Origin of the sequence: Herminiimonas aquatilis (assembly GCF_042665175.1) — a bacterium.
GTDB lineage: Bacteria > Pseudomonadota > Gammaproteobacteria > Burkholderiales > Burkholderiaceae_D > Oxalicibacterium > Oxalicibacterium aquatilis.
In genome coordinates, this window is sequence record NZ_JBHTCC010000003.1 from 230,686 (window position 1) to 288,356 (window position 57,671).

The 57,671-nt window shown below is 53.2% G+C and carries 52 protein-coding genes (2 of these 52 only partly in view); 40 read left to right on the plus strand and 12 right to left on the minus strand.

All coding sequences use genetic code 11. The features are described 5' to 3' along the window. Positions 1–448, plus strand: the end of a protein-coding gene (locus ACFQO0_RS13520) for a DUF1631 family protein (protein WP_382235489.1). The gene continues 2,039 nt to the left of window position 1, outside the view; the window shows 448 of its 2,487 coding nt (coding positions 2,040–2,487); its start codon lies off the left edge, out of view; the stop codon is at positions 446–448. Positions 449–485: 37 nt separating this feature from the next. On the opposite strand, the gene ppnN is transcribed toward ACFQO0_RS13520, so the two are convergent. Continuing rightward, a complete protein-coding gene (gene ppnN / locus ACFQO0_RS13525; RefSeq protein ID WP_382235491.1) occupies positions 486–1,856 on the minus strand; it encodes a nucleotide 5'-monophosphate nucleosidase PpnN in 1,371 nt (456 codons plus the stop codon). Positions 1,857–2,064: 208 nt separating this feature from the next. Beyond that, on the minus strand, positions 2,065–3,081 hold the full coding sequence (locus ACFQO0_RS13530) for a DnaJ C-terminal domain-containing protein (RefSeq protein WP_382235493.1): 1,017 nt from the start codon (positions 3,079–3,081) through the stop codon (positions 2,065–2,067). Between the two features lie 319 nt (positions 3,082–3,400). Between ACFQO0_RS13530 and ACFQO0_RS13535 the strand changes: the two genes are divergently transcribed. The 3 genes from ACFQO0_RS13535 (at position 3,401) to ACFQO0_RS13545 (ending at position 5,334) form a co-directional block, all read left to right on the plus strand. Beyond that, positions 3,401–3,625, plus strand: a complete 225-nt coding sequence (locus ACFQO0_RS13535) for a hypothetical protein (RefSeq protein ID WP_382235495.1) — start codon at positions 3,401–3,403, stop codon at positions 3,623–3,625. A gap of 228 nt (positions 3,626–3,853) precedes the next feature. After that, the gene (locus ACFQO0_RS13540; RefSeq protein WP_382235497.1) at positions 3,854–4,987 is read left to right on the plus strand and encodes a methyltransferase; all 1,134 of its coding nucleotides are present in this window, start codon (positions 3,854–3,856) and stop codon (positions 4,985–4,987) included. Between the two features lie 131 nt (positions 4,988–5,118). After that, positions 5,119–5,334, plus strand: a complete 216-nt coding sequence (locus ACFQO0_RS13545) for a hypothetical protein (RefSeq protein WP_382235499.1) — start codon at positions 5,119–5,121, stop codon at positions 5,332–5,334. Between the two features lie 94 nt (positions 5,335–5,428). Here ACFQO0_RS13545 and dbpA read toward each other — a convergent pair whose 3' ends face one another. Further along, positions 5,429–6,823 carry an ATP-dependent RNA helicase DbpA gene (gene dbpA / locus ACFQO0_RS13550; RefSeq protein WP_382235501.1) on the minus strand — a complete coding sequence of 465 codons (1,395 nt, stop codon included), beginning with the start codon at positions 6,821–6,823 and terminating at the stop codon, positions 5,429–5,431. A gap of 379 nt (positions 6,824–7,202) precedes the next feature. On the opposite strand from dbpA, the gene aceA reads away from it, so the two are divergent. From aceA to ACFQO0_RS13625, 15 genes are all read left to right on the plus strand, one after another. After that, positions 7,203–8,531, plus strand: a complete 1,329-nt coding sequence (gene aceA, locus ACFQO0_RS13555) for an isocitrate lyase (protein WP_382235503.1) — start codon at positions 7,203–7,205, stop codon at positions 8,529–8,531. 149 nt (positions 8,532–8,680) lie between these two features. Continuing rightward, entirely contained in the window at positions 8,681–10,279 is a 1,599-nt protein-coding gene (aceB, locus tag ACFQO0_RS13560) for a malate synthase A (protein WP_382235505.1), read from the plus strand. Between the two features lie 312 nt (positions 10,280–10,591). Next, positions 10,592–11,185, plus strand: coding sequence for a hypothetical protein (locus ACFQO0_RS13565; RefSeq protein ID WP_382235506.1), 594 nt, complete (start codon positions 10,592–10,594; stop codon positions 11,183–11,185). 89 nt (positions 11,186–11,274) lie between these two features. Continuing rightward, entirely contained in the window at positions 11,275–12,000 is a 726-nt protein-coding gene (locus ACFQO0_RS13570) for a hypothetical protein (RefSeq protein ID WP_382235508.1), read from the plus strand. Between the two features lie 159 nt (positions 12,001–12,159). After that, on the plus strand, positions 12,160–13,611 hold the full coding sequence (gene hemN, locus ACFQO0_RS13575; RefSeq protein ID WP_382235510.1) for an oxygen-independent coproporphyrinogen III oxidase: 1,452 nt from the start codon (positions 12,160–12,162) through the stop codon (positions 13,609–13,611). Positions 13,612–13,623: 12 nt separating this feature from the next. Next, positions 13,624–14,439 carry a sulfite exporter TauE/SafE family protein gene (locus ACFQO0_RS13580; RefSeq protein WP_382235512.1) on the plus strand — a complete coding sequence of 272 codons (816 nt, stop codon included), beginning with the start codon at positions 13,624–13,626 and terminating at the stop codon, positions 14,437–14,439. Further along, positions 14,436–16,994, plus strand: coding sequence for a heavy metal translocating P-type ATPase (locus ACFQO0_RS13585; RefSeq protein ID WP_382235514.1), 2,559 nt, complete (start codon positions 14,436–14,438; stop codon positions 16,992–16,994). The genes ACFQO0_RS13580 and ACFQO0_RS13585 overlap by 4 nt, the downstream gene beginning before the upstream one ends. Positions 16,995–17,000: 6 nt before the next feature. Next, on the plus strand, positions 17,001–17,147 hold the full coding sequence (gene ccoS / locus ACFQO0_RS13590; RefSeq protein WP_382235516.1) for a cbb3-type cytochrome oxidase assembly protein CcoS: 147 nt from the start codon (positions 17,001–17,003) through the stop codon (positions 17,145–17,147). A gap of 238 nt (positions 17,148–17,385) precedes the next feature. Next, positions 17,386–18,813 carry a cytochrome-c oxidase, cbb3-type subunit I gene (gene ccoN, locus ACFQO0_RS13595; protein ID WP_382235518.1) on the plus strand — a complete coding sequence of 476 codons (1,428 nt, stop codon included), beginning with the start codon at positions 17,386–17,388 and terminating at the stop codon, positions 18,811–18,813. A gap of 25 nt (positions 18,814–18,838) precedes the next feature. Then, positions 18,839–19,453, plus strand: a complete 615-nt coding sequence (ccoO, locus tag ACFQO0_RS13600; protein ID WP_382235520.1) for a cytochrome-c oxidase, cbb3-type subunit II — start codon at positions 18,839–18,841, stop codon at positions 19,451–19,453. Positions 19,454–19,455: 2 nt separating this feature from the next. Then, on the plus strand, positions 19,456–19,629 hold the full coding sequence (locus ACFQO0_RS13605; protein ID WP_382235522.1) for a cbb3-type cytochrome oxidase subunit 3: 174 nt from the start codon (positions 19,456–19,458) through the stop codon (positions 19,627–19,629). Next, positions 19,622–20,560, plus strand: coding sequence for a cytochrome-c oxidase, cbb3-type subunit III (gene ccoP / locus ACFQO0_RS13610; RefSeq protein WP_382235524.1), 939 nt, complete (start codon positions 19,622–19,624; stop codon positions 20,558–20,560). Before ACFQO0_RS13605 ends, ccoP begins: the two co-directional genes overlap by 8 nt. A gap of 97 nt (positions 20,561–20,657) precedes the next feature. Beyond that, entirely contained in the window at positions 20,658–22,058 is a 1,401-nt protein-coding gene (gene ccoG, locus ACFQO0_RS13615) for a cytochrome c oxidase accessory protein CcoG (RefSeq protein ID WP_382235526.1), read from the plus strand. Positions 22,059–22,077: 19 nt separating this feature from the next. Further along, positions 22,078–22,608, plus strand: a complete 531-nt coding sequence (locus tag ACFQO0_RS13620; protein ID WP_382235528.1) for a FixH family protein — start codon at positions 22,078–22,080, stop codon at positions 22,606–22,608. A gap of 23 nt (positions 22,609–22,631) precedes the next feature. After that, positions 22,632–22,871: a hypothetical protein gene (locus tag ACFQO0_RS13625; RefSeq protein WP_382235530.1), complete on the plus strand. Its 240-nt coding sequence runs from the start codon at positions 22,632–22,634 to the stop codon at positions 22,869–22,871. An 88-nt stretch (positions 22,872–22,959) separates the two neighbouring features. Here ACFQO0_RS13625 and fnr read toward each other — a convergent pair whose 3' ends face one another. Both fnr and fdxA read right to left on the minus strand, forming a co-directional pair. Further along, positions 22,960–23,715: a fumarate/nitrate reduction transcriptional regulator Fnr gene (fnr, locus tag ACFQO0_RS13630; protein WP_382235532.1), complete on the minus strand. Its 756-nt coding sequence runs from the start codon at positions 23,713–23,715 to the stop codon at positions 22,960–22,962. Positions 23,716–23,763: 48 nt separating this feature from the next. Next, the gene (gene fdxA, locus ACFQO0_RS13635) at positions 23,764–24,126 is read right to left on the minus strand and encodes a ferredoxin FdxA (RefSeq protein WP_382235533.1); all 363 of its coding nucleotides are present in this window, start codon (positions 24,124–24,126) and stop codon (positions 23,764–23,766) included. A 242-nt stretch (positions 24,127–24,368) separates the two neighbouring features. Here fdxA and ACFQO0_RS13640 point away from each other — a divergent pair, with 242 nt between their 5' ends. Continuing rightward, positions 24,369–24,545, plus strand: a complete 177-nt coding sequence (locus ACFQO0_RS13640; protein WP_382235535.1) for a hypothetical protein — start codon at positions 24,369–24,371, stop codon at positions 24,543–24,545. A 283-nt stretch (positions 24,546–24,828) separates the two neighbouring features. Further along, positions 24,829–27,210 (plus strand): penicillin-binding protein 1A, encoded by a 2,382-nt coding sequence (locus tag ACFQO0_RS13645; RefSeq protein WP_382235537.1) that lies wholly within the window; start codon positions 24,829–24,831, stop codon positions 27,208–27,210. A gap of 134 nt (positions 27,211–27,344) precedes the next feature. Here ACFQO0_RS13645 and ACFQO0_RS13650 read toward each other — a convergent pair whose 3' ends face one another. After that, positions 27,345–28,904 (minus strand): sensor domain-containing diguanylate cyclase, encoded by a 1,560-nt coding sequence (locus ACFQO0_RS13650; protein WP_382235539.1) that lies wholly within the window; start codon positions 28,902–28,904, stop codon positions 27,345–27,347. Between the two features lie 342 nt (positions 28,905–29,246). Between ACFQO0_RS13650 and ACFQO0_RS13655 the strand changes: the two genes are divergently transcribed. Further along, positions 29,247–30,143: a formylglycine-generating enzyme family protein gene (locus tag ACFQO0_RS13655; protein ID WP_382235541.1), complete on the plus strand. Its 897-nt coding sequence runs from the start codon at positions 29,247–29,249 to the stop codon at positions 30,141–30,143. Between the two features lie 85 nt (positions 30,144–30,228). Beyond that, positions 30,229–30,558: a hypothetical protein gene (locus tag ACFQO0_RS13660; protein ID WP_382235543.1), complete on the plus strand. Its 330-nt coding sequence runs from the start codon at positions 30,229–30,231 to the stop codon at positions 30,556–30,558. Between the two features lie 79 nt (positions 30,559–30,637). Here ACFQO0_RS13660 and def read toward each other — a convergent pair whose 3' ends face one another. Next, positions 30,638–31,150 (minus strand): peptide deformylase, encoded by a 513-nt coding sequence (gene def, locus ACFQO0_RS13665; RefSeq protein ID WP_382235545.1) that lies wholly within the window; start codon positions 31,148–31,150, stop codon positions 30,638–30,640. A gap of 262 nt (positions 31,151–31,412) precedes the next feature. On the opposite strand from def, the gene kdpF reads away from it, so the two are divergent. From kdpF to kdpE, 6 genes are all read left to right on the plus strand, one after another. Then, positions 31,413–31,502: a K(+)-transporting ATPase subunit F gene (kdpF, locus tag ACFQO0_RS13670; protein WP_382235547.1), complete on the plus strand. Its 90-nt coding sequence runs from the start codon at positions 31,413–31,415 to the stop codon at positions 31,500–31,502. Position 31,503: 1 nt separating this feature from the next. Then, on the plus strand, positions 31,504–33,309 hold the full coding sequence (gene kdpA, locus ACFQO0_RS13675) for a potassium-transporting ATPase subunit KdpA (protein ID WP_382235549.1): 1,806 nt from the start codon (positions 31,504–31,506) through the stop codon (positions 33,307–33,309). Between the two features lie 79 nt (positions 33,310–33,388). After that, positions 33,389–35,482, plus strand: coding sequence for a potassium-transporting ATPase subunit KdpB (gene kdpB / locus ACFQO0_RS13680; protein ID WP_382235928.1), 2,094 nt, complete (start codon positions 33,389–33,391; stop codon positions 35,480–35,482). A gap of 22 nt (positions 35,483–35,504) precedes the next feature. Beyond that, positions 35,505–36,077, plus strand: a complete 573-nt coding sequence (kdpC, locus tag ACFQO0_RS13685) for a potassium-transporting ATPase subunit KdpC (protein WP_382235551.1) — start codon at positions 35,505–35,507, stop codon at positions 36,075–36,077. Between the two features lie 122 nt (positions 36,078–36,199). Continuing rightward, on the plus strand, positions 36,200–38,989 hold the full coding sequence (kdpD, locus tag ACFQO0_RS13690; RefSeq protein ID WP_382235553.1) for a two-component system sensor histidine kinase KdpD: 2,790 nt from the start codon (positions 36,200–36,202) through the stop codon (positions 38,987–38,989). Continuing rightward, a complete protein-coding gene (gene kdpE / locus ACFQO0_RS13695; protein ID WP_382235555.1) occupies positions 38,986–39,684 on the plus strand; it encodes a two-component system response regulator KdpE in 699 nt (232 codons plus the stop codon). Before kdpD ends, kdpE begins: the two co-directional genes overlap by 4 nt. A gap of 70 nt (positions 39,685–39,754) precedes the next feature. Here the strand turns inward: kdpE and dapA are convergent, their stop codons facing one another. Beyond that, the gene (gene dapA / locus ACFQO0_RS13700) at positions 39,755–40,720 is read right to left on the minus strand and encodes a 4-hydroxy-tetrahydrodipicolinate synthase (RefSeq protein ID WP_382235557.1); all 966 of its coding nucleotides are present in this window, start codon (positions 40,718–40,720) and stop codon (positions 39,755–39,757) included. Between the two features lie 43 nt (positions 40,721–40,763). Next, the gene (locus ACFQO0_RS13705) at positions 40,764–41,201 is read right to left on the minus strand and encodes a hypothetical protein (RefSeq protein ID WP_382235559.1); all 438 of its coding nucleotides are present in this window, start codon (positions 41,199–41,201) and stop codon (positions 40,764–40,766) included. Positions 41,202–41,418: 217 nt separating this feature from the next. On the opposite strand from ACFQO0_RS13705, the gene ACFQO0_RS13710 reads away from it, so the two are divergent. After that, positions 41,419–41,865, plus strand: a complete 447-nt coding sequence (locus tag ACFQO0_RS13710) for a PTS sugar transporter subunit IIA (protein ID WP_382235561.1) — start codon at positions 41,419–41,421, stop codon at positions 41,863–41,865. Positions 41,866–41,970: 105 nt separating this feature from the next. Here the strand turns inward: ACFQO0_RS13710 and ACFQO0_RS13715 are convergent, their stop codons facing one another. Both ACFQO0_RS13715 and ACFQO0_RS13720 read right to left on the minus strand, forming a co-directional pair. Beyond that, entirely contained in the window at positions 41,971–42,402 is a 432-nt protein-coding gene (locus ACFQO0_RS13715; protein ID WP_382235563.1) for an OsmC family protein, read from the minus strand. A 217-nt stretch (positions 42,403–42,619) separates the two neighbouring features. Continuing rightward, positions 42,620–43,372 carry a TorF family putative porin gene (locus ACFQO0_RS13720; RefSeq protein ID WP_382235565.1) on the minus strand — a complete coding sequence of 251 codons (753 nt, stop codon included), beginning with the start codon at positions 43,370–43,372 and terminating at the stop codon, positions 42,620–42,622. A gap of 321 nt (positions 43,373–43,693) precedes the next feature. Between ACFQO0_RS13720 and ACFQO0_RS13725 the strand changes: the two genes are divergently transcribed. The 10 genes from ACFQO0_RS13725 to ACFQO0_RS13770 all read left to right on the plus strand — a co-directional run bounded on the left by ACFQO0_RS13725 (position 43,694) and on the right by ACFQO0_RS13770 (position 57,536). Then, positions 43,694–46,213 (plus strand): heavy metal translocating P-type ATPase, encoded by a 2,520-nt coding sequence (locus tag ACFQO0_RS13725; RefSeq protein WP_382235567.1) that lies wholly within the window; start codon positions 43,694–43,696, stop codon positions 46,211–46,213. Between the two features lie 172 nt (positions 46,214–46,385). Next, positions 46,386–47,390, plus strand: coding sequence for a cation diffusion facilitator family transporter (locus ACFQO0_RS13730; protein WP_382235931.1), 1,005 nt, complete (start codon positions 46,386–46,388; stop codon positions 47,388–47,390). Positions 47,391–47,481: 91 nt separating this feature from the next. Continuing rightward, positions 47,482–47,838 (plus strand): cation efflux protein, CzcI family, encoded by a 357-nt coding sequence (czcI, locus tag ACFQO0_RS13735; RefSeq protein ID WP_382235569.1) that lies wholly within the window; start codon positions 47,482–47,484, stop codon positions 47,836–47,838. 103 nt (positions 47,839–47,941) lie between these two features. After that, positions 47,942–49,219, plus strand: coding sequence for a TolC family protein (locus ACFQO0_RS13740; RefSeq protein WP_382235571.1), 1,278 nt, complete (start codon positions 47,942–47,944; stop codon positions 49,217–49,219). A gap of 11 nt (positions 49,220–49,230) precedes the next feature. Further along, positions 49,231–50,745 carry an efflux RND transporter periplasmic adaptor subunit gene (locus ACFQO0_RS13745; RefSeq protein WP_382235934.1) on the plus strand — a complete coding sequence of 505 codons (1,515 nt, stop codon included), beginning with the start codon at positions 49,231–49,233 and terminating at the stop codon, positions 50,743–50,745. A 114-nt stretch (positions 50,746–50,859) separates the two neighbouring features. Beyond that, complete coding sequence (locus tag ACFQO0_RS13750) at positions 50,860–54,051, plus strand: efflux RND transporter permease subunit (protein WP_382235573.1); 3,192 nt, start codon at positions 50,860–50,862, stop codon at positions 54,049–54,051. A 423-nt stretch (positions 54,052–54,474) separates the two neighbouring features. Next, entirely contained in the window at positions 54,475–55,194 is a 720-nt protein-coding gene (locus tag ACFQO0_RS13755; RefSeq protein ID WP_382235575.1) for a DUF4198 domain-containing protein, read from the plus strand. A 64-nt stretch (positions 55,195–55,258) separates the two neighbouring features. Further along, on the plus strand, positions 55,259–55,549 hold the full coding sequence (locus ACFQO0_RS13760) for a DUF3649 domain-containing protein (protein ID WP_382235577.1): 291 nt from the start codon (positions 55,259–55,261) through the stop codon (positions 55,547–55,549). Further along, positions 55,546–57,186, plus strand: coding sequence for a PepSY-associated TM helix domain-containing protein (locus ACFQO0_RS13765; RefSeq protein ID WP_382235579.1), 1,641 nt, complete (start codon positions 55,546–55,548; stop codon positions 57,184–57,186). The genes ACFQO0_RS13760 and ACFQO0_RS13765 overlap by 4 nt, the downstream gene beginning before the upstream one ends. Beyond that, positions 57,183–57,536 carry a DUF3325 domain-containing protein gene (locus ACFQO0_RS13770; RefSeq protein WP_382235581.1) on the plus strand — a complete coding sequence of 118 codons (354 nt, stop codon included), beginning with the start codon at positions 57,183–57,185 and terminating at the stop codon, positions 57,534–57,536. The genes ACFQO0_RS13765 and ACFQO0_RS13770 overlap by 4 nt, the downstream gene beginning before the upstream one ends. 69 nt (positions 57,537–57,605) lie before the next feature. On the opposite strand, the gene urtE is transcribed toward ACFQO0_RS13770, so the two are convergent. Further along, on the minus strand, positions 57,606–57,671 hold the 3' portion of the coding sequence (gene urtE / locus ACFQO0_RS13775; RefSeq protein ID WP_382235583.1) for an urea ABC transporter ATP-binding subunit UrtE. The gene runs 633 nt beyond the window's last position; only the last 66 of its 699 coding nucleotides appear in the window; its start codon lies off the right edge, out of view; the stop codon is at positions 57,606–57,608.

Genomic DNA, 57,671 nt, shown 5'->3' on the forward strand with positions numbered 1-57,671 from the left:
TCAGCATTTCGCATCATTGCGTATCGGTAGTGGGAATGAAGAAGCTGCCGCGATCCATGCGCCAACGGTATCGCAGGTTCGCCTGGAATCCGCTTTGTGCAAGTTCAACGTCGCTGCACATCAGCATCTGGACAACGATATGGGCACCTTGCTCAGCTCGGATGCCGGTTGGCTGGGCGGCATGCAAGCGGGAACGGTGGTCGAATGGTGGGCTGATAATCTCTATCAGCCTTCCCGATTGATGTGGGTAAATCCGCAGCAGTCGTTTTATTTGTTTCAGCTGGCTGCCTCTCACGCGCAGCCGCGTTTGCTGATTTACTCGTCGATTTCCCTGATCAAGGCGTTGCGCGAAGGGTCGATAGGCATGATCGAATACGCTCCTGTCTTCGATCGCGCCATCGAATCGCTGCTGGACGTTGCCGAAGTCCAGCAGCCGCTGACGGTCTAAACAAGTATTTTTTGACCTTGTTGTTCTTCTCTTGTTCTTACTTGATGATCCTGTAGCAGGGCACGTAGGCCTTGCCCGGCAGCTTCATCCGGCTTTGTGCAACGAATGCCGACAACAGCGCGTCCATCGGCTCCATGATCTCGAGGTCGCCGCTGATTTCAAATAGCCCGTGTTTTTCAATCGAGCGTATGCCGCTGTCCTTGACATTGCCTGCCACCACGCCCGAGAACGCGCGACGCAGATTGGCTGCCAGCAAGTGGCTGGCCTGGTTCTTGTGCAGGGACAGATTGCGCATGTTTTCATGTGTAGGGAAAAACGGCTGCTGGAACGGGTGATCGATTTTCAGCGTCCAGTTGAAGTAATACGCATCCCCTTTGCTCTTGCGGAACTCGCGTACTTGCGCAATGCCAGCCTGCATTTCCTGCGCCACCTGGGCCGGATCGTTGACGATGATCTTGTACAGTGCTTGCGCCTTCGGTCCCAAAGTCGCTCCAATGAATTCATCGATCTGCTTGAAGTAATCCACTGAATTGGCCGGGCCGGTAAAAAGCAGCGGAAAGGGCAGGCCTGCATTGTCCGGATGCAGCAGGATGCCGAGGATGTACAGAATTTCTTCGGCCGTGCCTGCGCCACCTGGAAAAACCACGATGCCGTGCCCGGCGCGTACAAACGCTTCCAGGCGTTTTTCGATATCCGGCATGATGACCAGATCGTTCACGATAGGGTTAGGCGCTTCTGCCGCGATGATGCCAGGCTCGGAAATGCCGAGGTAACGTCCGGTTGAAATCCGCTGTTTGGCGTGACCTATCGTTGCGCCTTTCATCGGACCTTTCATTGCGCCCGGGCCGCAACCGGTGCAAATGTCCATATCGCGCAAGCCGATTTCGTAGCCCACTTTTTTGGAGTAGTCATACTCCTCGCGTGAGATCGAGTGGCCACCCCAGCAGACCACCAGCTTGGGGTTGAGGTTTGGATGCAGCGCATTGGCATTGCGCAGGATGCTGAATACCGAGTCGCTGATGCCGGCAGAAGATTCCAGGTCGAAGGTCGGGTTGGAAATAATTTCGTCGTGGATGTACAGCACATCGCGCAAGACCGAGAACAGGTGCTCGTGTATGCCCTTGATCATTTTTCCGTCAACAAAGGCGGTGGCGGGTGCGCCCTTGATATCGAGCTTGATGCCGCGTTCACGCTGGATGATGCTGATATCGAAAGACTTGTAGCGCTCGAGCAATTCCTTGCCGTCATCTGTGGTGCTGCCGCTGTTCAGTACTGCCAGTGCACAGTTGCGGAACAGACTGTAAAGACCGCCGTTGCGGGTGTCTAGGAGTCTTTGTACTTCGGCCTTGGAGAGAATATCCAGGCGACCTTCAGGTGAGAGTTGGGTGTCGATTACTTCGTATTCCATGAGTGCTTAGCTTCCGGATAATTGGATCGGGTGCGCCATTTTAATGCGCAAACAGTCTGACGTCTGTGTTTGATTTTGCCTGCCTTAAGACAAGTTGCAGAGGCAGGCTGACGTGAGGAGTGGTGCCTGCAAGAGCTGTCGAAATCTTGATTTCGACAGCTCTTGCCAGGAGGAGGTGCAGATGACGACTGGTCGCCGACTTGATTACCTAGTTTCTTGGGGAGAAATCGAATGCCGCCTTCAAAGCCTGGTAGGCCTTTTGTGCAACCATCGTGTGTACGGGAGGTGCAACATTGACGATGACCGCATACAGATCGCCGGCTGCAGCATCGCCGGAAACGCCGGGAATCCCTTTGCCCCTGAGACGCAATTTGCGGCCGGGCATGGAGCCGGGCGGAATTGATAACTGTATCGAGCCCTCAGGTGTCGGCACATTGACAATCGTACCTACTGCGGCAAGAGCTGACGTTAATGGAATATCGAAATAGAGATCACGTCCCTGTATCCGATAACGGCGATGCGGGCGGATCACGACTTCCAGATACAGATCGCCGGCCTTGCCTTCGCCCATGCCGGGAAATCCCTGGCCTGCGAGTCGCAAAGTCTGGCCGGCACGTATGCCTTTTGGTACGCTGACCTTCAACGTGCGCTTGGAAACCATCGGCATGCCGTATTCATCGGTGACGTAGGTCGGCATCGAAATGCTGCAAGCAGTGCCGCGGAAGGTGTCTTCCAGATCGATCTGGACCTTGGCATGCTGATCGCTGCCATGCACATTGATGGCGCGATGTTTTGGGGGCACCGAATTGGGCCTGCCCATTACCTCATCCAGAATCCCGCTGAAATTGCCATCGCTGCGCTTGTCTGCGCGTGCATCCGTTTTCCAGTCGCTGCGCGGAGCACTGCGGCTGGCGGTAGTTTTCGCCGTTTTAGGGTCCGTGCGCGTGTCTTTCTTTGCATCAAAACCTTGGCTGCGTGCAGCTTGCGGCGGCACTTCCTTGCGGGTATAGAAAAATCCCGATATCTGGTCGTATTCCAGACGTTTTTCAGGGTCTTTCAATACCTTGTAGGCTTCGCCAACTTCCTTGAAACGCAATTCTGCCAGCGCCTCGCGGCTGACGTCAGGGTGATATTTGCGTGCCAGCTTGCGATACGCGTCCTTTATCAATGCCTGCGTCGCATCGCGCGGCACCCCTAGTATTTGGTAGTAGTCCTTTGATTTCATTGTCAGATTTCGTAACTCTCAGCTGAGCGTATGCCATCGTTAGGGAATATGTTCTTGGTGGAAAAACGTTCTTTCCGCAAGAGCATTCTGACATTATCCGCATCCGGCCGAAAGGGTGAATAGGGCGACTATTGCTTGTCAATTAAGGCAATAGCCGAACAAAAACCAGTGGTTCTGCCGCGCAAGCTACCTGCCATTTTGGTCATGGACGGTGGCTGAGCGAGCATGAAAAGCGACAATTCAGCTATGTCTATTGTGCTTTGAAGGGCATACTCTCAACTTCGTTCAATAAACGACATTTTTAAGTTGAAAAAGAGTTATGACCTACGAAGAATATCTGGATGAAGTCACTACATTGCTGACTGAAATGTACGATTTGACTGACGCTGCTGCGATCAAGCACGTGATGCGCGCCCAATCTGCCGATTTTTTTACGCTGCACGACGATGATCCCGCCATGCGCACCCAGGAGCGTGCGGTGGAAGATGCGAAGACCATTTTCAAGCAGCGCAATGTATCCAAGCCGGAAATTTTCAAGAAATAAGGCGCTGCAGTCCTGTATAGGTAATCCTGACGGGCAGCACTGATAGATCGCGCCAATCTGCCAGATCATGGCTAACTGTCCGGCCCGCGCCATCGCATTGTGTTTTCTCGGGCGGCTTGATTATCCGTGCATCGACATGCATCTTTGAAAAGTCGCCGTTCCATGCGTTAGCATCCCGCCTGTATGTGGCGGTTTTTTATTTCCCCTGTTTGTATTGGCAACGCCTCTGTGAGTGAACAATCAATTATCAGCTGGAGTGAAGCGGGCGCAGAACGTGCGGCGCGCTGGCAGTCTGAAAACAAGTCGGCTGCGCCAAAACGCGTGGTCATCGCCGATGACAAGATGACGGCCGACTCAGCCTTTCGACTGGCCAGCGAAGGCAATGCGCTGCTGTGGCGCGGCGATTATCAAAATGCGCGGCAGTTGCTGCAAGCCATCGCGCGCCGCACTGAACGCCGCAGCGACGCCAAAAAGAATAAAACTGCGACCTCACCGCTGGATGCATTCAATCTGCATAGGCAGGCGCAATCGCAGCGGGCTCGTACGCTGGGTATGTTGCTGATAGAAGTCGGTGCCGATTACACGATCAACCTGCGACGTGCACCTGACATCAAACTCGCCTGTAACGAAGCGTATGGTGCCAGCAACGGCCCGTTCGTTGTTTCGCTGCGGGAAATACTCGGCTTGATCGGTGCGCATGAATGGCGCAAGAACGGCGTTGACATTCCCGCATTGAATGCGCGTATCCATCCTCACTACGGTGTGTTTTCCCCGGTGCGTGGCGAATATTTGAATCTGATCGCCGAAGCGCCATTGCCGACCACCAAACTGGCATTCGATATCGGGACCGGCACCGGCGTGATTGCCGCCTTGCTAGCGCAACGTGGCGTCGAAAAGGTGATCGCCACCGATCAGGATGCGCGTGCGCTGGCCTGTGCCCGTGAAAATTTGCTGCGCCTGGATTTGCGTGATCGGGTGGACGTGATAGAGGCAGATTTATTCCCTGCAGGCAAGGCGGCACTGATCGTCTGCAATCCGCCATGGATACCGGCCCGGCCGAATTCCTCGATCGAATATGCGATCTATGATCCTGACAGCCGCATGTTGCGCGGTTTTCTCAATGGCCTGCCAGAACATCTGGAACCTAAAGGCGAGGGCTGGCTGATTCTGTCGGACCTGGCCGAACACCTGGGATTGCGCACGCGTGAAGCATTGCAGCAGATGATAGACGACGCTGGATTGAAGCTCATCAAGCGCATGGATATCAAGCCGACGCATCCACGTGCCGCAGATGAAAGCGATCCCTTGCACAAAGCGCGCTCGGCGGAAGTAACATCCTTGTGGCGTCTGGCAGTGCGCTGATCGCATGTCAGGCGGAGATTTCAGACCTTGATTTCAGGTCTTGATTTCAAGCAGCGCATTTCAAGCAGAGCTGCACATGGCTTCACGTTTTATAATTTTTATTTTTCAGAAATACAGATTCAGGAACCACGATGAGCAACAAACCCGCCCGCATCCTTACCTTTAAATGCAACAAGTGCACCAAGCCCGTCCAGGTATTTTTGCAAAAGGTCTCGGCCTGTTCGCATATCCAGCCTTATCAAGGCATCTGCGTTTGCGGCGAAGTCAGGCGTCATGCAACCGGTCAGAAAGATGCGGTTGAATCGTATCTGGCGTCCGAAGACGGCAGCTGGTCGCATCATCATTGATTGATAGCCGGGCTCCCTGATTGGGAAGGCAGGAGACTCAACCTGCTTCCAGCATCAGCGCGTGTCGGATTGAATTGAAATCAGGCAGGCGTATTTAGCCTTTATCGGTTTCGATAAAGCGCATCTTGAAATTACGCCCCTTGATATTGCCATTGCTTAGCTGCGCATAGGCCTTGTCGGCCGCGCGCCTATCGAGCGCCACATAGGTCATGAATTCAAACACATTGATCTTGCCGACCTGATCCTTGGTCAGTCCGACATCGCCGGTCAAGGCACCGAGCAGATCTCCGGGACGCAATTTATCCTTCTTGCCACCCATGATGCACAAGGTAACCATAGGTGCGTGCAGGTCTGCACCCATGGCTGGTTCGGCGGATTTCAAGTCGAACCATTGCGCTGGCTTGTGCTGATATTCCTCGATCAGCTTGACCCATTTCCTCTCATTCGGTGCGCACAAACTCAGCGCCAGACCCTTATCCTGTCCGCGTCCGGTACGGCCGATGCGGTGGATATGCACCTCGGTATCTTTTGATACATCGACGTTGATGACGGCACCCAGCGACTGGATATCCAGTCCGCGTGCGGCAACGTCGGTTGCTACCAGCACCGAACAGCTCTGGTTGGCGAATAGCACCAGGATTTCATCGCGCTCGCGTTGTTCCAGTTCGCCATAGAGCGCCAATGCGCTAAAACCTTGTGCGCGCAATTCAGCCGCCAGTTCACGGCAGTGGATCTTGGTATTGCAGAAGGCCAGCGTCGACACCGGGCGGTAATGCTTTAACAGTGTGGCGACCGCCGCGTTGCGCTCGTCGTAACCGACTTCGTAAAAGCGCTGTTCGATCTGATCATCATTGTGTTGCGCTTCGACTTTGACTTCTACCGGTTCACGCAAGAACTCTGCGCTGGCTTTGCGAATATCGTCTGGGTAAGTCGCCGAGAACAGCAAGGTCTGGCGACGCGTAGGGCAGGCGCTGACGATGCCAGCGATCTCTTCATAAAAACCCATGTCGACCATGCGGTCGGCCTCATCCAGTACTAACGTCTGCACGGTGGACAGATTAATCGTGTTGCGACTGATATGGTCGCGCAGGCGGCCCGGCGTGCCGACCACGATATGCGCACCGTGTTCCAGCGAAGCGATTTGCGGTCGCATGGGCGCACCGCCGCACAGCGTCAACACCTTGATGTTGTCGGTAAAGCGGGCCAGGCGGCGCAATTCATTGGAAACCTGATCCGCCAATTCGCGCGTCGGGCAAATCACCAGCGCCTGTATCGCAAACCAGGTTGGATTCAACTTCTGCAGCATGCCGATACCGAAGGCCGCGGTCTTGCCGCTGCCGGTCTTGGCCTGCGCAATCAAATCACGCAATTGCAAAATGACCGGCAGGCTTTGAGCCTGGATAGGCGTCATCTCGTGGTACCCGAGTGCATCGAGATTGCTCAACATGGCGGGTGAAAGAGACAGGCTGGAGAAGGAACTTGGATTCATGAGTGGCTAGCGTGATGCAGAAAAGGACTCGCAGTCTAACAGGCATGGAGCAATAGATGAAAAGCGCGGTGAAAGTTGGCGTGAGCCTACGGTTTTTACAAGTTCAGGGAATCGTCAGTAATTCACGTAAAAACAGGCGAAATTTCATGACCGAAGATGCCACACCACATTATGAAAAATTACTATCGCGATGCAGCATATAAAAATTTCAATGAGCAAAATATAGTTTCACATACAGAAAAATGTAATGTAACTACATGAATATAAAAGAATAAATATATTTAAAATATCTTATATAAGACATTGTTGCTCCGCAAAATATCTCCTATGATTAAGGCAGATTTTCGTTTGTGCACTTATAAAACTTAGGAGACACATCATGACAACTCGTGAGCAGCAAATTCAGGCATTAAACAAGGACTGGGCTGAGAACCCACGCTGGAAGGGTATTACGCGCACCTACACCGCGGAAGACGTGGTGCGTTTGCGCGGCTCGGTGCAGATACAGCACACGCTGGCGCAACGCGGCGCGGAAAAGCTGTGGGACATGTGCAATAACGAGCCCTTCGTCAATTCGCTGGGCGCATTGACCGGCAATCAGGCGATGCAACAGGTCAAGGCCGGCTTGAAAGCGATCTATCTATCCGGCTGGCAGGTCGCCGGCGATGCCAATCTGGCCGGTGAGATGTATCCGGACCAATCGCTGTATCCGGCCAATTCGGTGCCGATGGTGGTCAAGCGCATCAACAACACCTTCCAGCGCGCAGACCAGATCCAATGGTCTGAAGGCAAAGGCGATGTCGATTTCTTTGCGCCTATCGTGGCAGATGCAGAAGCCGGTTTTGGCGGCGTCCTGAATGCCTATGAATTGATGAAATCGATGATAGAGGCGGGTGCAGCAGGTGTGCATTTCGAAGATCAGCTGGCATCGGTAAAAAAATGCGGACATATGGGCGGCAAGGTCCTGGTGCCTACGCGTGAAGCGGTTGAAAAACTGAACGCCGCTCGCCTGGCTGCAGATGTGTCCGGTACCAGCACGCTGGTGATTGCACGTACCGATGCGGAAGCGGCTGATTTGCTGACCTCCGATGTGGATGACAACGACAAACCGTTCCTGACCGGCGAACGCACCGTAGAGGGCTTCTACAAAACCCGTTCAGGTTTCGATCAGGCGGTGTCGCGCGGTTTGGCTTATGCGCCTTACGTCGACATGCTGTGGTGCGAAACCGGCAAGCCGGATCTGGTCTTTGCGAAGCAATTTGCGGATGCCATCCATGCCAAATTCCCCGGCAAGATGCTCGCCTATAACTGTTCGCCATCTTTCAACTGGAGAAAGAATCTGGACGACGCGACTATCGCCAAATTCCAGAAAGAGCTGGGCGCGATGGGTTACAAGTTCCAGTTCATCACGCTGGCCGGCTTCCACTCGCTGAATTATTCGATGTTCAATCTGGCGCACGGTTATGCACGTCACCAGATGTCGGCTTTCGTTGAGTTGCAGGAAGCCGAATTCGCTGCCGCCGAACAAGGCTTCACTGCGGTCAAGCATCAACGCGAGGTCGGCACCGGTTACTTCGATGCGATCACGCAGGTCATCCAGCAAGGACAGTCATCGACGACGGCATTGCATGGCTCGACCGAAGACGAACAATTTTTCGAGAACAAGCTCGCAAAAACGTGCATTACAGGCCATAAAAACGCAGCCTGAAACGACCAATGCAAGGCCGTACTTCACAAGAGTACGGCCTTGCAGGGAGCAAGATCCAGCATCAGAAGAAACATAAAGATCATTTTTAAATAATTTTAAAAACCAGTTTTAAAACGAATTTTTTAACTTATTAATAGACGGAGACAAGCATGGCAGAGATCACACTGGACATCCCGGCAGGAATCGAGATTGAAGGCGAATTCAACGAAGAATACGAACAAGTGTTGACGCCTGATGCCCTAGCGCTGGTCGTTAAATTGAGTCGTGCATTTGAAGCACGCAGGCAGACTTTGCTACAGATGCGTGTTGATCGTGCAAAGCGCATTGATGTCGGCGAGCGTCCGGATTTTTTGCCGGAAACCGCGCACATCCGTGCCGGCGACTGGCGCATTGCACCGATACCGGCTGCGCTCGAATGCCGTCGTGTCGAAATTACCGGGCCGGTCGATCGCAAAATGGTCATCAATGCGCTGAACTGCGGTGCGGATGTTTATATGGCCGATTTTGAAGATGCCAACACGCCTAACTGGGACAATCAGATTCGCGGCCAGATCAATCTGATCGATGCCGTGCGCAAGACCATTACGCTGGATACCAATGGCAAGCATTACCAGCTTAATGACAAGCTCGCGACGCTGATGGTTAGGCCGCGTGGCTGGCATCTGGATGAAAAACATGTGCTGGTCGATGGCAAGCGCGTGTCCGGCGGCATCTTCGACTTTGCTGTGTTCATGTTCCATAACGCGCATGCGTTGCTGGCGAGCGGGGCGGGCCCGTATTTCTACCTGCCCAAACTGGAATCGCATCTGGAAGCACGCCTGTGGAACGACATCTTTGTCATGACGCAGCATGAGATGGGTCTGCCGCAAGGAACCATCAAGGCCACCGTATTGATCGAAACCATACTCGCCGCCTTCGAAATGGATGAAATCCTGTATGAGTTGAGAGAGCACAGCGCAGGCCTGAATGCAGGGCGCTGGGATTACATCTTCTCGTGCATCAAGAAGTTCCGCCTCGACAAAAACTTTTGCCTGGCCGATCGCGCCAAAGTGACTATGACGGTTCCATTCATGCGTTCCTACGCCTTGCTGCTGCTGAAAATTTGCCATCAACGTGGTGCGCACGCGATGGGCGGCATGGCGGCCTTGATCCCGATCAAAAACGATCCGGTAAAAAACGAACTGGCAATGAACGCGGTGCGTCTCGACAAGGAACGCGATGCCATCGACGGCTATGACGGCGGCTGGGTCGCGCATCCGGGCCTGGTCGATCTGGCCATGACGGAATTCAAGAAAGTCCTGGGCGACAAACCTAACCAGATAGGAAAATTGCGGCCCGATGTCAGTGTCACCGCAGCCGACTTGCTGGACTTTCAGCCCGAGAAGCCGATCACCGAAACCGGCCTGCGTTACAACATCAATGTCGGCATCCATTATCTGGGTAGCTGGCTCGACGGCAATGGCTGCGTACCTATCCATAACCTGATGGAAGACGCAGCCACTGCAGAGATCAGCCGCTCGCAAGTCTGGCAATGGATACGCTCGGACAAGGGCGTGCTGGAAGACGGCCGCAAGATCACCGTCGAGATGGTGCGCGCCTTGATCAAAGAAGAACTGGTCAAGGTCAAGATGTTCGCCCCTAACGGCAGCAGCCCAAGCTATGCGCGTGCCGCACAGATATTTGAAGAAATGTCGACGGCAGAATCGTTTGCGGAATTCCTGACCTTGCCGTTGTACGAAGAAATATGATCGAAGTAGTTTGATTCAGGGGAGGGGGCTGCATCGCGCAGTCCCCGTTTTGTCCCTTGGCCTTCAAGACGGATGGCAAATCGCTGTTGCTGTGACAGGATTTGCCAGTTCACTTTGCATTTCGTTATTAGATCGCATCACGTCGATTCGGCAACGCCGGTTAATCAGCAGTGTTTAATTTCAAACTCACAATTTAATTTAGATTTCGCAAACTATAATCGTTAAGCGGATTTTCACCGGATGGCGTTGCCGGATCATATGGCAGGCTCATGACTATCCATCACTTATGATGTACACGACAAGTTAGGCCTTATGAGCACGCACGAAGAACGGTGGGAACGCTTTCTCGATCCGGACATTGTTAGGCCATCGCTCTTCATGGCCACAATGTTCATCACCACATTTGAGATTCTTAAGAACTCGATAATTGATCGCATCCGAGACTTCTATTCAATTGGCTGGTCGGAAGACGGCACGACAGTTTCTCCAGAGTACAAGACGAAAGTTCTCGGGCGCGATAAGAGTCCCGTGTATGCATCATTAAATTGGTTGCATGAGCACGAAGTTATAAATGACGATGACTTGGAGACATTCGAGCAACTCAAGAGCACTAGGAATCTTGTTGCTCACCAGCTTTTCGATATCGTCACGGGTGAAACTGAGTCCAATCACACGGAACAGTTCCAAGTTCTAGTTGAGTTGCTCCGAAAGATTGAGCTTTGGTGGGTTGTAAATGTTGAGCTTGCAACCGATCCTGACTATGTAGATGCAGAAGTCAATAAAGACGGTATCGTTCCGGGAGCCATTCTGTCGCTTCAGATGCTTTTGGAGGTTGTTAGTGGCAATACAGAGCTTCTTGATGCTTGGCGTACGCAGCGCTCAAGGGAACGTCAAAATGCTCAATAACAAAAAAAGCAAGCTCAACTCTTCTTTTAAGAGGGACTCTCCGCCAGCAAGCCGACCCGGCACTCAGTACTTTCAAAGTTAAGGCGCACGTGGAATCGTGGGATATGAATCAGACGCGAACGTACATCACCCGTTTGTTCGGCTACGATCAACTGAAACTCGCTAGAGACAGTCTTAGATCCATTGATGATCGCAATTTCTACGCTTGGATTCATTATCAAGACGCCGTCGAACTGATCGATTCCTACGTAGATGAAAATTTAAAAGATAGTTCTTTGTTTGAGGTCGTGCATGTTGCAAGCGAACAGGCCTCTAATGACTTCAATTTCTTCATACGGAAAGCGGGAGCATATCTGGTTGCTTGCATACAAAGCATCCACACGCTGCCGGACGTGCTTGCACATGCTATTTATTACTCACTCGCCATCAATCTAACTTCGCAGCCCATCGAGAAGTTAATCTCTGCATCATCTGTAGCGAAGCGACTTTTAACAATCTCTGATGCTGAAGTAGTCCGCCAGTTGTTGGTTGAGCTCTCTAATGGTGGTGCATTCCCCCATCTGTCCGCGCTTGCCAATCATTCAAAACATCGAAGCATAGTCTTTCCATCATTGAACGAAGACTGGACAGGGCTACGCACCGAGCGACACGTCGTTATGCTTATGTCGTTTAAGTACAAGAATTGTCAGTATCCTCAGGTTTTGGCTAAGGACTTTTTAGTATCGGAGAGCGACCGTTGTTCCAAGCTCGTGGTTCAAGTTGGTCTCGCACTCAATTCGGTGTTAAAAAATCGTTCGGCGAAACAGGCCACTTAAGCCGGTTCGTAACTCAGAGTGCAGAGCTAACCTACCGGCCATTCCCCTGACTTACCCATTTTTGATTTGGATCAAGATCACCCAACCCCGTCTCCGTAGACTCCACATGCGGTCGTGACATGTCCTGATTTCGGGGCAGTCGATCGCCGGAACGGGAAAATGACAGCTTCAGCGATACCAATCAATTTGCTTCCTTCGGTGGAATTCGATGCGCAACTGATACGCAAGTTGAATCAGGTGGGTCCGCGTTACACGTCTTATCCAACAGCTGATCGCTTCACGGCAGAGTTCGGCTATCGCGATTATCTGCAGGCGGTAACGGGTGCGCGCGCACGCAGCAATACCCACCCCTTGTCCGTCTATATACACATCCCGTTTTGCGAATCAATTTGTTACTACTGCGGTTGCAACAAAGTGGTGACCAAGGATCACAGCAAGGCGGTGACCTATTTGAGTTATCTGAAGCGCGAGATTGAAATGCAGGGTCGCCTGCTGGTCGGCGCCAATCAGATCGAGCAATTGCACTTTGGCGGCGGCACGCCGACTTATCTGACGGATGCGCAGATGGAAGATCTAATGGCGCATTTGCGTCGCTGGTTCAGCTTCGCGTCGGATGCAAATGGCGAATATTCTATTGAAGTCGATCCGCGCACCGTCACGCGCGAGCGCGTGCAGGCTTTGCGTCGCCAGGGCTTTAACCGCATCAGTCTGGGCGTGCAGGACTTCGACGCTGACGTACAGAAGGCCGTCAATCGAATCCAGCCCGAGAGTCAGACATTGGAAGTCATCAGCGCAGCGCGCGATGCACAGTTCCGCTCGATCAGCATCGATTTGATCTATGGCTTGCCGAAGCAGAACCTGATCACCATGAATCAGACGCTGACCAAGGTGATTGCAGCCGATCCTGACCGTATTTCGATCTATAACTATGCGCACTTGCCGCATCTGTTCAAGCCGCAGCGCCGTATTGCCGAGGCAGATTTGCCTGATCTGGAAACCAAGCTCGACATGTTGGCACTTTGCATCAAGCGCCTGACAGCAGCTGGTTATGTATATATCGGCATGGATCATTTTGCCAAGCCGACCGACGATCTGGCGATCGCGCAAAGACAAGGGCGCTTGCATCGCAACTTCCAGGGCTATTCCACCCATGTCGGCGCTGATCTGATTTCTTGCGGGATTTCCGCCATCAGTGCCGTCGGTGCAACCTATAGCCAGAACGTGAAAACGCTGGATGAATACTATGAGCAGATCGAGCAGAATGAATTGCCGATTGCGCGCGGCATCAAGTTGTCCATGGACGATCTGCTGCGGCGCATCATCATCCAGATGCTGATGTGTAATTTCGAGCTGTCGGTGGCGGCAATCGAGCTGGCGTATCCGATTTCGTTTCGCACTTATTTTGCCGGCGAACTGGAGAAACTGCGCGTGCTGGAAAAAGACGGCTTGCTGACCATTGATGACGAATGGATCAGCGTGACCCTCAAAGGCCGCCTGCTGATCCGCAACATCTGTATGGTGTTCGATCGGTATTTGAACTCCGCCACCGAAGCTGGTTATGCTGCCGGCAAGACCGACGCGCCACCGCTGCGGCATTCCAAAACCATATAACGCGGGGAACGCGTGACTGGATTCAGCCTTCTTCCATTCTTCATGATAGGCCTGCTCGGCGGCCTGCATTGCGTCGGCATGTGCGGTGGCATCGTCAGCGCCTTCACAGCTGTATCGAAACCTGCACGGGCCTTCCCGATTGCAGTGGTTGGCGTCAATATGACGCACAGCATTGCCTGGGATAACGTGTCGCGGGTCTTTGCATACAACGCCGGCCGCATCAGCAGTTACGCAATTGCCGGCGCGATCGTCGGCAGCGTCGCCGGCAGCATTCATTCGCTGGCAGGCCTTGCATCGTTGCAGATAGCCGGCTACTGGCTGGCAAATCTGATGCTGGTAGTGCTGGGCTTGTATTTGATGGATGTATGGCGCGGCCTCGCTCATCTGGAAGCCTTCGGACACATCATCTGGCGACACATACAACCACTTATGAAACATTTGCTGCCCATCGATAATGCGGGCAAGGCCTTTGCGCTTGGAGGATTGTGGGGCTGGCTGCCGTGCGGCATGGTCTATAGCGTGTTGCTGACGGCAATGTTCACCGGTAGCGCGGTGTCTGGTGCCAGCGTCATGCTGGCGTTCGGTTTGGGAACCTTGCCGATGATGCTGGGCCTGGGATTGATCGGTAGCAGGCTGCGCGTATGGTCGCAGCAACGCGCGGTGCGCATGGCGTGCGGTGCGCTGGTACTGGCCTTTGGCGTGCTGGGTCTGATGCGGGCCAGTGGCATGTCGGCCGGTTACATGGATGTGTTCTGTATTTCACCGCCATCGATGGCTGCTATCACGCCTGCAACGAGCACGCCAGCGACACTGGAATTTGCGCGATGAGTGCGGTTCCGGCTTTCGACAATCAGTTTGCTGCAGAGGCGACGCTGCCGGATACTGCCTGCTATCACTGCAGCTTGCCCGTACCTCTGCCGGCGTCAAAACTCCATGCTGCGCAGTGGCAGGTAGAGATAGACGGTCAGCCACGCGCCATGTGTTGCCCAGGATGCGCAGCGGCGGCACAAACCATCATGGACATGGGCCTGTCCGATTACTACCGTACGCGTTCGTCTTTTTCTTCCCAAGTGGACAGCGCTGCGCTGCTGCCGGAGGAATTGCGGCTCTATGATTTGCCGGACGCCCGCCAGCAATTCGACCTGAATGCAGAAAGTGCAGAAGCCACCTTGTCGATTGAAGGCATACGTTGCGCGGCCTGTGTGTGGCTGATTGAAAGAAGGCTTGCGCATTTGCCCGGTTTGCAGGCGATCAATCTGAATGTGGCAACTGAACGTCTGTATGTGCGCTGGGACAAGTCATTGTGCAAGCCCAGCGACATCCTCCAGGCGCTGCGCGATATCGGCTACACCGCGTATCCCTACGATACGAACCGGCATGATGCGCAATTGCGCCGTGCCAGTCGTACGCTGTCACGTCAATTGTTCGTCGCCGGATTGTCCATGATGCAGGTGATGATGTATGCGGTGCCCGCATATATTTCGCACGATGGCACGCTGGAAGCGGACATGGCCGAGCTGATGCGCTGGGCCAGCTTGTTGCTGACAATCCCGGCGATCTGTTATTCGGCTTTACCTTTCTTTCGCGGTGCATATGCCAGTTTGCGGCAAGGAACGCTGGGCATGGATGTGCCGGTAGCGCTTGGTATAGGCGCAGCCTTTGTTGCGAGTGTGCTGGCGGTATGGCAGGGAAGTGGTGATGTCTATTTTGACTCCGTCACGATGTTCATCTTCTTGCTCCTGTGCAGTCGTTATCTGGAATTAGTGGCGCGCCGCAAGGCCGCCAGTGCGCTGGAAAAATTGCAGCATGCGTTGCCGGCTGCAGCCTCACTGATGCGCGCTTATCCCGCGCAACGCGATTGCAGTACGGTTGCGGCGACGCAGTTGTGCGCTGGCGATTTCATTCTGGTCAAGCCTGGTGAGGCCATTGCGGTGGACGGCGAGATCGTCGAGGGCAGCAGCACGATAGACATGTCGCTATTGACTGGCGAAAGCCTGCCTCTGAAGAAAAGTGTAGGCGCTATCCTGCCGGGTGGTGCGGTCAATATCTCGCAGGCGATCGTGCTGCGGGTGGGCAAAGTTGCGGCCGAGAGCACACTGTCGCAACTGGTCAAGCTGATAGAGCGCGCCGGCCATGCCAAGCCGCAGATCGCCTTGTGGGCAGACCGTGTCGCCGCATGGTTTGTGGCGGGACTGCTGCTGTTGGCGGTTGCCGTGTTCCTGTTCTGGCACTGGTATGAACCGTCGCGCGCGTGGCAGATTGCGATTGCGGTACTGGTCGTATCCTGTCCGTGCGCGTTGTCGCTTGCGACGCCGACCGCGTTGGCGGCTGCAACTGACAGATTGGTACAGCAGGGCGTGTTGATCGTGCAGCCGCATGTCCTGGAAATCCTGCATCGCACCAGCCACATTGTGTTCGACAAAACCGGCACGCTGACAGTCGGCAAGCCGACCCTGCAAAAACTGCAGACGTTCGGCATCGCGGATAGAGATGCTTGCCTGCAGATCGCTGCAGCGCTGGAGCAATCGAATGCGCATCCGCTGGCGCAGGCGATTATCGCAGCGGCCGATGCGGCGGAGCCCGGCATGTCGACGGAAGACCTTATCTATGTTGCCGGGCAGGGCATTGAAGGCGTGTTAGATGGAATGCGTTACCGCCTCGGCAGCGCCTCGTTTGTCAGCGAACTGGCAGGTCGTGTCGTCGTCGAGCAAGGCGAAGCGGGCATGACGCCGGTTTATCTGGCACGCAGCCATGCCTTGCTCGCGCGTTTTGATCTGGCGGACGCGATCCGTGAGGATGCGCGTGCAGTGATTGCCTATTTCCAGAAACGGGGTAAAAAAGTGATCCTGTTAAGTGGCGATCAGAAAGACGTTACCCGGCACGTTGCGCAACAACTCGGCATCGCAGAAGCGCACGGCGCATGCCTGCCAGACCAGAAGCTGGCTTTTGTACAATCACTGCAGCAGCACGGCGGCATTGTCGCGATGGTCGGCGATGGCATTAACGATGCTGCGGTACTGCGCGCTGCAGACGTGTCGTTTGCGATGGGTTCAGGCTCGGCCCTGGCACAGACACATGCCGATACGGTCTTGCTATCGCCGCATCTGTCGGCAATCTCCAATACTGCTGAAGTCGCCGATAAAACCATGCGTGTGATTCGACAGAACCTGGCATGGGCCACGTGCTACAACCTGCTGGCGATCCCGGCAGCAGCAATCGGCTTGATCAATCCATGGCTGTCGGGCGTCGGCATGTCGCTCAGCTCGGCAGTAGTGATCGTGAATGCGCTGCGCTTGCGCCGCATTCCGCGTGCAAAGGCCGGTGCACGCAAGTCGTCTATCGATCAAAGTCGGGTTGCTGTTGCAGTCAGGAAGCAGGGTTAAACGACGATGGAAGCCTTATATCTATTGATCCCGTTGAGTATCCTGATCGTATTTCTCGCAATATGGATATTCTTTCGCGCGTCTGACAGTGGTCAGTTTGACGACTTGAAAGGCCCGGGAGACCGCATACTGCAAGATGACGATAGTCCATGAAGTCATTGATATCTCATCGTTGCGGCATCTCTGCTACACATGAGACGTCGCGAGTGCGGGCGGATCGCGGCCCTTGTCGCAAATAACCATCACATCATCTTCAAATAAGACAGAAATAACAGTCACACCGCACGATTTGCAGGCTTTGCTCTGCATATTTTGATGCAAATCAAAATGCACATCCCAGTCGCACCTTACCCTCAAGTTCATCATCGTTGTACTTTAGGGAGAAGGTTTGGTGGACAAGACACTTGACTACAACTACAAGATCGTAAAACAGTTCGCGATCGCCACCGTAGTGTGGGGAGTGATAGGGATGCTGGTTGGCGTCTTTATCGCGGCACAACTTGCATGGCCGGCACTTAATTTCGACGTTCCATGGCTGAGCTACGGTCGCTTGCGTCCCTTGCACACGAATGGCGTCATCTTTGCGTTCGGTATCTGCGGACTCTTCGCGACGTCGTATTACGTGGTGCAACGTACCTGTCAGGTACGCTTGTTTTGCGACAAGCTGGCAGCCTTCACCTTCTGGGGCTGGCAACTGGTTCTGGTACTGGCAGTCATTACCTTGCCGATGGGATTGACCCGCGCCAAGGAATACGCCGAGCTGGAATGGCCGATCACGATTTTGATCACCATAGTCTGGGTTGCCTATGCAGTGGTCTTCTTCGGTACGCTGCTCAAGCGCAAGGTCGCACACATCTATGTCGCCAACTGGTTCTTCGGTGCCTACATCATCGCTGTAGCGCTGCTGCACATCGTCAACGGCGCCAGCATGCCGGCATCGCTCGGTAAATCGTATTCGGCTTACTCGGGCGTGCAGGATGCAATGATCCAGTGGTGGTATGGCCATAACGCGGTGGGCTTTATCCTCACTGCCGGCTATCTCGGCATGGTCTATTACTTCATTCCGAAACAGGCAGAACGTCCGGTGTATTCCTACCGTCTGTCCATCGTCCATTTCTGGGCGCTGATCTTTACGTATATGTGGGCAGGTCCGCATCATTTGCACTACACGGCATTGCCGGACTGGACGCAATCGATCGGCATGGTGTTCTCGCTGGTGCTATTGGCACCGTCATGGGGCGGCATGATCAACGGCATGATGACCTTGTCCGGCGCATGGCACAAACTGCGCTCCGATCCTATTCTCAAGTTCCTGATCGTATCGCTGTCTTTCTACGGCATCGCTACCTTTGAAGGTCCGATGATGTCGATCAAGACAGTCAACTCCCTGTCGCATTACACGGACTGGACCATCGGTCACGTACATGCCGGTGCACTGGGCTGGGTCGGTTTCATCACGATGGGTTCGATCTATTACCTGATCCCGCGTTTGTCGGGCAAGAAGGAAATGTGGAGCATGCGTCTGATTGAGCTCCACTTCTGGGTCGCGACCATCGGCATCGTGTTGTACATCGCATCCATGTGGATTGCCGGCGTGATGCAGGGCTTGATGTGGCGTGCGGTTAATCCCGACGGTACCTTGACGTATACCTTTGTCGAGAGCGTGAAGGCGACCTATCCGTACTACGTGATTCGTTTTACGGGCGGCGTGTTGTACCTGTCAGGCATGTTGCTGATGGCTTACAACACCTGGATGACGATGCGCGAAAGTAGTGCAGTCAATGCGCGCATCCCTGCCGTTCTTCCGGCACACGCATAGATACATACCGATCAAGGAGCATTGAATGAAATTTTCACATGAGTGGATCGAAAAGAATCCATGGTTGCTGATCGCGCTGGTCACGCTGGTGATCAGCGTGGGCGGTGCGGTTGAGATCGTACCGCTGTTCTTCCAGAAATCGACCACTGAGCCGATTGCAGGATTGAAGCCATACTCGGCTTTGCGTCTGGCCGGTCGCGATATCTATACACGCGAAGGTTGCTACAACTGTCATTCGCAAATGATTCGTCCTTTCCGTGCCGAGACCGAACGTTACGGCCATTACTCGGTTGCCGGCGAATTTGTTTATGACAGACCGTTCCAGTGGGGCTCCAAACGTACCGGCCCGGATCTGGCACGTGTAGGTGGACGTTACAGCGATGAATGGCATCGTACGCATCTGGATAATCCGCGCGACCTGGTGCCTGAATCGAATATGCCTGGCTATCCGTGGCTGGCCAAAACCAAGCTGGTGCCTGCAGAGATCACGCCGAAGTTGAACGCGCTGAAACGTCTTGGTGTGCCTTACACCGATGAAGAAATCAAGCTCGCACCGGCCGAACTGGTCGGCAAGACGGAGCAGGATGCACTGGTTGCATATCTGCAGGGACTAGGCATTTTGATCAAGGCGAGACGCTAATCATGAACATTTCCATCGATGCGAGCAGCATCATGACAGTAGTGAGCTTTCTGACATTTGTCGGCATCCTGGTGTGGACGTTTATCCTGCATCGCGGCAGTGATTTCGACAAGGCGGCACGCACCCCGTTTGCGGATGAAGAGGATATGGAGAACGAGGAGCACAGCCATGTCTGATTTCACCAATGGTTTCTGGAATATATACATCACGGTACTGACGCTGCTTGGGATCATCGGCTGCGGCATCCTGCTGTGGTCGCAATCCAAGGTCAAGGTCAAGATCGAGCCTGGGACCAATCACCAAATGGAAACCACCGGTCACCTCTGGGATGAAGATCTCACCGAGTTGAACACACCGATGCCGCGCTGGTGGATGTGGTTGTTCTATATCACGATCGTTTTTGCACTGGCTTATCTCGTGCTGTACCCAGGACTCGGTACTTATGTCGGCAAGCTGGGCTGGAAATCGGCTGATGCTTACCAAACCGAATTGAGCAAGGCTGATGCCGATTACGGTCCGCTGTTTAATCAGTTTCAGAAACAGGATTTGAAAGCGGTTGCTGCCGATCCCCAGGCCCACGCCATCGGCGAGCGCCTGTTCCTGACCTACTGTGCGCAATGCCACGGCTCCGATGCACGCGGCAACAAGGGTTACCCGAATCTGACCGACAAGGATTGGCTCTATGGTGGCACGCCGGACGTCATCAAGACCACGATCCTGCAAGGGCGCCACGGCATCATGCCTCCGATGGGTGCTGCTCTGGGTTCCGAGAAGGATGTGGAAAACGTCGCGCATTATGTGTTGAGTTTGTCGGGCTCTAACTCCGATCCTATCAAGACCGTGTTCGGCAAGCCGAAGTTTGCTGCATGTGCAGCCTGTCATGGCGCCGATGGCAAGGGCAATCAGGCACTGGGCGCGCCTAATCTGACCGACAAGGTATGGTTGTATGGCGGCAGCGCCAATACGATCATGGAAACCATACGCAAGGGACGCGAAAACATGATGCCGCCTTTCGAAGAGTTTCTCGGTGATGCCAAGGTACATGTGCTGGCTGCATATGTATGGAGTTTATCGAACGACGTCAAAGCAGAGCGTCCGGAAAAATGATGGTGTTCGGGCGAGACTGCATGTGCAGGATCTCGCCTGATCCCCTCCACAAAATCATTTTTGTAATTGTTTAAAGAGTGAAAGAGCAGGCAAGAGCATGAGCGTCAGCGACCCTGAAGTTTCCGTCATCAAGATGTACGCCGCGCGGGAAGAAATTTATCCGCGCGAGACGAAGGGGCGTTATGCAAGCTTGCGCTGGATCTGTGTCTGGCTAACCCAACTCGCGTTCTATGGCATGCCGTGGATGAGCTGGAATGGCCGGCAAGCCTTGCTGTTCGATTTGGCTGCGCGCAAGTTTTATATTTTCGGCATCGTGTTGTGGCCGCAGGATTTTATTTACCTGTCGGGCTTGCTCATCATTTCCGCCTATCTGCTGTTTCTGGCGACCGCGATTGCCGGCCGCGTCTGGTGCGGCTTTGCCTGTCCGCAAACGGTTTACACAGAAATTTTTCTGTGGATAGAACGGGTGATAGAAGGCAAGCGCAGCGCGCGCATGCGCCTCGATAAACAGCCTGCATCCTTCTCCAAGATTGCAAAAAAAACCGCGAAACACATGGCGTGGGGCGGCGTGGCACTGTGGACTGGTTTTACGTTCGTCGGTTATTTCACGCCGATTCATACCCTGACGCAGGAAGTGCTGAACCTCGCACTCGGCCCGTGGGAGCTGTTCTGGATATTGTTTTATGCCTTCGCCACTTATGGCAATGCAGGCTGGCTGCGCGAACAGGTCTGCAAGTATATGTGTCCGTATGCACGCTTCCAGAGCTCGATGTTCGACAAGGATTCGCTGATCATCTCTTACGATCAAAAACGCGGCGAACCGCGCGGCATGCCGAGCAAGCATGCAGATGCATCGGCAAAGAAACTTGGGGATTGCATAGATTGCACATTGTGCGTGCAGGTCTGTCCGGTCGGCATTGATATACGCGATGGCCTGCAGTACGAATGCATAGGATGTGCGGCTTGCGTAGATGCCTGCAATACGGTGATGGATAAAGTGGGGTCGCCGCGTGGCCTGATTCGGTATACGACGGATAACGCGCTGGCCAACAATCTGTCGATCAAGGAAGTCAGGCGGCGCGCTTTGCGTCCAAGGGTATTGATCTATACGGGAATCCTGCTGGCGATTGTGGTGACATTTTTTTCAGCACTCGGTCTGCGCACACCGCTCAAGCTCGACGTGATTCGTGATCGCGGTGCGATGGGTCGTGAGGTGGAGGACGGCATGATAGAGAATGTGTATCGACTGCAGATCATGAACACGGCAGAAACTGCGCACCGCTATCAAATCAGTGTGGCCGGAATCGAATCGCTAGCATTGGCGACACCCGATATTGTCGACCTTGCAGCAACCGAAACGCGCGCGGTTCCGATCAGATTGCGGGTTGATCAAGGGCAGGGCGCACCGGGTTCCAACAAGATAAGCGTCACTCTGAAGGCACTCGATGATGACGGCCTGCAAGTGACGGAACACGCGGTATTTTTTGTGCCGCGTTGAGATAGTCAAGGAGAGCACCATGTCGAAGGCTGCAATAATACTGAATGCCACGCACGATGAAGGCCCCTGGTACAAGCACCGCTGGCCCTGGTTGTTGATGATGGGGCCGTTCGCGGTGATGATCGCGGGCAGCATCACGATGTGGATAGCCGTGACGCAGCAGGATGCGTTGGTGGTGGATGACTATTACAAGCAGGGCAAGGCGATCAATCAGGATTTGCGACGTGATCGTGTGGCGAGCGATCTGGGCGTACAGTTTTCTGCGCATTACGACACGCCGACTCGCATGTTGAGTGGATCGGTATCCAACAAGGCAAAGCAGGCGATGGACGCTATCAGCGTGCGCCTGATACACGCAACGATCCCGGAGAAGGATATCGTGCTGCTGGTTCGGCCTGACCCGTCAGGAAAATTTTCGGTGGCATTACCCATGCTGGAGATGGGGCGCTGGCAAGTACTGGTGGAGAATCAAAAACGTGAATGGCGGTTGAATGGCATCTGGACATGGCCGACACAACGCAGCATTGCCATTGAGGCAGACAGGGTTTAGCAGTCAATAAAAAAGGAGACGCAATGCAACGACTACTGATGATCGTTCTATGGCCCTCGTTTCTGGTGGCTATCGCAGCGGAAGGTGCACTGTTTGCACTGATTGACCCCTTGCATGGCTTGGTGATTGAAGGCCAGGATACAGTCTGGTCACTGGCGACTTACACCATAGGCTTTTTTGTCCTGTGGCTGTTCTGCGCTTTGTCGAGTGCTCTGACCTGTTATTTGGGCCTGGAGCCAAAAGAAATAAATAGTCCGCAGTGACACTCGTGCTGAATCGCCATCAAGTCCTGAAAACCAGGCGTGGCAGACCGAGGAATGTGTCTGATAGCGAAGTGTTGTTATAACGGCCTCAGCCGCAGGTTTCCGTCCCTGCTGCCATTGCCTTCAACGTGACGGGATCAAGCAATACGATTTCGCGATTGCTGACAGTCAGCAAACCTTGTTTCTTGAACTTGGAGAGCAGGCGGCTGATGCTTTCAATCGTCAGGCCGAGATAATTACCGATATCCTCGCGCGACATGCGCAACTGGAAATTGGTCGATGAATAACCGCGCGCCATGTAACGAGATGCCAGATTCACCAAAAATGCAGCAAAACGCTGTTCTGCGCGCATATTGCCGAGGAGGAGCATGACGCTTTGTTCACGCGTGATTTCCTGGCTCATCATGCGGTGGAAGTGACGCAACAGTATCGGCATGGTGCCAAATAACTCTTCCAGCCTGGGAAACGGGATTTCACAGACTTCACTATCTTCCAGCGCAATTGCGTCGCAATGATGACGGTCTGTGCTGATTGCATCCATACCGAGTAATTCGCCCGCCATCTGGAATCCGGTAATCTGCTGCTCGCCGCCGGCATTGATCTGATAGGTCTTGAAATGCCCGACACGTACCGCATACAGATTGGTAAATGGATCGTCCATCCGGTACAGATAACCGTCACGCGGCACTTTGCGCCTGCGACCGATGATCTCGTCCAGCTTGTCCATATCGTTTTCACCCAGTCCCATGGGCAGGCACAACTGATGCATGCTACAGGTCGCACAACTTGTGCGTAGCGAAGTGACGAGGGAAGACGGATTGGGAAGGGTGGAAGAATTGCTCATGACTTGATTATGCATCCTGGTTGCAATTATTAGGTGCACTTTAACTGTTTATTTTCCGTTTGCAAAATTACCAGTTTTTACTGTTGTTTGAAGTAAAGAGATTTTATCGTCTACTTGCGCCCATTTTGCGTGATCCGGCAGCGGTTCCTGCTGCAGCTTGATGCGCTTCCAGTCGGGATGATGTGACAAGGTGCGATTCAATTCGACAAAATGCTTTTGTTCTTCAGCAATTTCTGAAGCACCGATAATTGCATTGACTGGACATTCCGGTACGCATACCGAGCAGTCTATGCATTCATCCGGATTAATGGCCAGGAAGTTGGGCCCTTCAAAGAAACAATCCATAGGGCATACCGCAACACAATCTGTGTATTTGCACTGTATGCATGATTCAGTCACTACAAAAGGCATGTTTTGAATCCTTTTTCATCGGATGTCCCATTGTAATCGCTAGAAGACGTGATTCTTTCGATCAACACGTCGGATGAAAAATTCTCAACTTCATCTGTTCTTACACAAAATGATTGCATCGTCTGATAGAGGTGATCTCCTTGACCTTTTATTATCAATACACGCTATGAATCGCGATAAGTGTGTCGCTAGCGTGCATTGATGAATCTACTGAATGTACTTAAGTGAACAAGGAGATTGCCATGTCCAAAGGTGATAAATCAGCCTATACCGACAAGCAGAAGCGGCAGGTAAAACATATAGAAGAAGGTTATGAAGAGAAAGGCGTACCGGCCAAGGAGGCCAAGCGTCGTGCATGGGCAACAGAAAACAAGATTTCCGGTGGGGGCAGAAAATCAGGTTCAGGCCGAGCGCATTAATAAAATGCCAAATAATTAGAAGTGAAGTAATCCGAAGACCGCCAACCACGCCGAAAATATCGGCGAAAAATAGATAAAAACAAATAAGCGCAGCTCCCAAGGGGAGCTGCGCCGTTTCAATGGCATGCGCTGAACATATACAATATGCATGCACTGAGGAAATTCCACTTTTTCAAGAAACAAATGGTTTCAACTTGCCGGCGCAATGCCTGCTAAAGTTGCGGCGCATAAGACTTAACAGGGGATCGCGTTGCGGCTGTTTTCATTTATTAAAAAATCCATTGTGGACTGGTCAGAACGACCAACCGATATCAAACTCCGACAGGCAGGAATAGTAGCGCTGATAGGCGCTGGCGCTTTTGCCGTATTGATGGCGCTGTTTACTGCGCTGTTCATTGTCCCGAATCTTCCACCGATCGATGCATTGACCGACTATCGGCCGAAAATTCCGTTACGCGTCTATACCGCTGATAACGTATTGATAGGCGAATTTGGCGAAGAGCGTCGTGACTTTGTATCGATAGGCGAAATTCCATCCAGCATGAAGAACGCGATCATCGCGATCGAAGATAATAATTTCTATGAACATGGTGGCGTCGATCTTTTAGGCGTGGTACGTGCCGGACTGGCGAACCTGATACATAGCCGTTCGCAAGGCGCCTCGACCATCACGATGCAGGTTGCACGCACCTTTTTGTTGACGCGCAAAAAGACTTACAGCCGCAAATTGCAGGAAGTGCTGCTGGCTTACCGTATCGAGAAGAATTTGACCAAAGATCAGATTCTGGAGTTGTACATGAATCAGATTTATCTGGGACAGCGTGCTTACGGCTTCGGCAGTGCGTCGCGCATCTACTTTGGCAAGCCGATCAAGGAATTGAGCATTGCCGAAGCGGCAATGCTGGCCGGCCTGCCCAAGGCCCCCGCCAGTGCCAATCCGGTAGTCAATCCGAAACGTGCCACCGAACGTCAGCAATACATACTCAAGCGCATGTACGACCTGGGCTTTATTACGCAAGCCCAATATGAGAATGCCAAGGCTGAAAAACTGAGCGTGCTGGCTGATGGCAACCGTTTCCGTACCCATGCGGAATATGCAGCCGAACAAGTGCGGCAGTTCATGTACTCACAGTACAAGGACGAAATCTATACCAGCGGCATGAGCGTCTACACCACACTGAACAAAGCCGATCAGGATGCGGCTTATGAGGCAGTACGACGTGGCGTGCTTGATTATGACAAACGCCATGGATATCGTGGACCCGAAAATAGTATCGAGTTGCCGAAGGATGCAGAAGACCGGCAGCAGGCGATAGAGGACATTCTGGTCAAGCATCCGGATAGTGACGACTTGAAGGCGGCGGTCGTTACCGCCGTATCGACGAAGTCGGTAAGTGCTGAAACATTATCAGGCGACGATATCGTCATCACCGGTGAAGGTTTGCGTTTTGCTGCGTCAGCCTTGTCAAGCAAGGCTGCGGAAGACAAGAAAATCAAACAGGGATCTGTGATTCGCGTCGTGCAAGACGGCAAGAAAAAATGGTCTATTGTCCAGTTGCCTGAGGTGTCAGCCGCTTTTGTTTCAGTCAATGCCCAGGATGGCGGCATCCGTGCAATGGTTGGTGGTTTTGATTTTGCGATAAACCAGTTCGATCATGTTACGCAGGCGTGGCGCCAACCTGGCTCGACCATCAAACCATTCGTTTATTCCGCGGCGCTGGAAAAAGGCTTTTCTCCGGGTACATTGATTAACGATGCGCCACTTGCCGAAGACAGTACCACCGAGCAAAACGGCAAGGCATGGAATCCGGGTAACGACGATGGCAATTACGATGGCCCTATCACGATGCGCACCGGCTTGAAGCGTTCGAAGAATCTGGTATCGATCCGCATCCTGCGCAAGATCACGCCGCCTTTTGCAATTGAACACTTGACTCATTTCGGTCTGGATGCAGACAAGCAACCATCCAATCTGACGCTGACGCTGGGCACAGGTTCGGTCACGCCACTGCAGATGGCGGGTGCGTACACAGTGTTCGCCAATGGCGGTTTTAAATTGACGCCTTACCTGATCCAGAAAGTTGTCGATGTGCGGGGCAAGGTATTGATGGAGGCAGACCATCCGCGAGCAGGCGACGAAACCGCACGTGCCATCGATCCGCGCAATGCCTTCATCATGAATACGATGTTGCGCGACGTTGTGCGTTCTGGCACTGGTTACATGGCTGGACAACGATTGGGTCGTAGCGATCTGGCTGGCAAAACCGGCACCACCAACGACTCCATGGATGGATGGTTTGCCGGCTATGGTCGCGATGTCGTGGGAGTCGCCTGGATGGGGTACGACAAACCGCGCACGCTCGGCAGCAGAGAGTTCGGCAGTACGCTGGCACTACCGATCTGGGTTGATTACATGAAAACCGCGCTGCGCGGCAAACCGGAAATCCAGAATGCGGTGCCATCCGGATTGACGCAAGTCGATGGCGATTGGTCATATGACGAATACGTCAATGGCGATTCGGTCAAGTCGCTGGATGTCGATGAGCAAAAAGGATTCTGGGAGCGTTTATTCAATCCAGGTTCCGAACCGCAGGTTCAACCGCCGGGCAATCTTTCGCCAGAAGAAATAGAAAAGCAAAGGACCGAGGATTTGTACCGCGGCTAGATGAGATTGCGGATGGTTTAAACGCGGCGATAATCAGCACATCGATGTGCGAGAAGGCGTGTGTAGCTACTTAGATTGTCATCCGAAGAGCGATGACATTCGCGCATGTACCTCGTCGATGCACCTTGCCGACTTTAAGCAGAGGGCGCAGCCTCAACCCTGCGTCTTCCCAATCCTTTGGCCTTGTACATGGCCCTATCTGCACGGTGCAGCAAGGCCTGGCTGGTGACGCCGGAATCGGGGTAGGTGGCAATCCCGATACTGGCTGAAATACTGACACTGAGGCCATCAAAAACATACGGTTCGGATACGCCTTGGACCAGTTTTTCTGCGGTTATCTTGGCATTCTTCATGTCGGTTCCGACCATGACAATGGCAAATTCATCACCCCCCAGGCGCGCCACGACATCGGAGTTGCGGATGCCGGATTTCAATCGTGATGCGACATTACGCAGCAATCTGTCACCAGTTTCATGACCGTGCTTGTCATTGGTGATCTTGAAACCATCCAGATCGATATACAGGATAGACAGCTCGCTTTGATTACGTTCGCACAGCAACAGTTGCTGATTGACGATTTCATTGAATAGCGTGCGATTCGCCAGACCGGTCAGTCCATCATGATTTGCACGATGCTGGGCATTTTGCAGCATGACCGAGGCTTGCATCAGGGATGCGCCTACCTCGTCAGCTTCGCGTAAATGCAAAGGCGGAACGTCAACTTTTTCTCCTGTGCCCAAGGCAAGGGCAGGGCCGGTCAGCCCATTTACCGAATCGGCAATGCGGCCACCAATCGCCCATGCTGCAGCAAGACTGCAAATTAGCAAGCCTACCGTGGCGAGCACCAGCCAGAACAAGGTTTCTCGCAGCTCTTGATGCAGGCTCTGGGTCGGTATGCCGATTGCCAGCGACCAGTTCGAAACGGATGAACGGCTAAAGACCGTTTGCACCGAAATTCCGTCATAGGTCACACTTTCAAATGTATCTTCGGTAGCTGTCTTCATGTGCCTGACCATTTCAGGTGTGCCCATTTTTCCTGCGTAACGCTCCATGTCACGTGTGCGTGCCACGATTTTTCCATTGCCGTCGAAGATGGCTGCGATCCAGCCTGCAGGCAGCTTCTGTTGAAGTAACAGGCGCTCGAAACGTTCTGGAAAGATGCCCGCATTCAGGTTGTAGCGTATGCCAGGATCGAAAACCGGTACGCCTACGGCGAGCAATGGACGTTTGCTTACTTCACCGATAAAGATATCAGAGATGACGGGTCGGCCTGTTTCGTAGATGGCGCGCATGCCGGGGAAGTTATTCCTGGTCGGTAGCGGTGAGCCAAAGGGACGGCGCGTGTTTATATATTGTTTGCCGGTGATATCCAGCAGAGCGATATTCATATCGTGCTGAGACCCCTGGTTTTTCAGTACGGTTTGCGACTGCTGATAAAAAGCGCGAAAGTTGCCGGATTTGATATAAGGCGAGGTGGCAAGCGCTACCAGGGAGGATTCGATACTGGCCAGATCGCGGTCTACCACCGAAATCATGGCCCTTGCGGTATCCAGCGAATTAGCCAGTAGTTGCTCGCGGGCGCGCTGATAATCGTATGCGATCAGCAACACAGCCATCAGAGATGCCGGTACGACGCACGCCATGACGAGCAAAACAAGTTTGGAACGTATTGTGGGCGCGCGCTTTGTTGTCATTATGTGCGTCTGGAAGATGGCTTTACTGGCCTTGAAGTGCAAATTTTATAACATTTTGACGATGCCCCGACGTTTTCAACTGCCACAGGAAAATATCGATGACGGGCACACATAACGTTGTGATTTTGCTGCTGGATTGATTTCGCGCATAAATTTACTTGGCAAAAGAAAAAATCGGACGCATCGTAGTGTGCAAGCTCGGCAGCTTGATTGCCGTTTACTTCAACCATTTTCTTCCTGGTTTTCTCTGCCATGCACTTAAAGACTATCCCCGTTCTTTGCTTGTATTTGCTATTTCCCTCCGTGTGTCCGGCTGAATCTTTCTCCGAGAACGTGCTTGGCATGAAGTTCGTCCTGCTTCCCGCAGGCGAATTTTTTATGGGAAGCGATACGTCCGTGGAGACGCTGGCGCGCAGCTATCCGCAATATGAACGCAAACGTTTTGAGGAGTTGTCGGACGAAGCACCGGTGCACAAGGTAAAGATCACGCATGCGTTTTACATGGAACAACATGAAGTGACAGTGGGGCAGTTTCGGCGCTTTCTTGATGCTTCCGGCTATATGCCTGAATCAGAGGCAGATGGCAGCGGTGGCTATGGTTACAATCCTGATTACGATCCAGCGAAATCGCTGCGTGGCGATGCCTTTGAGGGTCGTAATATCAGGTATTCGTGGCGCGATCCGGGCTTTGCGCAAGGTGATGATCATCCGGTAGTGAACGTAACGTGGAACGATGCCGTTGCGATGTGCAAATGGCTTACTGTCACTGAAGGGAAAAAGTATCGCTTGCCGACCGAAGCGGAATGGGAATACGCAGCACGTGCAGGGACACGCACGCAGTATTACACTGGCGACGATCCACAGTCGCTGTTAGCTGCTGCCAATGTATTCGATACCGATGCTGCAAAAAACTGGTCCAGGTGGCAAAGTTACGCGCTGCCTGGCAGCGATGGCTTTGCCTTTACAGCACCAGTTGGCAGCTTCGCTCCGAATGCGTTCGGACTATACGATATGCACGGCAATGCATGGGAGTGGACTGCCGATTGGCATGATGATCGTTATTATGCGAACTCACCGGTGGCTGATCCGCAAGGGCCGGAAAGTGGAAGTGTGCGAGTACGACGTGGTGGTTCATGGCATACGTGGTCATTTTATGCGCGGTCTTCTTACCGTAACTGGAATGCGCCCAGCACGCGTTATACGCTGGTTGGCATGCGATTGGTGCGTGAAGCGGATTAGCCGCAACTGATTAATTTTTGTTTGCTGCTGCGCTCATGTTTGCTCAGGGCTCAGCAGGAATATGCGTTTGATGAAGTAAGGAAAAATGAAGACATTGATAGAAGTGACGGGTTGCTTTCCCGTTTTACGCGCGCTGAATGCGCAACAATTTACAAATGCAATCGAGCCGCGCTTGCTGGATATTCGCAATCCATTGACTGGTTTGCAAATCGATATGTTCGGCAAGGTAACGTCGGTAGAGATCGCAGAAGAGCGAGGCATCGTCACAGTGGAACTGGAAGTGTCTGACGATTTTTTGCAAAAGCATAATTTAAATTCAGAACAGATCCGCACAATTTTGTTAGAGCGCATTACCAAATTGCGGCATCCTGCGACCGGTGCAATGGCGCGAGTCGAGGCACGATTGGCGAGTTAATGTAGAGGTCTGCCTTGCTCAGTGATTTTGCATAATCATTTTGCAGAATCAGCAGCAAACTCAGCCGCAGAAAAAAGCATCAGCGAACCTTGCTGCGAGTTCTGCCTTGCTTTCCCAGCGTGTTCAAGATTCGCATCTGATTCAACGGCGACAGGTGTTCGACGAACACCATGCCTTGCAAATGATCGAGCTCATGCTGTATGCACATCGCCTTCAACCCATCGGCCTGCAGTTCGAACGATTTGCCTTCCAGATCAAGCGCGCGTACGCGTATCCACGCAGCGCGATTGACTGTTTCATACACATCGGGAACAGACAGGCAGCCTTCCTCGAATTCTGCCTTGCCGCCCATCTTGATTACTTCCGGATTGATCAGCACCAACAGTTGATTTCCCTTCTCTGAAACATCCACCAGGATGATCCGCAGGTGCACGTCCACCTGCGTTGCAGCCAAACCTATACCGTCCGCCGCGTACATCGTCTGCGCCATATCACGCACCAGCTTGTGGATCTGGTCGTCAATCTTTGTGACCGGCTGCGCAATCGTGTGCAAGCGTTCGTCGGGATATTGCAGGATGGCTAGCTTGCTCATGTTGATTCAGATTTTCTCGAAGATGACGCATGCACATTTTAATTGACTGATTTTTATCACCGCGCCAGTCAATTTTTATATTTCCTTTACACCCTACACCGAAGTCTTTACTAAATTTTTAGACCATTTCTCCTAAGCTACTTCTCATCAAAACAATGATGTGGAGTTTGAAAATGGACCTCGTATTTATCGGTGCAATCGCAGCATTTTTCCTGGTTTGCCTGGCGTTCACCGAAGGCTGCAGCCACTTGGGAGAACGTAAATGAACCTATTTTACGTAATCGGCGCCGTTGTGGCGGTCGGTTTGCTCGTTTATCTATTGATGGCGTTGGTGAAAGCGGAGGACTTATAAAATGACTTCGCAATCCATCATGTTGCTCGTCGTATTTTTAGCCGTATTGTTGGTGTTCGCCTATCCCCTGGGCCTGTTCATGGTGAAGGTCGGTGATGGTACGGCGATCCGCGGCTTAGGCTGGCTCCTCAAGCTTGAAAATGTACTTTACCGTCTTGCCGGTCTCGGCACGCAATCTGCGATGAGCTGGAAAAGCTATGCCGTTGCGCTGCTGGTGTTCAATACGCTGGGCGCCTTGTTCGTGTACGCGGTGCAGCGCCTGCAAGCGTGGCTGCCTCTGAATCCGCAGTCATTTGGCAACGTCAGTTCTGATTCCTCATTCAACACCGCGGTCAGTTTTGTCAGTAATACCAACTGGCAAGGCTATGCCGGTGAGGCGACGATGAGTTATCTGACACAAATGCTGGCACTGACCGGACAAAACTTCTTTTCCGCAGCGACCGGTATCGCCGTCGCATTTGCATTGATACGCGGCTTCAGTTCGCGTTCGGCCAAATCGATAGGCAACTTCTGGATCGATCTGACACGTTCCACGCTTTATATCCTGTTGCCACTTTCTATCATCATTGCGATCGCCTTGATGGGGCAGGGTGTGATCCAGAATTTCTCTGCATATCAAGATGTCTCGCTGATCGATCCAGTGACGTATCAGCAAGCCAAAACGACGCCTGACGGACAGCCTGTGGTGGATGCTGAAGGCAAGCCTGTAATGGAAACCCTGACTGCCAAAACGCAAACTATCGCGATGGGGCCGGTTGCATCACAAGAAGCAATCAAGATGCTGGGTACCAATGGCGGCGGTTTCTTCAATGCGAACTCGGCTCATCCTTACGAAAATCCGACTGCACTCAGTAACTTCATCCAGATGCTGGCGATCTTCCTGATTCCGGCTGGTCTGTGCTTTACGTTCGGCCGCCTGGTCGGCGATATGCGGCAAGGCTGGGCAGTACTCGGTGCGATGACGCTGATCTTTATCGTGATGACATCGATCGTGATGATCTCGGAACAAACCGCGCATCCAGCGATGCAAGCGCTAGGCGTTGATCAGGCCCCCAGCGCAACCCAATCCGGCGGCTACATGGAAGGCAAGGAAACCCGTTTCGGTATCAGTGCGTCCACCTTGTTCACTGCGGTGACGACGGCTGCGTCATGTGGCGCCGTCAACAACATGCATGATTCGCTGATGCCTCTGGGCGGCTTCGTGCCGCTGGTATTGATGCAATTTGGCGAAGTCGTATTCGGCGGTGTCGGGACCGGTTTGTACGGCATGTTGATCTTCGCGATTCTTGCAGTGTTCATTGCCGGCCTGATGATAGGTCGCACGCCGGAATATCTGGGCAAAAAAATCCAGTCTTACGAAATGAAGATGGCATCGATTGCGATTTTGGTGACCCCGACTCTTGTACTGGTTGGGACTGCGATTGCCGTACTGCTGGAACCGGGTAAGGCTGGGATTGCCAATCCGGGCGCGCATGGTTTCTCCGAGATTCTGTATGCGTTCACGTCGGCAGCCAATAACAACGGTAGCGCGTTTGCAGGCCTGTCTGCCAACACGCCGTTCTACAACACGTTGCTGGCAATCGCGATGTGGTTCGGCCGATTCGCGATGATCGTTCCGATTCTGGCGGTAGCCGGTTCGCTGGCAGGTAAGCAAAAACTGGAAGCTAATGCCGGCACGATGCCGACGCATGGCCCGCTGTTTATTGCCTTGCTGGTGGGTGTCGTTGTGCTGGTTGGCGTATTGAATTACGTCCCGGCGCTGGCACTCGGCCCCATCGTCGAACACCTGCAATTGTTCTCACGATAGTTCTCACAATAATCAACCAGAAACGGTGAGCGCGAACCGCTTGCCGCTCTCACCAAATTAAAGAAAGCCTGCCATGCAAATGCCAGAATCCAAGGCGGTGCCTGTCTTGCCACGTAAAAGCCTGACGCTTTTCGATACGGCCCTGATAGGTCCAGCCATTGTCGATGCATTCAAAAAACTGACGCCACGTGCACAGTGGCGCAGTCCTGTGATGTTTGTTGTCTATGTCGGCAGCATCATTACTACAATGTTGTTCCTTCAATCGCTCTTCGGTAAAGGCGAGGCTAGCCCTGGCTTTATCTTTGCCATTTCGATTTGGCTATGGTTCACGGTGCTGTTTGCCAACTTCGCTGAATCATTGGCCGAAGGACGCAGCAAGGCGCAAGCGGCGTCCTTGCGCGCCTTGAAGCAAACCGTGCTGGCGAAGAAGCTCTCGGTGCCTAAGCACGGCACATCATGGTTGCCTGCATCGCCGGCCGATTTACGCAAGGGCGATACTGTACTGGTCGAAGCCGGCGACGTGATTCCGGTCGATGGCGAAGTGATAGAGGGCGTGGCATCCGTCGATGAAAGTGCCATCACCGGCGAATCGGCTCCCGTGATTCGTGAGTCGGGCGGTGACTTTTCTTCCGTCACCGGCGGCACGCGCGTGTTGTCCGACTGGCTGGTGGTGCGCATCGCGGTCAATCCTGGCGAAGCCTTCATTGATCGTATGATCGCGATGGTCGAAGGTGCGAAGCGTCAAAAGACACCGAATGAAATCGCCTTGACGATTTTGCTGGTCGCACTGACCATCATCTTCCTGATCGTGACGGTGACCTTATTGCCATTCTCACTGTACTCGGTAGAAGCGGCTGGTAGCGGTTCACCTATTACCATCACAGTATTGATCGCACTGCTGGTCTGCTTGATCCCGACCACGATAGGTGGCTTGCTATCAGCGATTGGTGTGGCCGGCATGAGCCGCATGATGCAAGCCAATGTAATCGCCACGTCGGGACGTGCAGTGGAAGCGGCGGGCGACGTCGATGTATTGTTGCTGGATAAAACCGGCACCATCACACTGGGTAATCGCCAGGCATCAGAGTTTTATCCGGCACCTGGCATCACGCAGATCCAGTTGGCCGATGTTGCGCAACTCGCTTCGCTGGCAGATGAAACGCCGGAAGGTCGCAGCATCGTCATCCTTGCCAAGCAGAAGTTCAACATACGGGAACGCGATATCGCTGCCTTGAACGCGATCTTCGTTCACTTCAGTGCGCAGACACGCATGAGCGGCGTTGATATGGGAGAACGCATTATCCGCAAGGGTTCTGTCGATGCGGTGAAAAAGCATATCGAGTTGCTCGGTCGCCCATTCCCTATAGAAGTATCGAATACGGTGGACGACATTTCACGCCGCGGCAGTACGCCTTTGGTGGTGGTTGATGACGGTCGCGTGATGGGCGTGGTCGAGTTGAAAGATATCGTCAAGGGCGGTATCAAGGAGCGCTTCGCCGAACTGCGGCGCATGGGTATCAAAACCGTGATGATCACCGGCGATAACAAGTTGACTGCAGCAGCGATTGCCGCTGAAGCCGGCGTCGATGATTTCCTCGCGGAAGCAACACCGGAACAGAAGCTCAAACTGATACGCGAATACCAGTCGCAAGGCCGTCTGGTCGCGATGACTGGCGATGGCACCAACGATGCGCCGGCGTTGGCGCAGGCCGACGTGGCGGTGGCGATGAATTCCGGCACGCAAGCCGCGAAGGAAGCCGGCAATATGGTCGATCTGGACTCCAATCCGACCAAGCTGCTGGAGATCGTCGAGATCGGTAAGCAGATGTTGATGACGCGCGGTTCACTGACGACGTTTTCTATCTCGAATGATATCGCCAAGTATTTCGCGATCATCCCGGCTGCATTTGTCACGACTTATCCGCAGTTGAAGGCGCTAGACATCATGCACTTGAGCAGTCCGTCATCGGCCATCATGTCAGCCGTGATTTTCAATGCGCTGATCATCGTCGTGCTGATCCCCTTGGCATTGAAGGGCGTCAAGTATCGCGCGGTGGGTGCTGCAGCCTTGTTACGTCGCAATATGCTGATCTATGGTCTGGGCGGAATATTGGTGCCCTTCGTCGGCATCAAATTGATCGACATGATCCTGACCGTTTTTGGTCTTATCTGAATCAAGAATGAAAGGAATTAATATGAAAGCGACATTTCGTCCCGCACTGGTTTTATTTTCCGTGCTCACCCTGATTTGCGGCGTTATCTATCCGTTCGCGGTTGCCGGCATCGGCAAGCTTGCCTTCAGTGAACAGGCAGAAGGCAGTCTGGTATCACGTAACGGCGAGTTGGTTGGCTCCGCGCTGATAGGTCAGGCGTTTTCATCTCCCCGGTATTTCTGGGGACGTCCATCAGCTACTGGCCCTATGCCTAACAATGCAGCAGCCTCCAGCGGTGCCAATCAGGGGCCGCTTAATCCTGCATTGATCGACAACGTGAAAGGTCGCATCGCTGTGTTGAAAGACGTTGATCCTGACAATACCTTGCCGGTTCCTGTGGATTTGGTAACGGCTTCAGCGAGCGGACTCGATCCTGAAATCAGTTTGGCGGCAGCGCAGTATCAGGCAGCTCGCGTCGCGCGTGAACGCAAGATGGCGCTGGAAGAAGTGCACGGCATCATAGGCAAGTACAGCAGAGGCCAATATTTGGGATTCTTCGGTGAGCCGCGCGTGAACGTACTGGCATTGAATCTCGCGCTGGACCAACGTCAGTAAACGTTAGTTCGGGCGGCCGGTGGATGCAGTCGCCCGTATTTTCTTGTTGTGAGTACCTGACGTTTTCACCGAATATGGCACAATCAAAGCCATTACTTTATTCCTTATCGTCGCCCACATTTATGCCTCCAGTCGATCACCAACGTCCTGATCCAGATGCCTTGTTGGCGCAGGTGCAGGAACAGGAGCGTCGCGCCGAACGGGGTACATTACGCATCTATTTCGGTGCGTCTGCCGGCGTAGGAAAAACCTATGCGATGTTGTCTGCTGCACGCCGGATGCAGGCCGAAGGTCACGATGTGCTGGTTGGTATCGTCGAAACGCATGGCCGCAGTGAAACCGCCGCTTTGCTTGATGGACTGGACGTGCTCCCACGCAAAGAAATTGCGTATCGCGACAAGACCATCACTGAATTCGATATCGATGCAGCACTGGCACGCAAGCCGGCATTGATTCTGGTAGACGAGCTGGCCCATTCAAATGCGCCGGGTTCGCGTCACCCCAAACGCTGGCAGGATGTACAAGAGCTGCTGGAAGCCGGGATAGACGTCTTCACAGCAGTCAATGTGCAGCATCTGGAAACCCTGAACGATGTGGTGGGCGGCATTACTGGTATCCGCGTCGCGGAAACCCTGCCGGACACTGTATTCGATCAAGCCGACGAAGTCGTATTGGTCGATATACCCGCTGATGATTTGCTTGCGCGTCTCAGTGAAGGCAAGGTTTATCAGCCGCAACAGGCTGAACGTGCATCACGCAATTTTTTCCGCAAAGGCAATCTGATCGCGCTACGCGAGCTGGCCCTACGCCGTACCGCTGATCGTATTGGTGATGACGTACAAGCCTATCGGATAGAAAAATCCATCAATGGCGTATGGAAAACCGATTCCGATCTATTGGTCTGCATAGGTCCTCGTGCCGGTTGCGAACATGTGATTCGCAGCGCGGCGCAACTCGCCGTACAGTTGAACGCTGAATGGCATGCCGTGTTTGTGGAAACGCCGCAATTACAGCGGCTGCCTGCTGCACGGCGAGAACATATTCTGAAGACCTTGAAACTGGCGCAGGATCTGGGGGCAACCACGGCCGTCCTTTCCGGCGGTGATATTGCCCGTGAAATCGTCCACTATGCGCGTAGTCATAATTTTTCGCGCATTGTGCTGGGCCGAGGACATGCTAGATGGCTTTGGCAGACCTCGCATTTGAAGCGTATTGCGCACTATGCGCCGGACATCGATTTGATGGAAACCGGACAAGGCGACAATGAGTCTTCTGCGTCGCACAGTTTTGCCGAGCGCTCAAGCCTGACTGCGGATGAAATGCCAGCCGCCCAGAAACACCGCTATTGGCCTTACGCCTGTGCAGTCGCTGCCTGCGGTTTTACCGCCTTGCTGGCAACGCCGCTGCTGCCGCATCTGGATCTGGCCAATATCGTGATGCTGTTTTTGCTGACAGAAGTATTGATTGCCGTCCGTTTCGGGCGTGGCCCTGCAGTAATGGCGGCATTTCTCAGTGTCGCCGTATTTGATTTCTTTTTCGTTCCACCGCGCTTTTCATTTGCCGTCAGCGACGTGCAGTATCTGGTTACCTTTGCAGTGCTGTTGGTGGTCGGATTGATTGTCGGTCAGCTGACATCGGGATTACGTTTCCAGGCCAAGATTGCTGCACATAGGGAAGGCAGGGCACGTGCCCTGTATGAATTTTCTCGTGAGTTATCGGGGGCATTGCAGACCGAGCAGATATTCGAGATTACGCAATCCTTCATACAGAGAACCTTCCGTGCCAAGGCCATATTGCTGTTGCCGGATGATGCGGCACGCTTGTCCTTGCCGACACAAGCAGATGGCAAGTGGGTTGACCATGCAGATAAGAGCAAGAAGGGTAGTGATGCGGTCGCACTTGATCTCGGTATTGCGCAATGGGCATTCGATCGCGCTACGCCAGCCGGCATGGGCACCGACACGCTGCCAGCTAGTATCTATTTTTATCTGCCCTTGGTCGCGCCTATGCGCACACGTGGCGTTCTGGCAATTCAACCCGAGAACCGGCGCTGGATTCTGATTCCCGAGCAAAGACAGCAACTCGATACTTTTGCCGCGCTCGCTGCGATTGCGCTTGAACGCGTGCATTACATCGAGGTAGCGCAAGACGCGCTGGTGCGTATGGAATCCGAACGTTTGCGTAATTCACTGCTCGCTGCGTTGTCGCATGATTTGCGCACTCCGCTGACTTCGCTGGTTGGCTTGTCTGAATCGTTGACGATGTCGAAGCCGCCACTGACCAGCAGTCAGCAAGAACTCGCGCAAGCCTTGCACGATGAAGCGCTGCGTATGGGACATCTGGTTTCCAATTTACTGGATATGGCGCGTATACAAAGCGGTGAAGTCAAACTCAATTTGCAATGGCAGGAATTTGAAGAAGTGGTCGGCAGTGCATTGCGTGCCAGCCAATCCGCGATAGTCCGTCATGAGATCAAAACCAGGCTGGCGCAAGATTTGCCACTGGTGCGCTTCGATGCTGTATTGATAGAACGTGTGTTGTGCAACCTGATAGAGAATGCAGCCAAGTACACACCGGCCGGCTCGCGCATTACCATCGCGGCAGAAACCAGCGGACGTTTTCTGGAAGTTGCGGTCTATGACAACGGCCCAGGTCTGCCGACCGGAAAGGAAGATGCGATCTTTGAAAAATTCACACGAGGTGAACGCGAATCCGCAACGCCAGGTGTAGGGCTCGGATTAGCCATTTGCCGCGCCATCGTCGAAGCGCATCAGGGAACGATACGTGCAGCGCATTCACCTGACGGTGGTGCTTCCATCAATTTCACTTTGCCGCTAGGCACGCCGCCGGCTATGCCGGACCTGGACAAGGATATGGACAATCGCGACACTATTCGGGATCAAGAATCATGAGCGAAGCATTACCCATTGCATTGCTGGTTGAAGACGAGCCGCAAATTCGCCGTTTCGTACGTGCCGCACTGGAAGAAGAAGGCTGGCAAGTCTTCGAGTCTGAAACGATCAAACGCGGTCTGATCGATGCAGGCACACGCAAGCCGAATCTGATCGTGCTCGATCTCGGCTTGCCAGATGGTGATGGCGTCGACTTTATTCTTGATGTACGCAAGTGGTCGGCTGTCCCCATCATCGTGCTGTCTGCACGCGTGAATGAAAGCGACAAGATCAAGGCACTCGATGCGGGTGCCGATGATTATTTGAGCAAGCCATTTGGTGTGGGAGAACTGCTGGCGCGTGTGCGTTCCACCGTGCGCCGACATCGCAAGTCAGCAACCGATGAGCAAGAAGCGTTTCAATTTGGCGACGTCAAGCTGGATATGAAAGCGCACCTGGTTACCAAGGGGAATCAGATGGTGCATCTGACACCGACTGAATACCGCCTGCTGAGCGTGCTGGCAACGAACGCCGGCCGCGTCGTAACGAATCCGCAATTGCTGCGCGAAGTGTGGGGACCATCCCATTCGGAAAGTAGCCACTACTTGCGTATTTACATGGGACATTTACGGCAGAAGCTGGAAGACGATCCTGCGCAACCCAAGTATCTATTGACGGAAACAGCAGTCGGTTATCGCCTGATGTTGCCTTTGTGATTTGATTCGCTGCAATAAAGAATCGCGTTCGGCTAGTTGATCAAGAGTTAGCCGAACGTGAAGTTGATCATCACATTGCCGTTTGAAATACACCCTCGCCCAAACTTCTTTTTTCAATCGTTGTGGCTTCAATCCATCGTGCACTTGATTGATCCTCGTATATCGGTAGTGCCATCACATCTTCCAGAGTTTTCGCCAATTGTTCCTGACCTGCTCGGGACATGGTCGTCATCGGCAAACGTAAATTCTGTTGAAGCTTACCTTGCATCGCCAGTGCTGCTTTGATCGGACCTGGATTCGGTTCAGAAAACAGTAGGCGTATCAACGCTAGCAAACCATTGAAAATCGAAGTCGCTTGTTCTACTTCCCCCAGTTTCATCAATTCATAAACACGTAAAAACAGATCGGGGCGTATATGTGCTGCGGCTGAGATCGCACCGTGTCCGCCTAGCCTAAGTGTGCTCAGGAAAAGTGCATCGTCACCGGATAAGACTTTCAAGGACTTGCTATTAATGATCTCGGCTAATTGCGTGAGATTGCCGCTGCTTTCCTTGATGGCGACAAATTGTGGATCGGTTGCCAGCGCGACGACAGTTTCCGTCGCGATGTTGACGCCGGTACGCGCAGGGATGTTGTAAATCACGATAGGCAAATCAGTCCGTGCCGCCACCGCCTGGAAATGCAAGAGTATTCCATTTTGCGATGGGCGCACATACGAAGGTGGTGACAGCAAAAAACCTGCCGGTGCATATTGATTAAAGCTGGCAATTTTTTCGGCGACTAAGCGCGTATTGCTGCCACTGACGCCCATCAATACTGGGCAACGGGAGCCGACTGCTTCCATCACTGCGCATAACAACGCTGTTTGTTCATGATCATCGAGTGCTGCCGCTTCGCCTGTCGTGCCGCAAACGATGATGCCGTGTACACCTTCGTTTGCCAGGTCGTAGGCAATACGCTGTGCCGCATCGAAATCGATAGCGTTATTGCAAAATGGCGTCACGATGGGAACCATGATTCCTTCAGGATTCAGCATGATATTTCTTTCGGATGAAAAATTAGACGATGGAGGCTGTTTGTTAGGTGTGTGTGATTCGACCGAATTCAGCACTTGGTAGCGAGCGCATGACCGCGTCCATTACTTTTCCGGTAGCAGCTTCGCTCAAGCACAACCATACCTTCATCTTGGTTGCGTGAGCGATAGGCTGCGCTTTGATAAATACGATCAGTTCGCCGCAGGTACGCATAACTAGATGCCGCAGATCGGCTACTGAATCTGCCTTGATCGTAACCAGCATCATGCATTCGGTGCTGGCCGAGGAGGGGACAACTGAGAGATTGCTGGCTTGAGTTAAGGAAGTAGATTGCGCCTGATCGGGACCGATAGCTTCAGTAGTTGTATCAAGTGATTGAAGAGAGGTATTCAGCGTGCTGTTCGCAGATACCGCACTGATATTGGTATTGAAAAATCGTATGGGAACTGGTGATTGCGTTTGCATCAAGGTCAAGCGATTCATGTGAACCTGCTTTGTTGTTATGGTGAAAAGAAGATTAGCAGTTCGAATATAAAAATTGCCTAAAAAAACAGGCTTAGCGTGTAAAAGATTTGTATAAATCAGGAATTAAGGTGGCGATGCGTCGGATAGATGATGTCGTCAAATAGCGCCCAATTTTTACGACATTTTTACGCACGAAAGGATATTGTTTTCTGCTGTTTGAATAACGATATTCTTGATGACTACTTTTGCTGATTTTTTATTTCCTGAAAATATTTTCCTCGACTTGCATGCCGCGAACCAGTTGCAAGCCTTTGCACAAATTGCAGAACTTCTGGAGCGCGAACATCAAATCAATCGGACAGTGATTTATGAAAGCTTATGCGTGCGTGAGGAGTTGTGTTCTACAGGCTTGGGACAGGGCGTAGCCATTCCTCATGCGCAGATCGCTGAATTGCCGCAACCGATTGCAGCTTTTGTTCGGCTCGCTAGGCCTATAGCTTTCAATGCGCCGGATGAACTGCCTGTTTCAGAATTCTTTGTCCTGCTTTTACCTGCCAGGACGACCTACGTGCATTTGCAGATACTGGCCGATGTGGTTGGCAAACTATGCGATCAAAACTTCAGGGACAAGCTAACGGTTGCCCATCATCCTCTTGAGATACAGGCCTGCTTTAAAGTTTGATATGTATCTTGATAAGAAAATGCCCACATCAGTGGGCATTGTGTTGTTGTATGACTTAGAGACTATGGCTCTGAATCGATATACAAAGTGATGGTCGCTAAGGGGTCAGGCTTCGAGCGTGGCCGTCAATGTGATCTCGGCATTGCCCTTGAATAGTTTGGATACTGGGCAGCCAACCTTGGCATCATTGGCGATCTTTTCGAAACCAGCTTGATCGGTACCCGGCACTTTACCGACCAGATCCAGATGGATTTTGCTAATCGCAAAACCACCTTCTACTTTGTCCAATGTGACAGTCGCTGTGGTTTTCAAGCTGTCTGCGGTCAGCTTCGCCTTACCTAGTTCGCCTGACAAGGCCATCGTGAAGCAGCCTGCATGCGCTGCACCTATCAATTCCTCAGGGTTCGTGCCAGGTCCATCTTCAAAGCGCGCCTTGAAGCCATATGGCGCTTCTTTCAGTACGCCGGTTTCGACCGAAATACTGCCGATACCGTCCTTGATGCCGCCTTTCCATGCTGCTGATGCGGTTTTGTTCATGTGTGTCTCCTTGAATGGTTGAGGTTAAAGATAGAGCACAACAAGCTTGATCGGTTCCATTGAATTTCTCAGGAACGATTTGTGATTGACGCAGAGAAAGAAAAGCCCGCGCCATCGTTAATGATGGCGCGGGCAGATTCATGTGATGACTAGCTTGCGAGCGGGGTTACGCGGCAAGGGTGGATCAGCAAAGATTCTAGTGCTTGAAAATACAGGCTTAGAAAGTTTTGCTTACGGTCAGAACCAATGCAGTTTTTCCCATGAACTTGGCGTTGACTGGCGATGCATAGGCGTCTTTATCGGCGTTGGTGCCTATCACAGCAAGCGCGCCGGTTGCAATACCGAAGTCCTTGGTGACGCCGATTTTCCAATCGGTGTAGCTGAAGCGGTCATTATTCACGCCGCCGCTGCTTCCTTTTACTGTTTGATGACCTGCATGCAGATTGAGGATAAAGCCTTTACCTACCTCAAGATTCATCCCCGCATCCAGATAGCCGCTGCCTTCGCTATCGATATAACCGAATAGATCGGTGACAGAGTACGAATATTTAATATATGCAGGTCCGTAGCCAAGCTGGGCGTAGAGTTCCGTGGTGTTGGCACTTGGGTTCAAGTCATTGGATGGGTAAACGTAAGTAAGAACGCCCACGTCGTAAGACACATCTTCGGTAATGGCACCGCGCTTGCCGCCATACACATCTATTTCGACGCTGCCGCTACCGCCAGCATCTTTGACGAATTTGATAGTAGAGAGCCAAGTGCCGGCGTAGAATCCACTTGGATTGTGGACGTAATCGGCACCGCCTTGCAATGCAGGTTCCAGACGTGTCTGCGAAATGCCGCGAAAACGATAATCCGATGTGACGCCTGCATTGAAGCTGACTTCACTATCAGACTTATGTTCTTGAGCGTGCGCGATGCTAGTGGTAAATGCGGCAGTTATCGCGGCAACAACGATCAATTTTTTCATCTATTTATTCCTCCGTTATTAACTAAAAGTGACAGCGAACAAAGCCGCTAGCTTCAGTGCTGCTCGCGAGTAAATACGCGTATGGAAATCTGTGTTCGCTATCTTGAAACGCAGCTTATAGATCGGGGAATAAAGATTTTCTAAAAAGAAGGCTGTTCTACGTAAAAGCCCTATATAAATTGCGCTGTATATAAACTGATTCGAATGTCTCCGTGATTTCGGAAAAAAGCACATCTCGCTGAAAAATGATTTAAGACTTGACCTTCCAATCATGGGAAGGATTAGAGTCGGGTATGGATATCGATCTTATTGAGGAGCGTCATGAAGCAATCCAGTCAGGAAATCGAAATTCGTCCGGATATTTCACTCTCCGTCGAGGGGATGACATGTGCATCCTGCGTGGGGCGGGTAGAACGAGCGCTCCAAGCCGTGCCGGGCGTAAAACAGGCTTCGGTCAATCTGGCGACCGAGCGCGCCACTATACAGTTGGGAAATGATGTCGAACGCTCGGCCCTGATTGAAGCGATAGAGTTGGCTGGGTACGAGGTGCCGTCCGCGAGTTCTATCGACATCAACATCGATGGAATGACCTGCGCCTCTTGCGTCGGAAGAGTAGAGCGTGCGCTATTGGCGACTCCAGGTGTGCAGTCTGCAACAGTGAATCTGGCGACAGAGCGTGCCAACGTGGTGGTCAGCAATAAGGTCCATGCCAGTGCGCTGATTGCTGCGGTTGAAAAAGCAGGTTATCAGGCGACATTGATAGAGCAGACCACGACCAGCGATGACGCGGCAGCGCAACGGCGTGATGAAGAGCTCAAGTTACTGCATAGGGATTTGCTGATTGCCGCCGTGTTATCCGCCCCGGTATTTGTCCTTGAAATGGGCGCGCACCTGATTCCCGGCATGCATGAATGGATAGGAGCCACCATTGGGATGCAGGCGAGCTGGTGGTTGCAATTCTTCCTGACCACCATCGTTCTGTTGTTCCCCGGCTTCAGGTTCTATCAAAAAGGCTTGCCCGCATTATGGCGGCGCGCGCCGGACATGAACTCCCTGGTCGCGGTCGGAACTCTGGCTGCCTACGGTTTTTCCGTCGTCGCGACCTTTACACCGTTTTTGCTGCCGAGCGGCACGATTGCGGTCTATTACGAAGCGGCAGCGGTCATCGTGACACTGATCTTGCTGGGGCGCTTTCTGGAAGCCAAGGCAAAGGGACGTACCTCCGAAGCGATCAAACGCCTGGTGGGCTTGCAGGCAAAAACTGCGCGCGTGCGCAGAGAGTTAACTGTCATGGATTTACCGATTAGCGATGTGCTCACTGGCGATATTGTTGAAATTCGCCCAGGTGAACGCATTCCCGTTGATGGCGTGGTGCTCGAGGGTGCCAGCTTTGTCGATGAGTCGATGATTACCGGCGAGCCTGTGCCGGTCGAGAAGATACGGGAAGCCGCCGTCGTGGGTGGCACCGTCAATCAGACTGGTGCGCTTGCCATCAAGGCGACGGCAGTTGGTGGCGCAACAGTGCTGGCGCAAATCATCAGGATGGTTGAACAGGCGCAAGCTTCGAAGTTGCCGATTCAGGCGATGGTCGATCGCGTCACGATGTGGTTTGTACCGGCTGTCATGAGCGTGGCCGCGCTGACGTTTTTGATCTGGTTTTTCTTCGGCCCCGAGCCGGCTCTGACATACGGTCTTGTCAATGCAGTTGCCGTCCTGATTATTGCGTGTCCATGCGCAATGGGATTGGCGACGCCGACCTCCATCATGGTGGGAACCGGACGCGGCGCTGAGATGGGCATACTTTTCCGCAAGGGTGAGGCGCTGCAGCTACTGAAAGAAGCATCAGTGGTCGCGGTCGACAAGACAGGCACGCTTACCGAGGGCAAACCGGCACTGACGAACATGACGGTCGCAGATGGTTTTCTGCGTGATGAGGTGCTGGCGAAAGTTGCCGCAGTTGAAGCCAAATCCGAACATCCGATTGCGCGTGCGATTGTCGCAGCGGCGCAAGCCAGCGGCTTGGTGCTGCCGACAGTGAATAGTTTTGATTCCGTGACGGGTTTTGGTGTACGCGCAATCGTAGCCCTGGACGGAACAGAAACACGCGTTGAAATTGGTGCAGATCGTTATATGCGGCAACTGGGGCTCGAGCCTGCCGCTTTTGCATCTATCGCGTCGCAACTCGCAGATGAAGGCAAGACACCCCTGTACGCCGCGATCGACGGCAGGCTGGCTGCCATCATTGCAGTTGCGGATCCGATCAAGACGACGACCGTCGATGCCATCAATGCACTGCACGCACTCGGATTAAAAGTCGTGATGATCACCGGTGACAATCGCAGAACCGGTGAGGCAATCGCGCGTACATTGCATATTGATGAAGTAATCGCCGAAGTACTGCCCGACGGAAAAGTGGAGGCAGTTAAACGACTGAAACGGGATTATGGTCGGCTGGCCTATGTCGGTGATGGCATCAACGATGCGCCAGCACTGGCTCAAGCCGATATCGGGATCGCGATAGGTACCGGCACCGATGTCGCAATTGAAGCCGCAGATGTGGTCCTGATGTCAGGAAATCTGCAAGGCGTGCCGAACGCCATCGCGCTATCCAAGGCCACCATAGGGAATATTCGGCAAAATCTCTTTTGGGCCTTTGTGTACAACTGCGCGTTGATCCCTTTGGCGGCGGGCGTGCTGTATCCGGTCAACGGCTTGCTGCTGTCCCCGGTGTTTGCTGCCGGTGCGATGGCCTTGTCGTCAGTGTTTGTATTGGGAAATGCACTGCGCCTGAAGAAATTTCAGCCACCGTCAGCGACCGATAACACGCACTTATCACCATGAATTGACCAGAGCCAGAAGGGGCTTGAGAAAATCTCCGGTGCCGCTGTATTACGCAAACTGAGATAATCTTGCTGCAAACAATATTGATAGATATGGCACTTTCGCGAGTAGGGATATTCAAGCTTGTATCGCTTGCGAGCCGATAAGGAAATTTACTTTGAGTCAGCAGCACATCAAGTCGCACAGTGAAGACGATGATCACAATCATCATGACGAGCACCACCACGATCATTCCCCGCATGCGCATGCAGGACATGACCACGCGGGACATGATCATTCAAGTGGTGCGCACAGTCATGCGCCTTCAGTAACCGAAGCAAACGAAAAGCGTATTCGGATCGTCTTTTTGATGACCGCCGGTTATGCGGCAGTACAAGCAGTGGGCGGCTGGATGTCGGGATCGCTTGCCTTGATTGCCGATGCCGGACATATGGTGTCTGACGCGGCGGCCTTGTTGCTGGCTTTGATCGCTTATCGGGTAGCGGCACGTGCGCCCGATGAGTTGAGAACCTACGGTTTTCATCGTGTACGCGTGCTGGCGGCTTTGGCTAACGGTGCTGCGCTGCTGTTGTTGGTGGCCTGGATTGCGTGGGAAGCGGTCGCCCGTTTTCGTTCGCCAACTGCAGTACTCGCCGGACCGATGCTGGTCGTCGCGATTATTGGATTGTGTGTGAATCTGGCCGGCGCGTATGTGTTATTGCGTGGGAATCAGGGCGACGGCAATCTGAGAGGCGCCTTGCTGCACGTGCTAGGTGATCTGCTCGGATCCGTAGGCGCGATTGCGGCGGCGATCGGTATCATGCTCACCGGCTGGACCGTGCTCGATCCCATCTTGTCGGTGCTGGTTGCGGTACTGGTGGTACGGTCCGCATGGGGATTGGTGTCCGATTCGATTTTCATTCTTTTGCAGGGTACACCGCGCGGTCTGGATATCAAGGGCGTCGAAGCGGATATTGCCGCCTTGCCAGGGATTGCAGAAGTAGGGCATTTGCATGCGTGGACACTGACCGACACCAGCATTGTGGCAACCATACACGTCACACCTGCACCGGGTTCAGACCCTCTCGCGCTGCCAGAGTTGGTGGTGGCGCGATTAAAGAATCAGCATGCCATCGAGCACGCAACCGTGCAGGTCGATCCTCCTGGCGGAATTCAGAAGCCGTGCGCGAACAACTGATCATGGCTTGCGCCAGCTCGATTGATCTGCGGTTTCGAGGAAATATGCATCAAGGAACAATATAAAAAATGGGATAAAATCCCGCTTACTTATGAAACGCCTTCTGATAATTTTCATGCTCATCGTTGTGCCGCTCCAGCTGAGCTGGGCCGCGGCAGCCGTGTATTGCGAGCATGAAACCAATCCGAAGACGGTGCATTTCGGACATCATGAGCATAAGCACATCGCATCTGCAGACGAGTTAAAGACGGATATTTCAAAGTCGGCGTCCGCAGTTGATGGCGATTGCACGTCCTGCCACCTGGGCGGCGTGGCTCTGTTGACTATCACGCCATCAATCACTTTTGATGCATTGAGTACTTCACTCACCATCACTGACAATTCCTTGCTTGCTTCAAGTCGCCCATCCCGACCTGAACGTCCCAAATGGGCAGTCGCCGCTTCCTGATCCGGCGCCCGCTCTTTCTCTATATTTTCTACTTTCGATGTAGTTTCTAGCGCAGGTCGTCGGATTCCCTTTGTCTGCTTTGTCTGTTTACCAAGGAAATTCGATGCAAAAGTCTATATTGCCGCTTTTGTTTGCGGCATCGTTAGCATTTCCCGTTCATGCACAAACGGCGTCTTATGCCGGCGTGACATCGCAATCCGACATTGCGCAGCCCATTGCTTTAACGCGCCTTACGCTGGCCGCTGCCCTGGACCTGGCGCTGAATGCCAACCCGGAAATCGCAGCGGCACGGCGGGAGGCGCAAGCCGTTGAAGGCACGATTCAGCAAGCAGGTCTCATCCCAAATCCAGAGCTTGCCGTATTAGTTGAAGACACCAGAAGCGAAACTCGCACGACCACAGTGCAAATCAATCAGGCCATTGAACTCGGTGGAAAGCGCGGTGCACGTGTAACAGCAGCAGAGCGCGGACGTGACTTGGCACTGATGGAGCTCAGCGAAAAACGGGCCGACATCCGTGCCAGAGTCATCGCGTCCTTCTACGATGTCTTGATTGCGCAGGAACGTTATCAGCTCGCCGAAGCAAGCGTCGTGTTGGCACAGCGCGCCACGCTGATTGCATCCAGGCGTGTGCTGTCCGGAAAAATTTCTCCGGTTGAAGAAACACGTGCACGCGTGGCGGAATCCGGCGTGCGTATCGAGCTCGCGCAAGCGGCAAACGAGCTGGAATCGGCACGTCGACAATTGGCCGCGACGTGGGCCGACGTCAGCCCGCGTTTCGAGCGAGTGGAAGATCCTGCGACCGATATTCCAGTGCTGTCCTCGCTGCAGGAGTTGGTGCAACGCTTGCAACAGTCGCCAACTTTGCTGCGCGCAAAAATGGAAGTCGCGCGCAGGCAGGCAATGGCGGAAGTCGAACGCACTCGGCGGATATCCGATGTCACGCTCAGCCTGGGTAGCAAGCGTGATGAACAGATGGGGCGCAATCAGGCCGTGATCGGATTATCGATGCCATTGCCCGTATTCGATCGCAATCAAGGCAACGTCGTCGAATCGCTGCGTCGCACTGACAAGGCCCGCGATGAACTCATCGCGACAGAAGTCAATTTAAACATGCAGCTGGGACAGGCACATGGTCGCTTCAGCACGGCGCGTTTGGAAATGGAATTGATGAAAAAGGACATCCTGCCTGGGGCGCAACGCAACTACGAAGCAACGACAAAAGGGTTCGAACTGGGCAAGTTCAGCTTCCTTGAAGTGCTGGACGCGCAACGTACTTTTTTTCAAGCCAAATCGCAATATTTACGCTCGCTGGCTGAAACCTATCGTGCAGCAACTGACATAGACCGCCTGCTGGGCGAACCATTTTCTGCCATCAAGTAACAGAGGCCATGATGAAATTCACACCACTTAACAAACAACGCACCATCATTATTATCGTCATCGCTGTCGGCCTGCTGCTGGGTGGCCTGATCCTTGGCATGGGTAAAAACAAGTCTGGGGGCGATGCCCATGGACATGCCGAATCAGAAGATCATGCTGATGAAAAAAATCATGCGGAACCTGAATTAAAAAAGGGACCGCATGGCGGCAAGTTGTTCAGCAAAGATGGTTACGCTCTTGAAGTCACTATTTTTGAACAAGGGGTGAAACCTGAATTCCGTTTATACGCTTACAAGAGCGGCAAGCAGCTCGATCCAGGTGCGAGCCAGGTCAGCGTCACGCTGGATCGCCTCGGCCGTCCACCGCAAGTATTCACCTTCGTAAAAACAGGGGATTACCTGAAGGGCAATGCCATCGTTGAGGAACCGCATTCCTTTGACGTCACCATCAATGCGCGGCACGAGGACAAGCCTTATCAATTTTCCTACTCGCAGGAAGAGGCGAGGGTAGCGATGAGCGATGAGCAATTGAAACAAAATGGTGTACAGATACTGACCGCCGGCCCTGCACGTATCAAAACCAGTTTGCAATTGATAGGGGAAATCCGCCTGAATGATGATCGCACAGTGTATGTCGTGCCGCGTCTGGCCGGCATTGTTGAATCAGTACGGGCCAACGCAGGTGATCAAGTACGCAAAGGCCAGGTGCTGGCGATTATTTCCAGTCAATCTCTGTCGGATCAACGCAGCGAATTACTGTCCGCGCAAAAGCGTTTCACCTTGGCGCGCACAACGTACGAGCGCGAGAAAATGCTGTGGGAAGAGAAAATTTCTGCCGAACAGGATTATCTGCAAGCCCGGGCAGCGATGCAGGAAGCGCAAATCATGGCGCAGAGTGCACAGCAAAAACTCGCAGCATTGGGCGCGTCAGCCACATCTGCCAACCTGACGCAGTATGAAATTCGTTCGCCTATCGATGGCGTGATTACCGACAAGCGCATCTCTACCGGTTCAGTCACCAAAGAAGATGCCAACATCTTTGTGATTTCTGACTTGTCTACCGTATGGGTAGACCTGACTGTGCGCGCCGAGGATATTAACCTCTTGAAAACCGGACAAAAAGGCGCGGTCAAATCCAGCGCTTTCGATGAGCAAGATGTCGGAAGCGTTTCATACATCGGGGCATTGGTCGGCGAACAAACACGCAGCGCCAAAGCGCGACTGCTGCTATCCAATCCCAAAGGAATCTGGCGTCCCGGCTTGCCCGTCAATGTAGAGCTGATCGCCGGCGAAGTGGATGTGCCGGTTGCCGTATCGGTCGATGCGATGCAAACAGTACGTGACTGGAGCATCGTATTTGGTCGCTATGACCAACAGCTGGAAGCACGACCTTTGGAACTGGGGCGTAGCGATGGCAAGTTTGTTGAAGTACTCAAGGGATTGAATGCTGGTGAAAAATATGCCGGCAACAATAGTTTTCTCATCAAAGCAGAGCTAGGCAAGTCAAGTGCCAGCCACGACCATTAAGGCGATCGGAATGAAAAATATGATCGTCGCGGAGCCAGCGTATCTGCTCGCTCCAGCCTTGCGTGGCGCGTGTCATTTGCCTTGCATTTGCTTAGTCATGGATTGAGGAAAAACATGTTTGAGAAAATTATTCGTTTTGCAATTGAGCAGCGTTGGCTGATCATGTTAATCACCGCCGGTATGGCGGCGCTCGGTATTTACAACTATCAAAAGCTGCCTATCGATGCAGTGCCCGACATCACTAATGTGCAGGTGCAGGTCAACACCAGCGCACCGGGTTATTCGCCACTGGAAGCGGAGCAGCGTATTACCTTTCCAATTGAAACCGAGATGGCTGGCTTGCCGTTTCTGGAACAGACCCGATCCATATCGCGTTACGGTCTGTCGCAGGTCACGGTGATATTCAAGGAAGGCACCGATATCTATTTTGCGCGGCAACTGGTAAATGAACGCATACAGGAGGCGAAAGAAAAATTGCCTCCCGGTTTGGCGCCTGCCATGGGGCCTATCTCCACCGGGCTGGGTGAAATCTATATGTGGACGGTCGAAGCCAGGCCGGGTGCGCTGAAGCCGGACGGCCAACCTTACACGCCCACTGATTTGCGCGAAATTCAGGACTGGATCATCAAACCACAATTGCGCAATGTACCTGGTGTGACTGAGATCAATACGATAGGCGGTCATGCCAAGGAATTTCAGGTTGCACCTTTCCCTGAAAAATTGATTGCACATGGTTTGTCGCTGGATGATGTGATCACGGCGCTGGAGCGCAATAACAGCAATGTAGGCGCAGGCTATATCGAGAAGCGCGGCGAGCAATATCTGATACGCGCGCCGGGGCAGGTTACGGACCTCAGGGATATCGCCAACATTGTGATCAGCACCCGACAGGGTGTGCCTTTGCGGATAGGCGACGTGGCCGATGTTGTGATCGGTCAGGAATTGCGCACCGGTGCAGCAACCGAGAATGGCAAAGAGGTCGTGCTGGGAACCGTCTTCATGTTGATCGGCGAAAACAGCCGTGCCGTGTCGGCTGCCGTTGATAAAAAGATGCGGGAAATCAATCGCAGTCTGCCGAACGGCATCGTCGCCGATACTGTGTACGACAGGACGGTGCTGGTCGACAAGGCGATAGCGACCGTGAAAAAGAATTTGATCGAGGGTGCCTTGCTGGTCATAGCGATTCTGTTTCTGTTCCTCGGCAATATACGTGCGGCGATTATCACGGCGATGGTGATTCCCCTGGCGATGTTGTTTACTTTCACCGGCATGGTCAGCAACAAGGTCAGTGCAAACCTGATGAGTCTGGGCGCGCTGGATTTCGGCATCATCATCGATGGCGCCGTTGTGATAGTCGAAAATTGCATACGTCGTCTATCGCATGCCCAAGCCCAGGCCGGACGCGGATTGACGCGCAACGAGCGCTTTCACGAAGTGTTTGCAGCATCGAAAGAAGCGCGTCGTCCGCTGATCTACGGTCAGTTAATCATCATGGTGGTGTATCTGCCCATCTTTGCGCTATCCGGCGTAGAAGGAAAGATGTTCCATCCGATGGCGTTTACGGTGGTGACTGCGCTGGTAGGCGCAATGATACTGTCGCTCACATTCATTCCGGCCGCCGTTGCCTTGTTGATAGGAGACAAGGTCAGCGAAAAGGAAAATCGCCTGATGGCTTGGTCCAGGCGTCGTTACGAGCCCATGCTGAATTGGGCGATGATCAGCAAGCCGCTGGTGCTGACTGTCGTGGGCGTCGTCATCGTGTTGAGCGGTTTGTTGATGACGCGCATGGGGAGCGAATTTATCCCCAGCCTGAATGAAGGCGATATCGCCTTGCATGCCTTGCGCATACCGGGCACCAGTTTGACGCAGGCGATAGAGATGCAAACCGAACTGGAGCGCAACATCAGGAATTTTCCAGAAGTCAGTCGTGTGTTTGCAAAAATCGGTACGGCCGAAATCGCCACAGATCCGATGCCGCCCAATGTGGCGGATACCTTCGTGATCCTCAAGCCGGAGTCGGAATGGCCGACACCCAAACGCAGCAAGGCAGAGCTGCTCAGCGCAATGCAGCAAGCGGTTGCCAAAGTCCCGGGCAACAACTACGAATTCACGCAGCCGATACAAATGCGCTTCAACGAATTGATCTCGGGCGTGCGCAGCGATGTTGCGGTCAAGGTGTTCGGCGATGACATGGCGACGATGAATGAGACCGCGGATCAGATCTCAGATGTGCTGTCCGGCGTATCCGGTGCGGCCGACGTCAAAGTCGATCAAACCACGGGCCTGCCCATGCTCACGGTCCAGATAGACAGGGAGAAAGTCGCACGGTTTGGTGTCAATGTCGGCGACGTGCAAGAAGCGCTGTCGATTGCAGTGGGCGGTCGTGAGGCCGGCGTTCTGTTTGAAGGCGACCGGCGTTTCGATATCATCGTGCGCCTACCGGAAATTCTGCGCAACGATATCGAAGCCATCAAGAAAATCCCCATCCGTTTGCCTCCCGGCAATGGTCTTGGATCGAATGCACCTGCTTATACGCAACTGGGTGACGTCGCCACGTTGACACTGGCGCCGGGACCCAACCAGATCAGCCGTGAAAACGGCAAGCGTCTGGTCATAGTGAGTGCCAATGTCAGAGGGCGCGACATCGGCTCCTTCGTCACGGAGGCTCAGCAAAAAGTGCAACAAGCGGTCAAGGTGCCGAGCGGGTACTGGATAAGTTGGGGCGGTACTTTTGAGCAGTTGCAGTCTGCTACTGAGCGCCTGAAAATTGTGGTGCCTTTGGCGCTGTTGCTGGTTTTCCTGTTGCTGTTTGCGATGTTCGGCAATGTGAAGGATGGCTTGCTGGTTTTCACCGGGGCGCCGTTTGCATTGACAGGCGGGATTGTCGCGCTGTGGCTGCGTGATATTCCTCTCTCGATTTCTGCCGGGGTCGGATTCATCGCCTTGTCCGGGGTTGCGGTACTCAATGGATTGGTGATGATTTCCTTCATACGCAGTCTGCGTGAAGAAGGGCGCTCGCTGGATGTCGCAATTCACGAAGGTGCGTTGACCCGACTGCGCCCCGTGTTGATGACCGCGCTGGTTGCATCGCTGGGCTTTTTGCCGATGGCTCTGGCCACCGGGACCGGTGCAGAAGTCCAGCGCCCGCTGGCAACCGTGGTCATAGGCGGTATTCTGTCGTCAACCTTGCTGACCTTGCTGGTGTTGCCGCTGCTTTATCAGCTGGTTCACCGGCGAGAAGAGTCTGCGGATGAAGACGCCGCTGACAAGGGTTCGTGGATTTCCCGGCTGGTTTTCTGGCGCTAGTAACAGGCTTGCGGAAGAAGGCTGGCAACAGGCGTGAAGCGAGCGCGGGGTCGGATCTGATACGACCTCGCCGCCCATGGCCCATTGGTATTGCATCGGCTTAAAACCTACTTTTAACAAGCGCTTTTATCTACTTCATCTGGCTTGTTGGGCAGAATAAAACTGCAGGATGCCGGTAGAAATTCCCTGCGGATATGCAAGGTTGCCAGGCAAACCAGCGCCTCCCTTTCTTCTTTTCCTTTCGCGTTTTACGACATATTGTCGCTCCTGGTTCGTGCGCTCATCTATTACTCGCTGAATTACTTGCTGAAGTTGTCAATTCTCATTAGAATGCTAACGATAATTATTCTCATTAGCGTTGAGCCATTTGCTGCAACGCCATGCAAGCCGATTTTTCCAGCATAAAAGAAAAGGAAGTCCGTGATGAAACGACGTTTAGCCTTGTTACCCCTCGTATCCGCATTGATGTTTGGCGGAGCTGCCCATGCGCATCAAGTATGGCTGGAACAGACCCCGAAAGCGGCGCACCTTTATTTCGGTGAGTTTGGCGAAAATCTGCGCGAAACCTCGCCGGGCTTGCTGGATAAATTCGGCAAACCTGGTGCCACGCTGTCGAGTGAAAAGGGCGATCAGGCTTTGACCTTGAGCAAGGAAGCAAATGCGTTTGCCTTGTCGGCACGCGCCGGCAAGAACCAAACCATTACTGTCGAAGAAGCCAGCTACCCAGGCTTCGAGAAAAAGACAGGTGACACCATCGTGCGCAGCATCTGGACTCCGGCCGCACGCCTCGTTACATCGGATGCGGCCCAGGCACCAAAATTAACGCTGGATATTGTCCCTAGCGGCAAGCCGGGCGAGTTTAAGGTCTACTACAAAGGCCAGCCTTTGCCAAAAACCAAGGTAGGCATCGTGGTGCAATCCGGCTGGTCGAGGGAAGCTACGTCTGACGATCAGGGCGCTGTCACATTCGATCTGCCATGGCAAGGGACTTACGTGCTGGAAGTGCATCACACCGACAAAACAGCTGGTGAGCGTGATGGCAGACCTTATGACGTCGCCAGTTTCGTGACAACATTGTCGCTGACGCAGGCCAAAGGCATCAAGGCTGTCGCCGCCGCTCCGGCAGCCACTCCTAACAAGTGAGCCGCTGGCAAAAGTACACAAGCGAAAAGTAATTAACACGGCAACAAGAACGAGTAATTCAATAATGAAACTGAATGAAAACGTGCGGTATCGCCTAGGTGTCGCTTCAAGGGCGATTGCCGCCATTCTTGGTGGCTATGCGTTGGCGGCGGTATCGACTGCGGTGCTGTCGGTCGTACTCCCTATGCCGCGCGTCGATGCGGTCATGACTGCAACCTTGTTGTCGTTCACTGTATATACCTGTGCCGCGATCTGGGTGTTTGCTGCGCGTGATGCGCTGCGTGCCTGGCTAGGCATAGGCGTGCCCACGCTATTGATGGGTGCGGGATTGTTCTTGCTTCGGAGTGCAGCATGAAAGACGGATTTCGCCAGTCGATGGCATGGCTGCACACTTGGGCCGGACTGCTTGTGTGCTGGGTATTGTTCCTGGTATTTGTCGCAGGGACTGCGTCTTACTTCCGGGATGAAATTTCTCTGTGGATGAAGCCGGAATTGCACGCGGCGGCCGTCACGCCGGTATCGAATGATATTGCCGCACAGAATGCGATCCGCATGTTGCAGAAGGAGGCCGCCGATTCGCCACGCTGGTTCATTACCTTGCCGACGCAACGCAATCCCGAACTCAGCGTAGGCTGGACCAGTCCGCCGGTCAAAGGTGAAAAAGGGCGCGGCAAATTTAATAATGCCGAGTTGAATCCAGCTACTGGCGAACGTCTGGCAGAAGTGCGAGAAACACGCGGCGGTGATTTCATCTACAGGCTGCACTACGATTTGCATTACATGCCGGCCAAATGGGCGCGCTGGATCATCGGCTTTTGCGCGATGTTCATGCTGGTCGCCATCATCAGCGGCGTGATCACACATAAGCGCATCTTCAAGGACTTCTTTACCTTCCGTCCCAAGAAAGGTCAGCGTTCCTGGCTGGATGCACACAATGCCGTTGCCGTGCTTGCTTTGCCGTATCACCTGATGATCACGTATTCCGGCCTGGTAACCCTGATGTTCATGTACATGCCCTACGGTGCACAAGTCGCTTATAACGGGGATGAAAAGGCCTTCCTTGCCGAGTCTTTCCGGCAGGCCGAAATCAAGAAGCCGGCGCGTCAGGCGGCAACCTTGGCGCCGCTGGAACCGATGATTGCACAGGCTGAAAAACACTGGGATGGCGGGCAAATCGGCCGCATCGTGATCAACAATCCGGGTGATGCCAACGCAACGATACAGATCACCCGCGAACGGGAAAAGAAGCTGTCGCACTTGCGCCAATCGATGCAATTCGATGGTGTGAGCGGCACCATGATTTCCACCATGGGTGATGAAACCAGTGGCGCGGCGGAATCGCGCGGCGTGCTGTTCGGCTTGCATGTCGCTGAATTTGCCAATCCGCTGATACGCACCTTGTTCTTCCTGTGCGGTCTGGCCGGCTGCGCAATGGTAGGCACCGGTGCCTTGCTATGGGCGGTCAAAAAGCGTCAGGGTTACGCCAAGGTATTGGCCAAAGGCGGGCGCGTCGGTTTTGGCCTGCGCCTGGTTGACGGCTTGAATATCGGGGCCATTGCCGGCTTGCCGATTGCACTGGCCAGCTATTTCTGGGCGAATCGTCTGCTGGAAGTGGGGCTGGAGAAACGATCTGAAGCGGAAATTCGCTGGTTCTTCATTGCATGGGGCATCGCTGCCATCCTTGCGCAGATACGTCCGAATCGGCGCATGTGGCAATTGCAACTGCTGGTCGGCGGCGCGTTGTTTGCATTGCTACCGGTATTGAATGTTTTCACCACGGATTCACATCTGGGCGTCACGCTGTTGCAGGGCAAAGGGCCATTCGCGGTTGCCGGTTTCGATTTGTTTGTACTCGGTTTCGGCCTGATGCTGATCTATGCAGCAAAAAGACTGGCCTCGAAAAAATTGGCACTCAAGATGAATGCAAAAGACAAGGCGATTGAAATTAAACCGAAAGATGGTGAGCATGCCACGCTGTGGGAGGCAACATGATTGCCCTGGGCGTTATATCGGGACTTGCCTTCGCCTATGCCGGCTGGACTGCACTCAGCGTAGGAATGGACAGGCACTACGCAGACATACACGGACGCGGGCAGGAGCCTGATCGACGCACACGCAATCAATGCCGTTTGCTTGGAACCCTGGCCTTGATCGCTACGTTTGCGGTGAGTGTCAAACTGGAAGGCTGGACGATCGGCGCGGTACTCTGTTTGGGCATCATGACAGCAGGCGCTTTGCTGCTGGTGTTGCTGCTGACCTATGCGCCGCATCGCGCGATCAGATTCGGCAAGGCTGCCGCATTGCTTTCTGTCGTTTTGGGAATGCTGTGGCTATCGTCTTGATATGTAGATATTTGCAATGATGCCGATGAATAGAAAGGGCCGGATTGACGAATGTTGATCCGGCCTTTTCTATACCGCCAGATGCCGTTTCACGCTTTCATCATCCATTTGGTCTGCGGTGCCGGATGCGACGAC

Coding starts and splice junctions, on each gene's coding strand:
- ACFQO0_RS13765 (WP_382235579.1), top strand. CDS start 55,546: ATGAAAGACGGATTTCGCCAGTCGATGGCATGGCTGCACACTTGGGCC.
- ACFQO0_RS13650 (WP_382235539.1), bottom strand. CDS start 28,904: ATGACAACAAAGCGCGCGCCCACAATACGTTCCAAACTTGTTTTGCTC.
- ccoG (WP_382235526.1), top strand. CDS start 20,658: ATGAGCGTCAGCGACCCTGAAGTTTCCGTCATCAAGATGTACGCCGCG.
- ACFQO0_RS13715 (WP_382235563.1), bottom strand. CDS start 42,402: ATGAACAAAACCGCATCAGCAGCATGGAAAGGCGGCATCAAGGACGGT.
- ACFQO0_RS13760 (WP_382235577.1), top strand. CDS start 55,259: ATGAAACTGAATGAAAACGTGCGGTATCGCCTAGGTGTCGCTTCAAGG.
- kdpA (WP_382235549.1), top strand. CDS start 31,504: ATGACTTCGCAATCCATCATGTTGCTCGTCGTATTTTTAGCCGTATTG.
- ppnN (WP_382235491.1), bottom strand. CDS start 1,856: ATGGAATACGAAGTAATCGACACCCAACTCTCACCTGAAGGTCGCCTG.
- ACFQO0_RS13565 (WP_382235506.1), top strand. CDS start 10,592: ATGAGCACGCACGAAGAACGGTGGGAACGCTTTCTCGATCCGGACATT.
- ccoP (WP_382235524.1), top strand. CDS start 19,622: ATGTCTGATTTCACCAATGGTTTCTGGAATATATACATCACGGTACTG.
- ACFQO0_RS13710 (WP_382235561.1), top strand. CDS start 41,419: ATGACTACTTTTGCTGATTTTTTATTTCCTGAAAATATTTTCCTCGAC.
- ACFQO0_RS13755 (WP_382235575.1), top strand. CDS start 54,475: ATGAAACGACGTTTAGCCTTGTTACCCCTCGTATCCGCATTGATGTTT.
- ACFQO0_RS13585 (WP_382235514.1), top strand. CDS start 14,436: ATGAGTGCGGTTCCGGCTTTCGACAATCAGTTTGCTGCAGAGGCGACG.
- hemN (WP_382235510.1), top strand. CDS start 12,160: ATGACAGCTTCAGCGATACCAATCAATTTGCTTCCTTCGGTGGAATTC.
- ACFQO0_RS13535 (WP_382235495.1), top strand. CDS start 3,401: ATGACCTACGAAGAATATCTGGATGAAGTCACTACATTGCTGACTGAA.
- ACFQO0_RS13655 (WP_382235541.1), top strand. CDS start 29,247: ATGAAGTTCGTCCTGCTTCCCGCAGGCGAATTTTTTATGGGAAGCGAT.
- ACFQO0_RS13660 (WP_382235543.1), top strand. CDS start 30,229: ATGAAGACATTGATAGAAGTGACGGGTTGCTTTCCCGTTTTACGCGCG.
- ACFQO0_RS13545 (WP_382235499.1), top strand. CDS start 5,119: ATGAGCAACAAACCCGCCCGCATCCTTACCTTTAAATGCAACAAGTGC.
- ACFQO0_RS13620 (WP_382235528.1), top strand. CDS start 22,078: ATGTCGAAGGCTGCAATAATACTGAATGCCACGCACGATGAAGGCCCC.
- aceB (WP_382235505.1), top strand. CDS start 8,681: ATGGCAGAGATCACACTGGACATCCCGGCAGGAATCGAGATTGAAGGC.
- kdpF (WP_382235547.1), top strand. CDS start 31,413: ATGAACCTATTTTACGTAATCGGCGCCGTTGTGGCGGTCGGTTTGCTC.
- ACFQO0_RS13770 (WP_382235581.1), top strand. CDS start 57,183: ATGATTGCCCTGGGCGTTATATCGGGACTTGCCTTCGCCTATGCCGGC.
- ACFQO0_RS13720 (WP_382235565.1), bottom strand. CDS start 43,372: ATGAAAAAATTGATCGTTGTTGCCGCGATAACTGCCGCATTTACCACT.
- kdpE (WP_382235555.1), top strand. CDS start 38,986: ATGAGCGAAGCATTACCCATTGCATTGCTGGTTGAAGACGAGCCGCAA.
- kdpB (WP_382235928.1), top strand. CDS start 33,389: ATGCCAGAATCCAAGGCGGTGCCTGTCTTGCCACGTAAAAGCCTGACG.
- ACFQO0_RS13605 (WP_382235522.1), top strand. CDS start 19,456: ATGAACATTTCCATCGATGCGAGCAGCATCATGACAGTAGTGAGCTTT.
- ACFQO0_RS13750 (WP_382235573.1), top strand. CDS start 50,860: ATGTTTGAGAAAATTATTCGTTTTGCAATTGAGCAGCGTTGGCTGATC.
- ACFQO0_RS13625 (WP_382235530.1), top strand. CDS start 22,632: ATGCAACGACTACTGATGATCGTTCTATGGCCCTCGTTTCTGGTGGCT.
- ACFQO0_RS13530 (WP_382235493.1), bottom strand. CDS start 3,081: ATGAAATCAAAGGACTACTACCAAATACTAGGGGTGCCGCGCGATGCG.
- ccoO (WP_382235520.1), top strand. CDS start 18,839: ATGAAATTTTCACATGAGTGGATCGAAAAGAATCCATGGTTGCTGATC.
- ACFQO0_RS13640 (WP_382235535.1), top strand. CDS start 24,369: ATGTCCAAAGGTGATAAATCAGCCTATACCGACAAGCAGAAGCGGCAG.
- ACFQO0_RS13740 (WP_382235571.1), top strand. CDS start 47,942: ATGCAAAAGTCTATATTGCCGCTTTTGTTTGCGGCATCGTTAGCATTT.
- dapA (WP_382235557.1), bottom strand. CDS start 40,720: ATGCTGAATCCTGAAGGAATCATGGTTCCCATCGTGACGCCATTTTGC.
- ACFQO0_RS13745 (WP_382235934.1), top strand. CDS start 49,231: ATGAAATTCACACCACTTAACAAACAACGCACCATCATTATTATCGTC.
- fdxA (WP_382235533.1), bottom strand. CDS start 24,126: ATGCCTTTTGTAGTGACTGAATCATGCATACAGTGCAAATACACAGAT.
- kdpD (WP_382235553.1), top strand. CDS start 36,200: ATGCCTCCAGTCGATCACCAACGTCCTGATCCAGATGCCTTGTTGGCG.
- fnr (WP_382235532.1), bottom strand. CDS start 23,715: ATGAGCAATTCTTCCACCCTTCCCAATCCGTCTTCCCTCGTCACTTCG.
- aceA (WP_382235503.1), top strand. CDS start 7,203: ATGACAACTCGTGAGCAGCAAATTCAGGCATTAAACAAGGACTGGGCT.
- kdpC (WP_382235551.1), top strand. CDS start 35,505: ATGAAAGCGACATTTCGTCCCGCACTGGTTTTATTTTCCGTGCTCACC.
- ccoS (WP_382235516.1), top strand. CDS start 17,001: ATGGAAGCCTTATATCTATTGATCCCGTTGAGTATCCTGATCGTATTT.
- ACFQO0_RS13705 (WP_382235559.1), bottom strand. CDS start 41,201: ATGAATCGCTTGACCTTGATGCAAACGCAATCACCAGTTCCCATACGA.
- czcI (WP_382235569.1), top strand. CDS start 47,482: ATGAAACGCCTTCTGATAATTTTCATGCTCATCGTTGTGCCGCTCCAG.
- dbpA (WP_382235501.1), bottom strand. CDS start 6,823: ATGAATCCAAGTTCCTTCTCCAGCCTGTCTCTTTCACCCGCCATGTTG.
- def (WP_382235545.1), bottom strand. CDS start 31,150: ATGAGCAAGCTAGCCATCCTGCAATATCCCGACGAACGCTTGCACACG.
- ACFQO0_RS13725 (WP_382235567.1), top strand. CDS start 43,694: ATGAAGCAATCCAGTCAGGAAATCGAAATTCGTCCGGATATTTCACTC.